This window comes from Vibrio sp. 10N.222.52.B12 (assembly GCF_002875385.1).
GTDB lineage: Bacteria > Pseudomonadota > Gammaproteobacteria > Enterobacterales > Vibrionaceae > Vibrio > Vibrio jasicida.
Genome location: NZ_MDAW01000132.1, coordinates 1 through 56,851 on the forward strand (window position 1 = coordinate 1; position 56,851 = coordinate 56,851).

General features: G+C 45.7%; 41 protein-coding genes, 1 tRNA gene and 1 riboswitch. Of the genes, 9 read left to right on the forward strand and 33 right to left on the reverse strand.

What is annotated here, in order from left to right; translation table 11 throughout:
- Positions 1-86 precede the first annotated feature (86 nt).
- Positions 87-1,430, reverse strand: coding sequence for a metalloprotease PmbA (gene pmbA / locus BCT11_RS17725; RefSeq protein WP_102388875.1), 1,344 nt, complete (start codon positions 1,428-1,430; stop codon positions 87-89).
- A 110-nt stretch (positions 1,431-1,540) separates the two neighbouring features.
- Here pmbA and yjgA point away from each other — a divergent pair, with 110 nt between their 5' ends.
- Positions 1,541-2,068, forward strand: coding sequence for a ribosome biogenesis factor YjgA (gene yjgA, locus BCT11_RS17730; protein WP_038864526.1), 528 nt, complete (start codon positions 1,541-1,543; stop codon positions 2,066-2,068).
- 65 nt (positions 2,069-2,133) lie between these two features.
- Here yjgA and BCT11_RS17735 read toward each other — a convergent pair whose 3' ends face one another.
- Together BCT11_RS17735 and rluA are read right to left on the reverse strand one after the other, a co-directional pair.
- Positions 2,134-3,096: a D-2-hydroxyacid dehydrogenase gene (locus BCT11_RS17735; RefSeq protein WP_061036145.1), complete on the reverse strand. Its 963-nt coding sequence runs from the start codon at positions 3,094-3,096 to the stop codon at positions 2,134-2,136.
- A gap of 32 nt (positions 3,097-3,128) precedes the next feature.
- Positions 3,129-3,881, reverse strand: coding sequence for a bifunctional tRNA pseudouridine(32) synthase/23S rRNA pseudouridine(746) synthase RluA (gene rluA, locus BCT11_RS17740; protein WP_045400525.1), 753 nt, complete (start codon positions 3,879-3,881; stop codon positions 3,129-3,131).
- A 240-nt stretch (positions 3,882-4,121) separates the two neighbouring features.
- On the opposite strand from rluA, the gene BCT11_RS17745 reads away from it, so the two are divergent.
- Positions 4,122-5,387: a divalent metal cation transporter gene (locus BCT11_RS17745; RefSeq protein ID WP_102388876.1), complete on the forward strand. Its 1,266-nt coding sequence runs from the start codon at positions 4,122-4,124 to the stop codon at positions 5,385-5,387.
- Positions 5,388-5,483: 96 nt separating this feature from the next.
- Here the strand turns inward: BCT11_RS17745 and rapA are convergent, their stop codons facing one another.
- Positions 5,484-8,393 carry an RNA polymerase-associated protein RapA gene (gene rapA, locus BCT11_RS17750; protein WP_102388877.1) on the reverse strand — a complete coding sequence of 970 codons (2,910 nt, stop codon included), beginning with the start codon at positions 8,391-8,393 and terminating at the stop codon, positions 5,484-5,486.
- A 536-nt stretch (positions 8,394-8,929) separates the two neighbouring features.
- On the opposite strand from rapA, the gene BCT11_RS17755 reads away from it, so the two are divergent.
- Positions 8,930-10,306: a PhoH family protein gene (locus tag BCT11_RS17755; protein ID WP_038879704.1), complete on the forward strand. Its 1,377-nt coding sequence runs from the start codon at positions 8,930-8,932 to the stop codon at positions 10,304-10,306.
- Between the two features lie 70 nt (positions 10,307-10,376).
- Here BCT11_RS17755 and tldD read toward each other — a convergent pair whose 3' ends face one another.
- The 26 genes from tldD to BCT11_RS17885 form a co-directional block, all read right to left on the reverse strand.
- On the reverse strand, positions 10,377-11,822 hold the full coding sequence (gene tldD / locus BCT11_RS17760) for a metalloprotease TldD (protein WP_005438159.1): 1,446 nt from the start codon (positions 11,820-11,822) through the stop codon (positions 10,377-10,379).
- 11 nt (positions 11,823-11,833) lie between these two features.
- Positions 11,834-12,655, reverse strand: coding sequence for a carbon-nitrogen hydrolase family protein (locus tag BCT11_RS17765; RefSeq protein WP_061036142.1), 822 nt, complete (start codon positions 12,653-12,655; stop codon positions 11,834-11,836).
- 39 nt (positions 12,656-12,694) lie between these two features.
- On the reverse strand, positions 12,695-16,573 hold the full coding sequence (locus BCT11_RS17770) for a YhdP family protein (RefSeq protein ID WP_061036141.1): 3,879 nt from the start codon (positions 16,571-16,573) through the stop codon (positions 12,695-12,697).
- 11 nt (positions 16,574-16,584) lie between these two features.
- Positions 16,585-18,054, reverse strand: coding sequence for a ribonuclease G (gene rng / locus BCT11_RS17775; protein WP_039975690.1), 1,470 nt, complete (start codon positions 18,052-18,054; stop codon positions 16,585-16,587).
- An 18-nt stretch (positions 18,055-18,072) separates the two neighbouring features.
- Positions 18,073-18,642, reverse strand: a complete 570-nt coding sequence (locus BCT11_RS17780) for a Maf family protein (RefSeq protein ID WP_038864549.1) — start codon at positions 18,640-18,642, stop codon at positions 18,073-18,075.
- A 4-nt stretch (positions 18,643-18,646) separates the two neighbouring features.
- Positions 18,647-19,135, reverse strand: a complete 489-nt coding sequence (gene mreD, locus BCT11_RS17785) for a rod shape-determining protein MreD (protein ID WP_038864551.1) — start codon at positions 19,133-19,135, stop codon at positions 18,647-18,649.
- A complete protein-coding gene (gene mreC / locus BCT11_RS17790) occupies positions 19,125-20,015 on the reverse strand; it encodes a rod shape-determining protein MreC (RefSeq protein ID WP_038864553.1) in 891 nt (296 codons plus the stop codon). Before mreC ends, mreD begins: the two co-directional genes overlap by 11 nt.
- Before the next feature lie 148 nt (positions 20,016-20,163).
- Positions 20,164-21,207 (reverse strand): rod shape-determining protein, encoded by a 1,044-nt coding sequence (locus BCT11_RS17795; RefSeq protein ID WP_005381144.1) that lies wholly within the window; start codon positions 21,205-21,207, stop codon positions 20,164-20,166.
- A gap of 152 nt (positions 21,208-21,359) precedes the next feature.
- Positions 21,360-25,277, reverse strand: coding sequence for a DUF6701 domain-containing protein (locus BCT11_RS17800; RefSeq protein WP_102388878.1), 3,918 nt, complete (start codon positions 25,275-25,277; stop codon positions 21,360-21,362).
- A gap of 6 nt (positions 25,278-25,283) precedes the next feature.
- Complete coding sequence (locus BCT11_RS17805) at positions 25,284-25,718, reverse strand: MSHA biogenesis protein MshP (protein ID WP_102388879.1); 435 nt, start codon at positions 25,716-25,718, stop codon at positions 25,284-25,286.
- Complete coding sequence (locus BCT11_RS17810; RefSeq protein WP_045408580.1) at positions 25,708-26,421, reverse strand: prepilin-type N-terminal cleavage/methylation domain-containing protein; 714 nt, start codon at positions 26,419-26,421, stop codon at positions 25,708-25,710. The genes BCT11_RS17805 and BCT11_RS17810 overlap by 11 nt, the downstream gene beginning before the upstream one ends.
- Positions 26,421-26,990 (reverse strand): type II secretion system protein, encoded by a 570-nt coding sequence (locus BCT11_RS17815; RefSeq protein ID WP_102388886.1) that lies wholly within the window; start codon positions 26,988-26,990, stop codon positions 26,421-26,423. The genes BCT11_RS17810 and BCT11_RS17815 overlap by 1 nt, the downstream gene beginning before the upstream one ends.
- Positions 26,987-27,472, reverse strand: coding sequence for a type II secretion system protein (locus BCT11_RS17820; protein WP_102388880.1), 486 nt, complete (start codon positions 27,470-27,472; stop codon positions 26,987-26,989). Before BCT11_RS17820 ends, BCT11_RS17815 begins: the two co-directional genes overlap by 4 nt.
- A gap of 119 nt (positions 27,473-27,591) precedes the next feature.
- A complete protein-coding gene (locus tag BCT11_RS17825; protein WP_005432800.1) occupies positions 27,592-27,822 on the reverse strand; it encodes an MSHA biogenesis protein MshA in 231 nt (76 codons plus the stop codon).
- Between the two features lie 75 nt (positions 27,823-27,897).
- Positions 27,898-28,398, reverse strand: coding sequence for a type II secretion system protein (locus BCT11_RS17830; RefSeq protein WP_102388881.1), 501 nt, complete (start codon positions 28,396-28,398; stop codon positions 27,898-27,900).
- 290 nt (positions 28,399-28,688) lie between these two features.
- A complete protein-coding gene (locus BCT11_RS17835) occupies positions 28,689-29,150 on the reverse strand; it encodes an MSHA biogenesis protein MshF (RefSeq protein ID WP_102388882.1) in 462 nt (153 codons plus the stop codon).
- 4 nt (positions 29,151-29,154) lie between these two features.
- The gene (locus BCT11_RS17840) at positions 29,155-30,378 is read right to left on the reverse strand and encodes a type II secretion system F family protein (RefSeq protein ID WP_038879730.1); all 1,224 of its coding nucleotides are present in this window, start codon (positions 30,376-30,378) and stop codon (positions 29,155-29,157) included.
- Between the two features lie 8 nt (positions 30,379-30,386).
- Positions 30,387-32,111, reverse strand: a complete 1,725-nt coding sequence (locus BCT11_RS17845) for a GspE/PulE family protein (protein WP_038879733.1) — start codon at positions 32,109-32,111, stop codon at positions 30,387-30,389.
- Positions 32,108-33,205, reverse strand: a complete 1,098-nt coding sequence (locus BCT11_RS17850; RefSeq protein ID WP_102388883.1) for a tetratricopeptide repeat protein — start codon at positions 33,203-33,205, stop codon at positions 32,108-32,110. Before BCT11_RS17850 ends, BCT11_RS17845 begins: the two co-directional genes overlap by 4 nt.
- Complete coding sequence (locus BCT11_RS17855; protein ID WP_038864571.1) at positions 33,196-34,035, reverse strand: AAA family ATPase; 840 nt, start codon at positions 34,033-34,035, stop codon at positions 33,196-33,198. The genes BCT11_RS17850 and BCT11_RS17855 overlap by 10 nt, the downstream gene beginning before the upstream one ends.
- A gap of 45 nt (positions 34,036-34,080) precedes the next feature.
- Complete coding sequence (gene mshL, locus BCT11_RS17860) at positions 34,081-35,715, reverse strand: pilus (MSHA type) biogenesis protein MshL (RefSeq protein WP_039975673.1); 1,635 nt, start codon at positions 35,713-35,715, stop codon at positions 34,081-34,083.
- 20 nt (positions 35,716-35,735) lie between these two features.
- Positions 35,736-36,068, reverse strand: a complete 333-nt coding sequence (locus BCT11_RS17865) for an MSHA biogenesis protein MshK (RefSeq protein ID WP_102388884.1) — start codon at positions 36,066-36,068, stop codon at positions 35,736-35,738.
- A complete protein-coding gene (gene gspM, locus BCT11_RS17870) occupies positions 36,061-36,711 on the reverse strand; it encodes a type II secretion system protein GspM (protein ID WP_038864576.1) in 651 nt (216 codons plus the stop codon). The genes BCT11_RS17865 and gspM overlap by 8 nt, the downstream gene beginning before the upstream one ends.
- Positions 36,708-38,156, reverse strand: a complete 1,449-nt coding sequence (locus tag BCT11_RS17875; RefSeq protein ID WP_038864577.1) for an MSHA biogenesis protein MshI — start codon at positions 38,154-38,156, stop codon at positions 36,708-36,710. The genes gspM and BCT11_RS17875 overlap by 4 nt, the downstream gene beginning before the upstream one ends.
- Positions 38,157-38,167: 11 nt before the next feature.
- Positions 38,168-40,177, reverse strand: a complete 2,010-nt coding sequence (csrD, locus tag BCT11_RS17880; protein WP_038864578.1) for an RNase E specificity factor CsrD — start codon at positions 40,175-40,177, stop codon at positions 38,168-38,170.
- Between the two features lie 250 nt (positions 40,178-40,427).
- Entirely contained in the window at positions 40,428-40,970 is a 543-nt protein-coding gene (locus BCT11_RS17885; RefSeq protein ID WP_038864580.1) for a single-stranded DNA-binding protein, read from the reverse strand.
- A gap of 280 nt (positions 40,971-41,250) precedes the next feature.
- Here BCT11_RS17885 and BCT11_RS17890 point away from each other — a divergent pair, with 280 nt between their 5' ends.
- The 4 genes from BCT11_RS17890 (at position 41,251) to BCT11_RS17905 (ending at position 47,741) form a co-directional block, all read left to right on the forward strand.
- A complete protein-coding gene (locus tag BCT11_RS17890) occupies positions 41,251-41,895 on the forward strand; it encodes a LuxR C-terminal-related transcriptional regulator (RefSeq protein WP_038864583.1) in 645 nt (214 codons plus the stop codon).
- Positions 41,896-42,056: 161 nt separating this feature from the next.
- Complete coding sequence (gene galU / locus BCT11_RS17895; RefSeq protein ID WP_038864585.1) at positions 42,057-42,929, forward strand: UTP--glucose-1-phosphate uridylyltransferase GalU; 873 nt, start codon at positions 42,057-42,059, stop codon at positions 42,927-42,929.
- Positions 42,930-43,066: 137 nt separating this feature from the next.
- Positions 43,067-45,889, forward strand: coding sequence for an excinuclease ABC subunit UvrA (uvrA, locus tag BCT11_RS17900; protein WP_038864588.1), 2,823 nt, complete (start codon positions 43,067-43,069; stop codon positions 45,887-45,889).
- Between the two features lie 67 nt (positions 45,890-45,956).
- Positions 45,957-47,741 (forward strand): PglL family O-oligosaccharyltransferase, encoded by a 1,785-nt coding sequence (locus BCT11_RS17905; RefSeq protein WP_042605758.1) that lies wholly within the window; start codon positions 45,957-45,959, stop codon positions 47,739-47,741.
- Between the two features lie 56 nt (positions 47,742-47,797).
- Here the strand turns inward: BCT11_RS17905 and BCT11_RS17910 are convergent, their stop codons facing one another.
- A complete protein-coding gene (locus tag BCT11_RS17910; RefSeq protein ID WP_042605757.1) occupies positions 47,798-48,919 on the reverse strand; it encodes an alanine--glyoxylate aminotransferase family protein in 1,122 nt (373 codons plus the stop codon).
- 224 nt (positions 48,920-49,143) lie between these two features.
- Positions 49,144-49,322, forward strand: a riboswitch (Lysine riboswitch).
- A gap of 121 nt (positions 49,323-49,443) precedes the next feature.
- Here BCT11_RS17910 and lysC point away from each other — a divergent pair.
- Positions 49,444-50,796: a lysine-sensitive aspartokinase 3 gene (gene lysC / locus BCT11_RS17920; RefSeq protein ID WP_038879751.1), complete on the forward strand. Its 1,353-nt coding sequence runs from the start codon at positions 49,444-49,446 to the stop codon at positions 50,794-50,796.
- A 75-nt stretch (positions 50,797-50,871) separates the two neighbouring features.
- On the opposite strand, the gene metH is transcribed toward lysC, so the two are convergent.
- On the reverse strand, positions 50,872-54,552 hold the full coding sequence (metH, locus tag BCT11_RS17925; RefSeq protein WP_102388885.1) for a methionine synthase: 3,681 nt from the start codon (positions 54,550-54,552) through the stop codon (positions 50,872-50,874).
- Between the two features lie 189 nt (positions 54,553-54,741).
- Between metH and BCT11_RS17930 the strand changes: the two genes are divergently transcribed.
- Complete coding sequence (locus BCT11_RS17930; RefSeq protein ID WP_038864598.1) at positions 54,742-56,067, forward strand: sodium:proton antiporter; 1,326 nt, start codon at positions 54,742-54,744, stop codon at positions 56,065-56,067.
- A gap of 657 nt (positions 56,068-56,724) precedes the next feature.
- Here the strand turns inward: BCT11_RS17930 and BCT11_RS17935 are convergent.
- A tRNA-Asp gene (locus BCT11_RS17935) sits at positions 56,725-56,801 on the reverse strand.
- Positions 56,802-56,851 lie beyond the last annotated feature (50 nt).

Below are 56,851 nucleotides of genomic sequence, written 5' to 3' on the forward strand. Positions count from 1 at the left end.
AACCTTATTTAGGACGGTACACAAGCAATAAAAAAGCCTGATGAGTACATCAGGCTTTTTTGCATCTAGCGGTTAGCGGGGTGATATTATTCGCCCGCCACCTTCATGGTATCAAGCAAGATAGAGCCGGTTTGGATTTGAGAACGCGTTTCCACATCGCTACCCACGGCAACAATTTGGTTGAACATGTCTTTTAGGTTACCCGCAATGGTAATTTCTGATACTGGGTATTGGATTTCACCATTTTCTACCCAGAAGCCAGCAGCACCACGAGAGTAATCACCTGTCACGACGTTCACGCCTTGGCCCATGGTTTCAGTTACCAGTAAACCTGTGCCAAGCTCTCTCAGCATTTGCTCGAAACTTTGTCCCGTCGACTTCACGTACCAGTTGTGGATACCACCAGCATGGCCAGTTGGGTCCATTTTCATTTTACGAGCCGCATAACTCGTTAGCAGGTAAGTCGCGAGTACACCATCGGTGATGATTTCACGATCTTGCGTGTACACACCTTCACTATCAAATGGACTAGAAGCTAGGCCACGTAAGACATGTGGGCGCTCTGAAATATTGAACCATTCTGGAAGTACTTGCTTGCCGAGGTGATCAAGTAAGAAAGAGGATTTACGGTACAGGTTACCACCGCTGATTGCCATCACTAGATGGCCAATCAAACCTGTCGCTACGTCCGCAGCAAACATGACTGGGTACTTACCCGTTTTCAGCTTTTGAGCGTCTAAGCGACTGATGGTTTTTTCTGCGGCACTGCGGCCAACCACTTCAGGAGCCCAAAGGTCGTCACGATGGCGAGCAACGGTGTAGCTGTAGTCACGCTCCATCTCACCATTTTTGCCTACACCAATCACACAACAGCTGGTGCTGTGGCGACTTGACGCGTAGCTTGCCAACAAGCCATGGCTGTTACCGTACACTTTGACGCCGTAATGACTGTCATAGCTCGCACCATCGCTTTGCTTAATCGCATCGCTGTAGTTAAGTGCTTCTTTTTCAGCGGCAATCGCAACTTGTGCTGCGTAATCTGGATCGGGTGCGTCTGGGTGGAAAAGGTCTAAATCAGGCACCTCTTTCACCATATATTCTTTCGGAGCTGGGCCCGCGAATGGATCTTCTGATGTGTATTGAGCGATGTCTAATGCTGCTAACACCGTTTGCTCGATAGCCGCTTCGCTCAAATCGGATGTGGAAGCACTGCCTTTACGTTGGCCACTGTAAACGGTAATACCCAGTGCGCCGTCGCTGTTGAATTCAACGTTTTCCACGTCACCCATGCGAGTGGAAACACTCAAACCCGTGCTCTTGGTAATTGCGACTTCAGCGGCATCAGACTTCGCCGCAGCGATTTCTAGTGCACGTGAAACGGCTTGTTCTAGCTCGGTACGTTGCTCAGCAACCTGCTGTTTAATATCCATTGTCTTTCACATCATGTATTCGATGTACAATAGAATAACAAGAATTTCGCTTTCTCCCCACGATTCTTGTTAAAATAGTCATAATATTAATCAAAACACAGGCAACTGAAATGGCACGTAAGAATCAAAAAGCGCCATGGGAACCAGAAGAAGAGATCATCTGGGTAAGTAAATCCGAGATGAAGCGCGACATGGAAGAGCTGCAAAAGCTTGGCGAAGAGCTTGTCGGCCTTAAGCCAGCAGCTCTCGAAAAGTTTCCATTGAGCGAAGACCTACGCGAAGCAATTGCTGATGCGCAGCGCTTTAAAAACGAAGCACGCCGTCGTCAACTGCAACGTATCGGTAAGTTAATGCGTTACGAAGATCCAGAGCCAATCCAAGCGGCACTAGACAAAGTTCGCAACAAACACTCGCAAGCAACAGCGGCACTACACAAGCTTGAAGCGCTGCGTGATCGTGTAGTCGAAGAGGGCGACAAAGCAATTGATGACGTTATGGAGCTTTATCCAGAAGCAGACCGTCAACGTCTACGCCAACTTGCTCGCCAAGCAGCGAAAGAGAAGAAGGCCGGTAAACCAGCAAAATCTTACCGTGAAATTTTCCAAATTCTAAAAGCCTTGAACGAAGAAGAAATCTAATTCAACGCTTAAGAACGCAAAAAGCAGACCTTTGTGTCTGCTTTTTTTATGCCTATTTTCTAGTATTACGCTAGACGATTGAGGTTCTCACCACGATCAAACGCGTTAATATTCTCAATTAAAATCTCAGCTAAACGCTGTATCGAAGAATCACTTCCCCACGCAACATGCGGCGTTAGTAGCAAGTTAGGCAAATGCATATTCGCAATCAACGGGTTGCTTTCATCAGCGGGTTCTTGGGTAAAGACATCAAACCCAGCCCCAGCAATCTCACCTTGCTTTAACCCATCGACCAAAGCTTGCTCATCCACCAAGCCGCCACGTCCGGTATTAATCAAAATAGACGTTGGCTTCATCTGCTTAAGTTCCGCTTCACCAATCAAATTATGTGTCTCATCATTCAATGGACAATGTAGCGTGATGGCGTCCGCTTGATCCAACATCTCGGTAAAAGAAACATAGCCTTCTCGGCACTCTGTTACACCTTTACGTTCTGCAAACAACACATTCATACCCAATGCTTTTGCCAATTGTGCCGTTGCTTGACCTAATGCGCCGCTGCCAAGCACACCTAAGGTGCTGCCTGCAACATCTCCAATCGGATGCGTAAAGAAACAGAACTGCTTGTTGCGCTGCCATTCGCCAGCAGCGATATCTTGGTGATAACCAAACAAGTTACGACGCAAAGCAAACAGCATCGCGATAACGTGTTCTGGCACAGAGCGGGTCGCATAGCCACGCACGTTGGTAACCGCGATGTTGTGCTCGGCGCAATAGTTTACATCGACGTTATTAAAGCCCGTTGCCGCGACGGCAATCATCTTGAGGTGAGGAAGTTGAATGAGAACAGATTGGTCGAGCACCACCTTGTTGCTGATCACGATATCCGCATCAGCAAGACGCTCAACAACTTGCTCAGAAGAAGTCAGATCGTATTCCACCCAATCATGGGCAAAGCTTGGACGAGGTATTTGAATTTGGGCTGGGATGGTCGCTCGGTCGAGGAAGACCACTTTAGGCAGTGACATAACAACTCCTTGTTCACTGCCTAAAGATGAATTTATGGACGTGGCAGTGTTTTGTAATCTGGTAATTTACGCGCTGGGTTGAAATAGTCAAAGATCATCTCTTCCGCTTCTAGGTAAAAATCACAAGGAACAAAAATACTGCGCAACCAATCGGTTTTCGGGTGATAAAAGCTCAGCTCTGCGGCGTGCAACTCTAGACGTTCAGAGAAGGCTTTTGCTTCTTCTGTTGCGTAGAACTCATCACCCACAATTGGGTGACCTAACGCTTGCATATGAACACGCAATTGGTGTGAGCGGCCTGTAATCGGCAATAAACGCACAATCGTCGTCTTTGAACCATCAGGGTGTTCTTCTCGCTTCGCTACTTGGAAGATCGTCCTAGAGGGTTTGCCATCTTCAAAGCATACTTTCTGCAGAGGACGATTCGGCCAATCACAAATCAAAGGCAGATCGATCTCGCCCTCTTCTTGTTCAATATGGCCCCAAACACGTGCGTAGTAGATTTTATGCGTCAATCGGTATTGAAACTGTTTTTTTAACGCACTTTCTGCACGCTTGTTTTTAGCAAGAACCATTAAGCCAGAAGTGCACATATCTAAACGATGCACGACTTGAATGTCTGGATATTGCTCGGTTAAGCGACTCCACATGCTGTCGTGATGCTCAGCAAGACGCCCCGGCACAGAAAGCAAACCAGATGGCTTGTTTACCGCCAAAATTTGCTCATCTTCAAAAACGACATCAATCCAAGGGTCGGTTGGTGGATTGTACTCAAGCATTGCCATGGGCAGGATCTCTACAGAATAAAAACGCGCTGATTATACCCAAGAGATGCAAAGATGCATGCAGAAAAATCGCTTAAATCCTGCCTCTTTTTACCATCGATATAACTTTTAGAAATAACAAAAACAACCAAGTCAATAACGAAGAGAAAAATTAAAAAAATCACTTCGTAAATATAAATTGACAAGCTGAGCGGTAATGTTATTTATAAGCACTAGTTGACACAAAAAGGACAATAATAAATGGAATCCGCAGTATCCGATCAACCCCAATCCAAAGTCTCGCAATTCTTCCGCTCTCTTGGCCCTGGTATTCTCATGGCCTCTGCCGCCGTCGGTGGTTCTCACCTTGTTGCATCCACCAAAGCTGGGGCTATCTACGGCTGGCAACTTGCGGCGCTCATCCTGCTGGTAAACCTTTTTAAATACCCATTCTTCCGAGCAGGCGTGCAGTACACCATGGGCACTGGTAAAACGTTGGTTGAAGGCTATGCCAAACTTGGTCGCCCATACTTGTGGTTGTTCTTATTCCTCAGTTCCGCTTCTGCGGTCATCAACACAGCAGCACTGTTGATGTTCAGTGCGAGCTTGTTGGGCTATTTCATTCCATTTTCTTTGTCGATGGCATCACTCAGTGTCATTGTTTTGGTAACATGTTTAGTGATTTTATTCGCCGGCCACTACAAAGCACTAGATACACTTTCAAAAGTCATTATGACGGTCCTAACGATAGCGACGCTACTTGCGGTTGCGATAGCGTTTGGAAACCCTGTAGAGCCTGTTGCGAACTTTGAATCCCCTTCTCCGTGGTCAATTGCTGCCATCGGCTTTATCGTTGTGACCATGGGCTGGATGCCTGCTCCAATCGAGATCTCTTGTTTAACGTCTGCGTGGCTAAAGCGCCAAACTAGCCAACAAGAAGTTACGGCAAAATCTGCCCTGTTTGATTTCAACGTCGGCTACATTGGTACTGCGGTATTGGCTTTGGTGTTTGTATCACTAGGTGCGTTGATGCTGCACGGTTCAGGTATTGAGCTTAAGAGCTCCGGCGTAGGCTTCTCCCATCAGCTTGTTGGCTTGTACGCCTCAACCATTGGTGAATGGTCACGTTACCTGATTGCTGTGATTGCGTTCTTTTGTATCTTCGGCAGCACCATTACGGTAATTGACGGCTACTCGCGTGTGATTTCAGACTCTCAACGGTTGCTGCGTTCACAACCAGAAACCGATCCAAAAGCGACGTCGGCCATCATGCTTATTGTTTCTCTATGTGCTTTAGGTATCGTTGTTTTCTGGGCTTCAGCACTATTACCGATGTTGAACTTTGCCATGGTATTGGCGTTTATGACGACGCCATTCTTCGCGCTTTTAAACTATATTCTAGTGAGTAAAACCGACTTGCCTAAGCCATTGGCGCTGGGTCGTAAATTGAAGTGGTTGTCGATTGCTGGTTTGATTTACTTATTCGGCTTCTTAGCGCTATTCATTTGGTGGAAGTGGTTGATGTAATCAGCTGTGAGCAATCAACTGAGCTTATGAGATAAAAGCTCAGATAAAGAAAAAGGTCTTCAATTGAAGACCTTTTTTCGTTTGTATGGACGCTGATTAGTTGTGGCTGACGACAATTAAACGTAGCGAATCTAGCTGAACCTGAGCTTGGTTGATATAACCTGTTAGCTCTTTGATTTGTTCTTCAATCGCTTCAATTTCTTCGTCACGGATGTTCGGGTTAACCGCTTTCAGTGCTTGTAGGCGCTCAAGCTCTGCATTCAAGCTTTGTTGCATGTCTTGCTGTGCTTGCTTGCGAATCTCTTCCACTTTCTGCTCAACCAATGCGTCACCCGCTTCGATGAGGCTGTGGATGTCTTTCTGTACTGATGTCACTAGCTTGCTGCCTAGGTGACGGTTTACTGGGCTAAGCTGACGGTTGAAACCTTCAAACTCAACCTGAGAAGACAGATCATTACCACGACCGTCCATCATCATGCGGATTGGCGTCTTCGGTAGGAAACGCGCAATACCGCTGCGTTTTGGTGCTTGCGCATCCACCGCGTAAACCAACTCAAGCAAGATAGTGCCCACTGGTAGCGCTTTGTTCTTCAGCAAAGAAACCGCTGACGTACCCACACCTTCGCTCATCAGCAGATCGATACCGCCTTGAATCATTGGGTGTTCCCAACTGATGAAGTGCATGTCTTCGCGAGACAGCGCGGTATCGCGGTCAAACGTGATTGTCGCGCCTTCGTATGGCAAACCTGGGTAGCTTGGCACCATCATGTGCTCAGATGGAGTTACAATCAGTGCGTTTTCACCCTTGTCGTCTTGGTTCAGACCGATGGTATCGAACAGAGACAACGCGAATGTCACTAGGTTTGTATCGCCATCCGTCGATGCGATTTTCTCAACGATTTGCTGCGCTTTGTCGCCGCCGTTTGAGTGCATTTCTAGCAGGCGGTCACGACCTTGCTCAAGTTGTGATTTCAGCTCTTTGTTCATCTTCGCTGATTCTTCAATCACTTCATCAAGGCTTGAAACATCACCAGATGCCAGCATTTCAATCAGTGCATCAGAGTACTTATCGTAAACCGCGCGACCTGTTGGACACGTTTCAGCAAACGCGTTCAGACCTTCATCGAACCAACGCGCAAGGATCGCTTGTGAAGTACCTTTTAGGTAAGGTACGTGGATATCGATATCACGCTTCTGACCGATACGGTCCAGACGGCCAATACGTTGCTCTAACAAGTCAGGGTTGAATGGCAAATCGAACATCACAAGCTGGTTAGCAAACTGGAAGTTACGACCTTCTGAGCCGATTTCGCTACAGATAAGAACCTGCGCGCCACCCTCTTCTTGTGCGAAGTAAGCCGCTGCTTTATCACGCTCAAGAATCGACATGCCTTCGTGGAATACGGTTGCACGAATACCTTCACGCTCACGCAATGCTTGCTCAAGTTGCAACGCAGTGCTTGCACGAGAAGCAATAACCAATACTTTATCGCTGCGCTTCTCTTTTACTTTTTCAAGTAACCAGTTTACACGTGAGTCGAACTGCCACCAGCTTGAATCTTCGCCTTCAAATTCTTGGAAGATTTCTTCTGGGTAAAGGTTCTTCACCGCGCGCGCTTCTGGTGTCATCTTGCCACCGATCATGCCTGATACACGCATTGATGTGGTGTACTGCTGCGGAATATCCATTGGCATGAGATGCACGTTACGCTTCGGGAAACCTTTGATTGCAGCACGAGTGTTACGGAACAGCACTCGACCTGTACCGTGACGGTCCATCAGGTTGTCGATCAGTTCTTGGCGTGCTGACGCTTTCGCTTCTTCATCACTGTCGCTTTCGATAATACGGAATAGCGGCTCAACGTCCTGCTCAGAAAGCAGTTCTGTAATTTGGTTTTTCGCTTCGTCTGGCAGTTTCTCACCAGAGAATAGCGACGTGATAGCATCCGCAACAGGTGCGTATTGCTCTTCTTCTTCAACAAACGCTTCATAATCGTAGAAACGATCTGGATCTAGAAGACGTAGACGAGCGAAGTGGCTCTCGCGACCTAGCTGCTCTGGCGTTGCGGTAAGCAGTAACACACCCGCGGTGCGTTCTGCCAAGCCTTCTACCACTTGGTATTCGCGGCTTGGTTTGTCTTGGCTCCACTCTAGATGGTGCGCCTCATCGACAACCAATAGATCCCACTCACCTTCTAGCGCTTGTTCAAAACGCTTACGGCTCTTACGTAGGAAATCCAGTGAACACAGTACGTATTGCTGCGTATCAAATGGGTTTTCTGCTTCTGCAAAAGCTTCAATACAACGTTCTTCATCGAAGATAGAGAAGTGCAGATTGAAACGACGCATCATCTCAACGAGCCACTGGTGTTGCAGTGTCTCTGGTACCACGATAAGAATACGCTCGGCACGACCCGCCAGTACTTGCTGGTGGATGATCATGCCCGCTTCGATGGTTTTACCAAGACCCACTTCATCCGCTAGCAATACGCGAGGCGCGTGACGGCGACCGACTTCGTGTGCAATGTACAGCTGGTGAGGGATCAAACCTGCACGCATGCCACACAGACCACGCATTGGGCTCTTGTGTTGTTCAAATTGGTTTTGTAGCGCACGGTAGCGAAGTACAAAGTTGTCCATGCGGTCGATTTGACCTGCGTACAACTTGTCTTGCGGTTTGTTAAAACGAATGTGGTTGCTTAGGAAGATTTCACGCAACACGATCGCCGTTTCTTGCGTGTCTTCACGAGTACCGAAATAGGTGTATAAACCTTCATCTTCCAGTACTTCTTCAACTTTTAATGACCAACCTTCTTGGCAATCGATGACATCACCGACGTTGAACGTTACTCGGGTAACTGGTGCATCGTTACGTGCGTAAACTCGGTTTTCCTCTGATGCTGCAAACATCAATGTCACAGTACGAGCATCCATTGCCACTACGGTACCTAAACCTAAATCGCTTTCCGTATCGCTAATCCAGCGCTGCCCCAAAGCAAATGTCATGAATTGACTACCTCGTTGTTGTTTCTTGTTGGTCTCTACCCATCCCGATGGGCATGGATATTAGTTTAGATCTGATTCTGGCTTCTGCTATGCCAATCGTGCTTGTCATGCCACTTTGTGCTGTGCATTTTTAAGCCAGCTGAACATGATAAATCGGACGTAGCCTATACGCAGAAAAAGGTCGCTAATCTTACTTGAAGCTGTGATTTAGGTCACGTCGAAACCGCCCAGAGGGCAAACTTTTTTTCCTGAATTAGGAATGCAATCAAATTGTAAAAAACTCATGACAATTATTAAGTTGTAAGAAGTAAATTTTACGTATACTTCTATTGAGGGGCGCTTAGAGTCATCGTGCATGATTTGAGCGCATTAAGTACACGATTAGGATCAACACGGGTTTGCAGTAAGTTGTCTTGCTACTCGGTTGCGCACTAACCGACATTGCCCGACAACCTCTATTGCAAGCAATCAGAGTTAGGAAGTCTGTTCCTTCTTAACTACTAGCCAGCAAAGCCGCGCTGCGGCAAGGAGACGCTATGGGCGATACCGATCGGAAACTATTTGTACTCGATACCAACATTCTTCTTCATGAACCCTTCGCCATCTTCTCTTTCCAAGAACACGATGTCGTCATCCCTATGACTGTGTTGGAAGAACTCGATCGAATCAAAGACAGCAAACGTGATGTTGCACGAGATGCACGCGTTGCGATTCGCGCTTTGGAGGATTTATTTAGAGAAGCCACGCCAGATGAAATCTCAGAAGGCATTCCCGTTTCTAAAGACAACCCAAGCCAAGGCACCATCTCTATTTTGGCGGACTTCGAATTGCAGGAAACCGTCAAAGCCTTCGCCGACAAAGCCGGTGATAACCGCATACTCAATGCGGTGCTTTATCTGCAAAACAAACGCGCACCACGCGAAGTTGTGCTCGTAACCAAAGACATCAACATGCGTTTGCGAGCCAAAGGTGCTGGCGTACGTTTCGTTGAAGACTATCGTACGGATCAGCTGATTGATGATATCCAATACCTCACCAAAGGCTTTCAACAACGTGAAGGCGAATTTTGGAGTGGTGTGGATGAGGTGGAAAGCTACGCGCTGGGTGGAAAAACGTTCCATAAACTCAGCCGCGAACCGTTCGACCCGACCTTTATTAATCAATACGTGATTGATGAAGAGAGTGATTTTGTAGGTCGAGTAGAAACCATCAATGAGGATAAGCTCACCTTGCTCGACCTCAGCCGTGAGCGCATGATGCATCGCCGCGCTTGGGACATTACACCGAAAAATATCTATCAAGGCATGGCGATGGATGCCCTGCTCGATCCAGATATCGACTTGGTGATTCTGACCGGTGCCGCCGGTAGTGGTAAGACACTGCTCGCCATGGCAGCGGCATTGGAACAAACCATTGAAAAAGGCATGTTCGATAAGATCATCGTGACGCGTAACACACCAGACATTGGTGAGTCGATTGGTTTCTTACCGGGATCGGAAGAAGAGAAAATGATGCCTTGGTTAGCAGCGGTGACCGATACCTTGGAAGCGCTGCACAAGAACGACCATTGCACCGAAGGCTCGATGAAGTACATCTGTGATAAAGCCAACATTCAGTTTAAGTCGATTAACTTTATGCGTGGCCGCTCTATCCAGAACGCCTTTGTCCTGCTCGATGAGTGTCAGAACTTAACCGCTTCACAAATCAAAACCATCATCACCCGTTGTGGTGAAGGCACTAAGATTGTGTGTTCCGGTAACTTGGCACAGATTGACTCTCACTACCTAACCCCAGTGACGTCTGGTTTGACGTATATGGTTGAACGTTTCAAGAACTTTGAAGGCAGCGCCAATATCCACCTAAATGGTGTGGTGCGAAGTCGCTTAGCAGAATTTGCTGAAGAAAACCTATAACGAACACTCTCCCCCTAAAACCAAAAGAGCGCTCAATGAGCGCTCTTTTTAATTCTGCTTCAGATGAAGTTTATTCAGTACCACCAACGGTGATGGAATCGAGCTTCAATGTAGGCTGACCAACGCCAACCGGTACGCTTTGACCCGCCTTGCCACACACGCCAACACCTCTGTCGATGCTTAGGTCGTTACCAACCATAGAAACTTGCTGCATCGCTTCAATGCCAGAGCCAATCAGCGTTGCGCCTTTCACTGGACGAGTGATTTTGCCATCTTCAATCAAGTACGCTTCTGATGCTGAGAATACGAACTTACCAGAAGTGATGTCCACCTGACCGCCACCGAAGTTTGGTGCGTACAGACCTTTCTTCACCGTAGAGATGATCTCTTCTGGTGTGTGCTCACCCGGTAGCATGTAAGTGTTAGTCATACGTGGCATTGGTAGATGCGCATAAGACTCACGGCGACCGTTACCTGTTGGGTTTACACCCATTAGACGTGCGTTTAGCTTGTCTTGCATGTAGCCTTTTAGAACGCCATTTTCGATAAGCGTGTTGTATTGACCGTTCACACCTTCATCATCGACGTTCAATGAGCCGCGTAGGTCTTTTAGCGTGCCATCATCCACGATAGTACAAAGTGGAGACGTCACTTGCTCACCCATCTTGCCAGAGAACACTGACGATTCTTTACGGTTGAAGTCGCCTTCTAAACCGTGGCCTACCGCTTCGTGCAGCAATACGCCCGGCCAGCCAGAACCAAGTACCACAGGCATCATGCCTGCAGGTGCTGCTTCTGCTTCTAAATTCACTAGCGCCATACGAATCGCTTCATCAGCGAATTGGAATGCTTGTTTCACGCCATTCGTTTCAGATAGGAAGAAGTCGTAACCGAAACGACCACCGCCACCAGCGCTACCGCGTTCGCGGCGATCGCCTTTTTCAGCAAGAACACTGATTGAAAGACGAACAAGCGGGCGAATGTCACCAGCGTAAGTACCGTCGGTTGCAGCAACCAACATTTGCTCATGCACACCACTGATGCTGATCGATACTTCTTTGATCATTGGCTCTTTGGTACGAATGTACGCATCTAAAGACAATAGCAGTTCGGTCTTTTGTTGCTTTTCCCAGCTTGCTAGTGGATTTACCGCATCGTAGTAAGCTTGGTTATCAGAACGTTTGAATGCGTGCACTTTGCCATTTTGGCCTTGCTGCGCAATACCACGCGCGGCAATCGCACTTTGCTTCAAACCGTCTAGTTGAATTTGGTCTGAATAGGCGAAACCGGTTTTCTCGCCTGTGACTGCTCGTACACCGACACCACAGTCAATATTGAAAGAGCCATCTTTAATGATGCTGTCTTCTAGAACCAGAGACTCGTGCCAGCTGGACTGAAAGTAAATGTCCGCATAATCGATCTGGCGCGTCGCAATGCTCGCTAGTGTGTCAGCGATGTCTTGCTCTGTCAGACCGTTTGGGGCTAGGAGTGCCTGTTCTATTTGGTTTATGCTCATAGTTAGCTCTTTTATTTCCGTTTCAATTCATTTTGAAAGCGACTGTGTTGAGTCAGCGGCATATTCTGCCTTACTTGCTGGTTGTGTGACAAATCTATCTCGGCCACCAGCAATCCTACTTGGTCATTCAATTGTTGGTGAACGCGCCCCCAAGGGTCAATCACCATAGAATGCCCCCAAGTTTGGCGACCACATGGATGTGTCCCCGTTTGCCCGCAGGCTAGAATCCAACATTGGGTTTCAATCGCTCGCGCTCTTAGCAGTACTTCCCAATGCGCTTGCCCTGTCACCGCGGTAAACGCAGCGGGTACCACAATAACTTGCGCTCCTGCTAAGCGTAGCGCTTTAAACAATTCAGGAAAGCGTACGTCGTAGCAAATACTTAAGCCTACCGTACCAATATTGGTCTCTGCGGTCACGATGCGATTGCCAGCGGTAAAAGTATCCGACTCACGATAACTGCCGTGCCCGTCAGCGACATCCACGTCAAACATATGCAGCTTATCGTAGTGAGCAATGCACTCGCCTTGCGGTGAGAAAACCAATGTCGTGGTAGTCACACTTTGTTCAGTGCGAATCGGCATACTGCCCACGATTAAAGTCAGTTGGTTATCTTTTGCGATCTCAGATAAGCGCAGCTGAATAGGACCGTCACCCAAAGTTTCTGCGCTCTGGTGATATACTTCTCGGTTGGCAAACTGCATGGCGTTTTCTGGTGTCACAACCAGCTTCACACCTTGCTCAGCAGCCAATGCACATTGCTTGGCAATGAAATCCAGATTCTCCTCGATATCTGGACCCGATGTCATTTGAATGATGCCAACACATTCCATTTATTCAATTCCTTGTTCGTCAGAAGACTGACCGCGTAATTACTTCGCTTGCTCACGCAGTTTTTCTGGCAACTTATATTCACCTTTGCTTCGTGAAATCTCTTTTACGGTAGGTGAATCCAGAGGACCTTTCACTTCGTAGTTTACCTGTGTGAAGACTTCCACCACAGGAGAGATAACGGTCGAAATCGCCAATACATACAGCGCGGTTTGAGGTGCCACTGCAAAGGCGGTCAGCATTGGAATACCCGAAGTGATGTCTGGTGTGAAGTTCACTTCCGCATCTACCAAGCGCGTGTTCATGTCAGCAATACCGCGAATCTTCATCTCTCCAGCTAATGCATCCATCACGATATCGTTGGTGATAAACACGCCATCTTGGATCTTGCCTGTCCCCGTGATTGAGTTGAATGCCATCCCTTTATCGAATACGTCAGTAAAGTCGAGCTGCATCTTACGAATGATAGAATCGAGACTAAAAAGCCCCAGCAATCGCGCTGCACCACTGACTTCAGTGATCACACCTTTACCAAACTCAGTAGACACATCACCTTGCAAGCTTTGTGTCTTCATCGACCAAGGTGCGCCATCCCAATCTAGGTTGGCATTAATTTCAAACGGCGCTTGTTGGATACCGGAAGTAATCCCAAATCGCTCCATCAAGTCACTGTTGTTTTCACCCTTCACTTTCATGGTCAGGTTTGAATGACTTCGCTCTTTCGTCAGTTCCCACCATCCGCTCATGTCGACACGGTTTTGACCACTACTGAAGTTAACATTTTTCCATTCGAGGCGGTTGTTAGCACGCTCGACGTCCACATTTACCTTACCGACCTTGTAACCTTGCAACCAAAAATCATCAATGCTCAAGGTTAAGTTTGGCATCTCTGTATGGAACTTGCGGTCAAAGTTTGAGATGAGCGGCGCGGCTTGGTCTTCACTGGCAAACAGAGAACTGCGTTCTTTGGTCATCTCATCAAAGCCAGGAATATACAAATGCAAATGATCTAAAGAGACAGATAAGTCAGAAGGTTTGAGGTAATTTGCTTTGCCCTTCACCTCTTGGCTGTCTACTTCTAATTGCCAACTCGAGTTCTTTTTACGTGCATTCAAATCCACATCATGGAACTCAATTCCACCAAGCTCTAAGTTCTGCACATCCATGTTAATGCGCGTCGGCAGTGGAATGGTTGGCGTCTTCATGCTCGATAGTACAGATTGAGTTTTGCTTTGCGGCACATGCATGAGATCAGCCCAACGATCTAAGCTCAGGTCATCCAAACGAATCGAAGCATTGTGTCCAACGACTGGGCTAATTTTAAAACCACCATTACCTAAAACCAGATGCGTTGCCGTCAATTCCGGCACATCTCCTGAAATATCAATTTCAGTTTGGTATTTCGCATTTGGTATTTCTAAACGAGCAGAGATACTTTCTTGGTTGCCCGATGCTTGTAGTTTAGCTTGCCCTTTTTCGCCGCGCTTTTTCGCTAACGGGTAAGGGTAATCACTCACAAGCTGACTAAGCTGCGCCAAAACGTCTACCTGATACGTAAAGCCTACGTCATTGAGTTGCAAGTCGATGTCCATTTGCCAAGGCGCATGACCAGAAACGAGGCTCAACCAGCGCTCACCAAGATAAGGCTTAAGTGGGCCGACTTCCCAATCACCTAAGGTGTTGATGGTCACGTTGTAGCCTTGTTCGGCATTCTCACCACGAAAATCAAGTGAAATAGGCTGTTTCAACAGTTCAGCTGACAAGCCAGAAGTGGTCACAACGTCGTTATCAAACTTGATACGGCCCGTCGCGTTTTCTAACGTCATCGGCGGCGCATCAATATCAACACGGTTGTTTTTAAGATCGGCGTAACCCCAAGCACGCGCGTCTTTCTCGGAGTCAAATGGGATATTGAGTTGGAACTCTGAATAAACAGGACCACTCACTTGCAATGCCGTCAAAGCCGCACCAACTGAATCGACGAGAGGGGTTGCCATCATGTAATCACGAACTTCATTGCCCGGCGCACTAGCCTTGGCTTCGATTTCGATGTGACCGCCTTCAGCAAGCTCAGGAATACGTCCTGTAATTCGCTTAGCTTTGACACCATTTAACGTCGCAGACTTCGAGTCCAAATACATGGCATCGTTTTCGAACAGCAAATCTAACTGTAGATTGGTGATGGTTGGCCACGCCGTGTCAAAACTGAATTTCGCATTCTTCAATCCAACCCAAGCTTGGAACATACCGTTGTGTTCTTTGTATGGAAAATCACCAAGTTCACCATACCAAAGCAGTTTTGCAGTATTGACCTTACCACCTTGAATTGCGGTAGATAGGTAGTCGGTCAGGTCTTGCCCAAGCGCAAGAGTTGGCAGATAACGCCAAGTTTCACCCGCGTTGTAGAGGTCAGCTTCGGCATAAAACGATAGGAATGGGCTTTGATCTTTAGGGAAATCAAGACGGAACGCGCCAAGTACCTGTAAGTCAGGTGTCGCTGCAGTCACTTTATCTGACCACAAACGCCAACCGCTCTCGTCTTGCTGCCAAATAATGTCCACCTGACCTTGTTTGATATTCAATGGCGCTTGGAAAACATCACCGTATGGGAAAACATCATCAATCACGGTAACTTTGGCTTTCGCCTGATTTAAGTCACCAGCTACAGTACCTTGCACGTGGTTAAAGCCAGGCAATAACTCCCATTGGGTTAAGCCTAATTGGTCTAGCTCGGCAGAGTAGCGCAGGGTATCAAGCCCACCGCTCATTGAAAGACGAATGTCTTCCACTCGTCCTTTGGGTGCGAGTTTGTTAAGCAATTCACTCGTGGATTCCGACTCTGGCGCTAACTTGATTAATGGCGTCAATGCTTCAATATCAAGTTGAGACAGATTAAGTAACCAACCATCCGGCTGCCAATCAAACGCGACGTCTAACTCTGGCCAAGGTCGGTCATCAGTGCGGATTTGCAGTGAGTGACCATTTACTTTCCAACCATCTTTGTCTGGGGAAAGCTTAAAAATGCCTGATTCAAGCAATAAGTCATGACGACCATTTTCATTCCAAACCAGCTCAGATGGCTGCAATTCAACATAGGCATAATTCGGCTGGCTGTGTTTTAGAGTGAGCCATGTATTCAGGCTCACCTTGCCCGACTCCACACCTGATTCATCACGCATGTAAGTGGTTAACCAAGGTGTGACAGAGAGGTCTTGCGCACTCACATAGAATTCGCCTGAAACATCGCGCAGCGAACCATAATCTTTGAAGTTGGCACGCACTAACAAAGCATTCAAACTCGCATCCGCAATGCTTACGGTTCCTTCTGCTAAATGGTGCTTGCCATCGTTACTCCAACGAAGCTGCTCTATATCTAAGCGGCGCGTTTCACCAGAGACCGATTTGTACCAAATGCGCGAGTCCGTAATGGTAAAATCTTCAAATTGACGTAACAGCAATGAATCGAGTTGGTCGATCAAGTTGCTTTCATTTTTACTGGCATTCGCTTGCGGTTCTTTGCCTTCTGATTTGGACAGAAGATCGACGGTACGAATATCTAAAGCCAAGTCGTCGATTGTCAAATCTGCGACCACAGGTCGAAACTTGAAAATCGATTGGATCAAATCAAATTCGATATGAATTTCATCAACGGCAAAACGTGCGTCTTGGTTATTCGGCAAATTCGCCTCTAAACCTTGCAACGAAATCGAGGGGTGGCTATTACGCCAAGAACCAGCAACGCTGGTGATAGAAAAGTCAAAACCTGTGCCTTGCTTGACCCAGGTTTTGATCTCATCTTGGAAGTGGTTAAGTTGTGGCAATGCTACGCGCAGGGTAGTTACTAGTATGGCTAAAAGAACCAACAGAGTAACCAAGCTCCACGCGCAGAAGCGCCCGAAACGGTTAAAACCAGAATTCACAAATTTTCCAATTACATCATCACGACGTCAAACTGCTCCTGAATGTACAGGTGTTCAGCTTGAATACGAACTTGCTTACCAATAAATACTTCGAGTTCAGCGAGCGCATGGGACTCATCGCCCAACAGCGTTTCCGCGACAAATGGCGATGCGTAAACAACAAAGTTGTCCGCATCATAAGCACGGTTCACTCGGGTGATTTCACGCAGAATCTCGTAACACACGGTTTCGACAGTCTTCACGCTGCCACGACCTTCACAAGTAGGACAGCTAGAACACAAGATATGTTCAATACTTTCACGCGTACGCTTACGTGTCATCTCTACTAACCCTAGCTGAGTAAAGCCATTGATGTTAGTTTTCACACGGTCTTTTGAAAGAGCACCTTCTAAAGAGGTAAGTACACGCTTACGGTGTTCATCCGATGCCATATCGATAAAGTCGATAATGATGATACCACCAAGGTTGCGCAGACGAAGTTGACGTGCGATTGCTTGTGTCGCTTCAACGTTCGTATTGAAGATGGTTTCTTCTAGATTGCGACGACCAACAAACGCGCCAGTATTGATGTCGACAGTAGTCATAGCTTCGGTTTGATCGATGATCAGGTAGCCACCAGATTTAAGCTCAACTTTGCGTTCCAGAGAGCGTTGGATTTCGTTCTCTGTGTCGTACATATCGAAGATTGGCTTATCACCTTCATACAGCTCAAGCTTATCAGTCAACTCTGGCACATATTCAGACGTAAACTCTTTCAGGTTCTCGTATTCAAGGCGAGAGTCGACCATGATTTTGTCAAGCTCAGTGCCAACAAAATCACGCAAGATACGCTGTGCTAAACCTAGCTCACCGTACAAGGTAGAACGAGTTTTGTACTTAGAGCGACGCTCCATGACTTTCTGCCATAAACGCTTCAAAAATGCCGCATCTTGAGAAAGCTCTTTCTCATCGGCGCCTTCTGCCGCAGTACGAATGATAAAGCCACCGTGCTCATCACAGTAGTGATTAACCACTTTCTTCAAACGCTCACGCTCTGTTTCACTTTCAATACGCTGAGACACACCAACGTGGCTCGCTCCCGGCATAAAGACAAGGTAACGAGAAGGAAGGGTGATGTCAGTTGTCAGACGTGCGCCTTTGGTACCAAGTGGATCTTTCACCACTTGCACAACGATATCCTGGCCTTGGCGAACCAACTCAGAAATATCACGTACTTGGAATTGTTGTTTTTCGTTCTCTGCGACACATTCCGTGTGAGGAACGATGTCTGACGCGTGCAAAAATGCCGCTTTATCTAGACCAATATCGACAAACGCCGCTTGCATGCCTGGCAATACACGGCTTACTTTGCCTTTGTAAATATTGCCAACAATGCCACGGCGTGATTCTCGTTCTATATGAACTTCTTGTAGTACTCCACCTTCAATCATGGCCACGCGAGTTTCACTCGGGGTCACGTTTAGCAGCAATTCTGCACTCATGTGCACACCTCAAAACAATTATAAAAATTCTTGAATTAGCTGATCGGTTTCGAACAAAGGTAAGCCTACTACGGCGTGATAACTGCCTTCGATTCGGGTGACGAAACGCCCTCCGAGTCCTTGAATACCATAACTTCCAGCTTTATCGCATGGTTCACCTGACTGCCAGTATCGTTCTATTTCTTCATGAGTCAGTGGTTTGAACCACACGTCAGTGATAACGACCACTGAGTGTTGTTGTTCTGATGATACGACGCTCACAGCGGTCATCACTTGGTGCTGACGACCCGATAAATTACTGAGCATACGTTTTGAATCTTCAAAACTTTTTGGTTTTTCTAGTACTTGGTTATCGCATACCACTACGGTATCAGAGCCCAATATAACGGAATCAGGCTTAGCCATCGCTAAGCCTGCTTGAGCTTTTTCCAGAGAGAGTCGCAAAACGTAGTCTTGTGCTTGCTCGTGATCTTGTTTGGCTTCCTCTATATCAGGAAGCACAATATCAAAATCATAACCTAACTGAGCAAGCAGCTCTTTTCTTCTCGGAGAACCCGATGCGAGAACGAGGGATAAGCCCTTTTTCACAACGTTACCTTACGTGCCATGCGCGACGGACGCGTCGCATCAGTAAAAACATCCATGGCCAAAGTATACAGTTTATTGCCGCAGTCCACAGAGATAATGGATTAAATACTACGTCCTGGTTCAAATATTCCCCACAGAAGATGAGAAGTTCCAGTAGCACGGTAAAAAAGGCAATCAAAATAGATTGTTGCCACAATGCCATGTTACGGATTACCAAGAAATTGAGCGCCACTAGGTAGATAATGATCGACATCATCATTCCTCGGATCCCAAGCGTCGAACCAATCAAAATATCCCAAAGCAAACCTAAAACCAGAGCGGTACCAACATTTACACGGTGTGGTAATGCCAGCACCCAGTAACAGGTAACGAGGAACAGCCATGATGGACGCAGTAGATCCAAAACACCTGGCCACGGAATGGTTTGCAGGACTAGCGCGACGAAGAAGCTAACGCCGATGACCATTCGGCTTCTAAATACACTATTGGCCATCGGTTACCTCTTGTTCTGAACCTTCTTCTACATTCGACTGCAGTACTTTGTGTTGGCGGTCTTCATTCGGCCAAATCAATAGCAAGTAGCGCAGACGATCAAACTCAACCACAGGTTCCGCTTTGATTGATGCGAACTCTTGGCGAGTATCGTGATCGACATTCGTGACGGTTGCTACTGGGTAGCCTTCAGGGTAAATACCACCGAGGCCCGACGTCACCAACAAATCGCCCACTTGAATGTCAGTACTGGTTGGGATGTGTTCCAGTTGGATTTCATCTACTTCACCGTTCCCGGAAGCGATCACACGAATATCGTTACGAATCACTTGGACCGGAATTGCGTTTTTCGCGTCAGTGAGGAGAAGAACACGTGCGTTGTGCGCTGCAACAAACGTCACCTGACCAACAATACCTTTCTCATTGATAACAGGCTGACCGACGTAAACACCATCAATACGACCTTTATCGATCACCACCTGGTGGCGGTATGGCGATGTATCAACAGCCATGACCTCTGTTACAACTTTCTTCTCGTCACGGACGAATGAAGAGCCAAGCAGTTTACGTAAGCGTTGGTTTTCTTCTTTGTATTGATCGAGCAAGATAAGCTCGCTCTTCAGGCGAAGCACTTCTCGCTTCAAATTGCGATTGCCTTCAATCAATGCCTGACGGGTATTAAAACGCTCGAACATTCCATCAAACATGCTACGAGGCATATTGGCCGCGTACTGAATAGGCGCAACCATACTGTTCAATAGGTATCGGACGTTGGAAAACGTATCTAGACGGTTATCAGCCAGCATTAAGCTCGCCGACACGATGACAGCAAAAAACAGACGCAATTGCAGAGATGGTCCTCTGCCAAAAATCGGTTTCATCTTGTTTTTAACCTGATTGCTACCATGAATATAGAGCCTTACTTGGCAACCTGAGAATTCGACTTGAGACGATTCTAGGTATGGAGCAGATTGAAATTACAGAGAGCAGAAATGAAGGTGAAGCTCATGTTGAGCTTCACCACACACTTTATTCTTCAGAGAAGAGATCGCCACCATGCATGTCGATCATTTCTAGTGCTTTACCACCGCCACGAGCCACACACGTTAGTGGGTCTTCAGCGATAACAACTGGAATACCAGTTTCTTCCATTAGTAGACGATCTAGATCTTTCAGTAGTGCACCACCACCTGTCAGAACCATACCGTTCTCAGAGATATCAGACGCCAGTTCAGGTGGGCACTGTTCTAGTGCAACCATCACTGCTGATACGATGCCTGATAGCGGCTCTTGAAGCGCTTCTAGGATCTCGTTTGAGTTCAGGCTAAAGCTGCGTGGCACACCTTCTGCAAGGTTGCGACCACGAACTTCGATCTCTTGAACTTCATCACCTGGATAAGCCGAACCGATTTCGTGCTTGATCTTTTCAGCCGTTGCTTCACCGATCAAACTACCGTAGTTACGACGCACATAGTTGATCACAGCTTCATCAAAGCGGTCACCACCGATACGTACAGAAGAAGAGTAAACCACACCGTTTAGTGAGATAACGGCAACTTCTGTTGTACCACCACCAATATCGACCACCATTGAGCCTGTTGGCTCAGAAACACGTAGGCCAGCACCAATTGCCGCCGCCATTGGCTCGTCAATTAGGTAAACTTCACGCGCGCCAGCACCGAGTGCAGATTCACGAATCGCACGGCGCTCAACTTGAGTCGAACCACAAGGCACACATACAAGTACACGTGGGCTTGGTTTTAGAATGCTGTTGTCATGCACTTGCTTGATGAAGTGCTGAAGCATTTTTTCTGTTACGTAGAAGTCAGCGATAACGCCGTCTTTCATTGGACGAATAGCTGAGATGTTACCCGGTGTACGACCAAGCATCTGTTTTGCCGCATGGCCTACAGCAGCAACGCTTTTTGCAGAACCTACACGATCTTGACGAATAGCAACTACAGAAGGTTCATCTAGAACGATGCCCTGTCCTTTTACGTAAATTAGAGTGTTGGCAGTACCTAAATCGATAGATAGGTCGTTAGAAAACATGCCACGAAGTTTTTTAAACATATTCTTCGCTCATCCTGCAAAAATTTTAGAAGACAAAAATTGTCCTAAATGTACCAATGCCTCGCTGTCACAGCAAGGCATTGGTACACAAACATGAGCAGAAAGCCTCAATTTCTTGCAGTTTCCTTACTTAACGCAAGAAACCTAACTTGTTACTGTCCGGTTAAGCCCGGTTCTCCACGGTAAATCACGCGATCATTACCACGGTGAATACCAAACGTGACGACCGATGATGGGTTTTCTTCGGAGCCATCGTTATCCCAATCGTATTTAAGCCAAGGTAGCGCATTTAAAGCACCATCAAGTTCTAACCACACGCGGGTTTGCTGGCGGTAAGACTCCGCCTCCATTGCAGTAACTGAGCGAGAATAGCCTGAATCAACTAAACCACCAGCACCTAAAGAGACAACCTTAGCCGTATTATCTGTTGGCCAGATATGCACTTGAGAATTATCTTCGGTTTCTCCCATCACTTCTGTCTGACTATCATCTGGGTTAGCAATAAAGCGACTGCCATTCCAGTATTCAACTCGAAGTGGTACTCGTAATGTCGAGCCTTGATTACCGCCAACATCATCTAGGTCTACACGGCCAAAACGGATGTCTGGTTGATCGACTAAGCGTGAGTTAGTGCCTTTTTCATCATCAATAATGTACTCAACTGGATCTGCATTATTCGTATATATCAAGCCAATCTTTGATTTAGCAATACCGTTCACTGAGTTAAATGGCCCGTCAGGGTAACTGCCGCCAATATCTTTGCTCCAGCATGCACTGCCGATACACTGACCACTATTACCAATTGAGAAGTCTCCGATACTTTTATCAGATTCGTTACTCCAGTCACCAGCGCCAAAATCGGGCGCATCAAAGCGAGCTGAGTAATCGTCAATATCATCTAAGTTGAATTCCGCTTTGGTAGCAAAGTCTGCATAGTTCTTAATCGCAGCTTTGTTAGCACTCAAAGCCTCAACGCTGAACTCGACGGCATCAAAAGGCTGGTTCATGTAAACAAAACTTAGCTCATCAGGGTAAGCCCAAGAGCTGTCCACGACCTTAAAGTATTTAGGGTAGAAACGACCAACGGTGACGTCATATTCACCTAACTCCATTCCCAAGTACGTCGCTTTAGTTTTAAGGTTTAAAGAGCCAACTTCATCCCAAACGTATTCAACTGTTTTACCCGTTTTAGCTTCTTCCGAACTAAAGTCTAAACTTGAACCTTTACTTGGGTCTAAGTTGGCGATGTCACCACCCGATGGATACAAGACAGAAAACTCAGCATCAAGTGGTGCTGCCGTATTTGAATCAGAGAAATAGTTTTGTGTCAGCGGGTATTCACAAACATTGGTAGCATTACCACGTGAGTCGCTATGAACGACTGGTTTGTAGGTCACATTAAAGCTTTCAGCAGAGGCAATAAAACCATCACCAGTAGCTTGTGTAGCAGGGTTAGTTTTTCCACCATTTTTAGCCACAATATTACATGCAGCAATTTTCCATGGTCGAGACTTAACGCTGAATGAGCCATTGAGAGTCACTGATTCTTGCTCACCTTTCTCTTCATCCGGAGCGATTGGACACCCATCTGAGTACTGAGGGTCACACGTGAAATTCGCATCTTCGAGTTTGATTGTGTACAAGCCCGAATCCATTAGCTTAAAGGTATCTGATGTCTTACCTTGCTCTGAGCTAATAAATTTAGGCTCATATGTTAATAAGCTCTCGTCACTGCGCCCGTCAGCTGGTGTTTCAATTTCTAACTGAACACTTGGCGAGCCCGTGTAACTTTTCACTACCGTTTGCTGGCCATCGCTACAAGCTAATACTCTTGTTTCTATTTGATAATTTTTACCAGCTACGACCGTTTGGTCATCTACATCAAACTTGAATGGTACAAATTTAAAGGTAGACGTCTGCGTTTTTGATGGATCATTGTCCACCGTAACCTTTAACGTATATTCGTCATCAAGCTCAATACCACTTTGATCTGTGACGGTAACTTGCAGCTTCAACTTACCAAGCTTCGAAGACACATTGCTTGTTGTAAAGCTTGGGTAAGTGCCAGTACCGGTACTTTCAGCTACCTCAACAGAGAACTTATCGGCATCAGGATAAACCTGCACAGTAACCCCTGTACTTTCCGCATAACCATCATTCTTGGTTTCTATTTCAAAGCTAGGTTGGTCTGTTCCGCACATCAGCGCATATTGTGTTGCTGGTGATAACGTTACTTCATAGTTGTCAGAAGGCGTAAAACAGTGGTTATCCGTTGCATGAATTTCAGCATTATTTGACATCCGAATATTTCTAGCTGTGATTGCACCATTCACAATCACGTTGTTACTTAAAGGCACGTCTACTTCGCTGTATAGCAGTCCAGAAAATGCGGTGTTGTTGCCAAAATTTACATAACTAGACTGAGAGTCATGCACAAGTACAATTAATTCACCACCTTCCAATTCACCAAAGAAACTGTTGTTATTACTGATAGAAACCGACTTTGCATGAATCGTAACTTTTTCACCATCAGGAATTATGATCTTGCCAGCATTGTTTATATTGATAGAACCAGCCCAGTAAGTTCCCGCCTCAAAGTAAACAGTTCCTGTTTCTTCAACAGACAGATTGCCAATAATTTCGTTGTTGCGAAACGTTCTTTCCCCCACACCATGCCTTCCACTGACAATCACATTTTGCAAATTAGGATCTTGCGGGCTTCTAAAACTTTCCAATGTTTGTTTCTTCACCATCAAACCAGAATCACCGAGGCAACTCTGGTTGTCACAACTCGCATTATTGTGCATGGTGATTTTCCCCGGCTTAAAACCTACATACCGTTTCCCATTACTTAAGTTAGCGCCAGAGATAAGAGTATTATTACTCATCACTAGTTCACCATTCGTATTGGTATCCCATGTTTGAGCTGGAGATGGGAAAAGCTGACATACGTCTTCTACAGGAGGCTTGTCGAAAAGGAAGTAGGAGAAAGGTTCGACCACGTGACCACGCTCGGAGTCTCTTTGCATATCTTCTTCGTTGATAAGAGCAACGCCATTCTTCGTTACTGAACAACGACGCAACCAACCACCATTGTTACCATTACGAGTTCGTTTAGAAGCAAGTAATACTGGTGCAGATTTAAAGCCCGAAACAGGAAAGTCACTGACTTGCAAACAACCTTCAGTGACTGGCTTTATAACGTTATCATCAAGATCACCGAGTGTATTTCGAGTAGAACCATCCCCAAGCCAAAACTTACGGCCGTTAACAAAGCCTTGCCCTAGACCAGCCACAAATGCCACATCCTCTGACTTAGGCAAAACTGAGTTTCTAGTCACTTCAGAACGGTCAATAATTAGTGAGAAACCTTTGGTGGTAGGATTCAAAGCAATCGAGCTCAACCATAACGGTTCATTGCCTGAGTAATTCTTTCGTGTTTGCAATTGCACCAAGACACCAGGGGCAGATGCAAATGATGTATTTAGGCCAAAGTCTCGAAACTTAACCTCTTTGCTGCGATACGTTGAACCACCAATATTCGAGTACGTGAGATTCGAGCTAACCTCACCAGCTACAATCATGGCATCACCGTCAAACTTAATAACACCAGGTTCAATAACTAGATAATCAATATCTTCCATTGGCGCGTCAACAAAAGTAACTCTTTCACCTTGGTTGTTATTGTTTGTACATTGCCACTTTTTCTTGCTTGAGTTGTACCTCAAGCGCTTACATGCGGCGCTATGAGGAGGGAACAACTGCTTGATTGTCGCTTGAGTTTTAGACTTTGACCACACTCGCAGATCTGACGGGTATTCCGTTTTCTTTTGAGAAAAGTTCGACATTGATGCATCAATCGTCGACATAACGAAGACCAACGGTTCTTCATCGTAGGTATTTTGGAACTTGATGTCACAAGTAACACCTCGCTCATTATTCAGAACCTGACAGTCTTCGGCAGGGATAGTGCCGAACTCAAACTGAGGGTTGTTATTGACAGCAGCAAAACTCGCAAATGAAGAAAGTAAAAGTACTTTAGCAAGTATTAGCGTTATTATTTTTCTCATTATTATTTACTCCCTAACCCAAATCTCTTGTTGTCGCTGTACTTGTGCAACCCCGGTGCCACAAACTGCTGTGGCTTGCACACGAAATAGAGATTCAGCTTCAGAGGCACCCGCATTAAAGGTACCAATATTTGAACATGTCATCGCTCTAAGCTGACAACCAGTGCCTTCCGTTACATTTGGTGTCGCACCACTTACGGTGTTCGCACAAAAACTAGCTACATCAGGCTCGTCATTATTTAACGGATACAGCTGAGTCAGCGCCCACTCATTGGCAGATTGAGCAATAAACCAAGCTTTCGTTCCTAAGAATTCTCTCGTTAACGTACTTTGGTTTGACCAACTCACCTTCATCAATGATGCGGCTAGATAGCCCATTACAATGATGACGAACAAAACGACGATCAGGACATTACCCTGTTGAGTATTTTTACGGAACATTCAACACCTGTACGTCTTGTTGGTAAACACTACGCTCCCCGTTTTGAGTGAACTCTAAGTTGATATGCACAATACCGCCCCTTTGCAGGGTTGGTTCTAGATAGTGCATATCACTAACAGAGGTATCCACGCTATCGGCAACCGTAATGCCATTGCGAATAACTTCATCATTATCAAAACAGTAACGAACTTCTGATTTATTTTGGTAAATGTAATGACGGCTAGAGATAGAAGTGCCACCAATCGTACTTGCCGCCCCACTAACAACAAACACACCGTCTGTTTTAGCTAAACCACCTACAGCTAGACTCTGTGAAGAGGTGGATTGCAAGTCCTCATAACGGCTGGGGTTAATCACCATCCAACGGTTAGGAGGGATAGGATTTAACGTTGAGTCGTTCCCAAGTAGAAACTCTAAGTTGTTATTTGTCAGCGTGTAAAAGCCAGAATACTCAATTGGAACAAACTCTAAGCAATTGGTAGTTCCGGTAGGTACATGAAAGCTGTTTGGGACTGCGTGACGAATTTCACGCGACATTTTTTCCAACACAAACTGCGCTTGAGTTTGCATACGCTGTCGATCAATCGTGTCTGCGTATCCCTTCATGCCTAACTGCACATAACCCGCAATACCGAGCATGATAAAGCTACCGATCACAATGGTGACGATCATCTCTATTAAGGTAAAACCACGAACTTTCATCAGTAGTTACCTCTTATTGCTGTTAGTGTCAGAGGTTGAGCATTACTAGCAAAAATCGTAACTGTGACTTTTTTATAGTTAGTGATTCCTGTCGGTGGTGTTGCACTCAGATCGTCATATGCCACGCTAACTTCAACTCGAAAGTTACGGTACTTGTCTTCACTACTTGTGCCCAAGATATCTGAGATATTGCCACGGTTTGTCCCTTGGCATTGACTCGCCGTCGTTGGTGTACTCCAACAACCGATGTAATCATCGACATCGTTGAAGTTTTCGGGAATAGACTCATCAGAGTCAGGGCCGAGGTTGCTCGAACAATTTGGCGCTCCGAGCGAGCTTTCCCCACAACGTAATAGGCCGCCATCAAAGTCGCTGTTTTGGTCAAAGCCACGCGCTAGTATTTGCGACATAAAGCTTTGTCCAAGCGCAGTTGCTCGGGTTTGATAGTGTGGCATCGCGGAGTCACGAATTTGAGGTACAAGAAAGGAGGTAAACGCCACCATCGCAACGCCCATCAGAACAATAGCAATGATCATTTCAGCTAAGGTCATACCGAGTTGCTTTCTCATGAGCATGAACCCTCAGAGACATAGCCTTGAGAATTAATCAATACTCGACATTGGCTTTGACCGTTTACATCACGGATAAGAATAGACACGCCACCAGAAGCGACATTCAACGGATTCCCCAGTAAATCGAAGTTAATCGGGCTTGTCGCTCCAGTTAAACTAAACGTGGCAGAGTCATCCTCAACGAGATCACTACGAGCGTCCTTCGCGTTGCCACTCAGCGAACAAGCCGTAACCGAACCGATACAACTAGAGGAAACCTGCAATTGAAAGTTGGTATCCGTGGTTGAGGTGTTTGATTGCATGCGATTCACCTGTACTTGGCGAATCACTGAAATAGCCTGCTCTTGAAGCGCAAACGCAGAAACACTGCCCTTGCCCATAAAGCGGCTAGCAGCGTAGAGAGAAAGAATGGAAAGGAGGACGATCACTAGGATCAGCTCCATTAATGTAAACCCTAATGTAGAGCTGCGAATTTTCATAACCCAACCTTAGGCTTAGGACAAGCGAAGTAAGTATACGATGAAATTATGAGAATAATGATAGGTTTATAAGTTTTAAATTCGAACTGTGAGCAAGCGTACAAATAACCGCCAAAAGGTTATTTCTCTCCTTTTGAGCGCTCCAATTCTTCTTCAATTCGATCGTAAGTTTCTTTGTTGCTTAGCGTCTCAGAAACGTGCTCGGCGGTTTGCTTAGTTTGCTCCCACTTTGCTTCGTAAGTCTCTGGTTCAAAGCTGATAAATCTTGGTAATACCACATAACCGATCACACCTAAGATAATCAGCACAACCACAAACTCAATTGCACTAAGACCCGATGATTTACGCATATATACTATTCCGAGATTAATCAAAATATAGAGATAAAGGCCAGACTAGCTGGCCTTTGGGGCTAAAACGGTAGCTTAAGCCTTGTCATTACATGCAGCAGTTACAACGCTGTCTTCACCAGGTGTAACAACATTAACAGTTGCTACTGCACCAGATGTTGCTTGAGCATATTCAACACATTTTTTAGTGTATTTTTCAATACCGAAATACACCTTACCCGTTGATGATGTATCACCTGTTTTCTCAACAAAATCACCATCAGTACCCAAGCCATCAACAACCTTTTCGATTTCAGCCGCAGTTGCTACTGGGTAGCCATAAATAGTACTTACATTTTGACCATTACCTAGAGCAACATCAGTATCAGTTGTCGCTGCTTCTACACCTTCAATAGCTGCTTTACCGAAGACAATACCCGAAGCACCTTGAATAGCACCAGAAAGCCCTTCGAGTGTTGCATCACGAGCGTCATCTTGCAGGTTAAGGAAACGTGGCGCCGCAGTTACCGCTAGAATACCTAGGATTACAATTACCACTACCAATTCGATAAGGGTGAAACCACCTTGTCTTTTCATTGTTTACTCTCTCTATGTAAGCATGCAGAGTGACTGCAAAGTTTTATCGGTCATGCGACCATTTTGGATAATGTCAAAACGGTGTGGCATCTCAACGATAAACCAATGTTTATCCATTGAGCCCTTTTTCTACCGCTTGAGCAGAATGACGATTCGCCATTGTTAAGTTAAAGCCGAGATAAAAAGTGAATCACCTTGCGGTTTACTTTTTATTACAACCTTTTGCTTATGGTAATGTTTGCATTATACCGACTTTCATTCCTATTTATAGTACTAAAGTGTCAAAAAAATCACTCCGTCGACATTTCGACGTCTATTTTCAGACGATTAGCGTTCGATATAACAACAACTCTCTGTCCATTTTCATAAGTATAGTCACATGTATAACTATTACTTTTAATTGCTCCACGAATTTCTAACAACTCGCTCGCCATAATTTTACGTTGCGGGTAATGGACCGCCAACCAATAGTCACAATCGAGCGCACCGCCTGATTTGAAAGGTGACACTAAGCCCTCTTCTGTCATATTAAGCTCAAAACCGTCCATTAACAGCAACTTAGGCTCTCCATGAACGAGCCAAGCTTGGTGGTATCGTTGCACACTATCTTGCATCCAAACCTTAGCAAGTTTCGCTCCTGTTTCTTGCGCTTCTTGCTCTATCGGTTTTAACTTTTGCATAAATGCGGCAAGCACAATAATTCCAACGACAGCAGCAAGAATCAGTGCCGCTCGACTTTGATTTTCAACCACCCCGTTAGCCGCCTTTGATGATGTCTAGCATCCCCCACATCGGCAGGAAGATACCCAATGCCAGTACCATCACCATGCCCGCAACAATGACCAAAAGTAACGGTTCTATTCGGGCAGTCAGGGTTTTTAAGTCGTAATCTACTTCACGGTCATAAAAGTCCGAAACTTCCAATAGCAGTTCATCAATTCGACCCGTTTCTTCACCCACAGCAATCATCTGGATGACCAGAGGCGTAAAAATCTTACTGTTGATTGCCGTGACAGAAATGGTACTACCCGCTTCAATCGCCGATTTCATTTCAAGAATTCGGTTTTCTAAGAATTTGTTGCCAAGCGCTTCACCAGCCAATGCAAGTGATTGGTTTAGAGGCACACCGGATTTCAGCATCAACGAGAAGGTTCTTGAAAATCGAGAAAGCTGGGCACGGTTCACAATGTCGCCGACAATGGGTAATCTCAAGCGCAGTTTATCGAACTTCTCTCGCCCATCTGCAGTTGCAACCCAAGAGCGGAAGATTAAAAACGCACCAACGATGGCAGCAATCAACAAGCCCCAGTAATTAACAAAAAAGTTAGACGTCGCAATCAAGACTCGTGTAGGCAATGGTAGTTCCACACCGAAACGAGTGAACATAGAGGCAAATTCAGGGATGACCAGAATGTTCAAAATAAACATCGCAATGGTAATAAAAACAATCACAAAGGTTGGATAGCGCATTGCAGCTTTGATGCGCTTACGCGTTTCCAGTTCTTGTTCGTAGTAATTGGCTAGTTGCAGTAACGCCTCATCAAGACGACCAGTGTTTTCACCTACATTGATCATCGACACAAACAGCGGACTGAACACTTTGGTGTGAGGTTGCATTGCTGAAGACAAACCACGACCGTTGCTTAACTCGGCAACCACATCTTCAAGCGCTTCTTTCAGTTGCTTGTTTTCGCAGTTTTGTAGCAAACCACGCATAGAACGCAGTAGCGGTACACCCGCTTTGGTCAGACTAAAAAGCTGACGAGAAAATAAGATAATGACTTCAAGCGGAATAGCAGGCACAAACAGTTTGGATAAACTGACTTTGCTCTTTACCCCTTCTTTCTCTAAACGCAGGTTTAAGGGAATAATACCCTTGTTCATCAACGCTTCCGCCGCCGATTCTGAATTTACAGCCTCGACTTTACCACTGGTTGATGAGCCGTCTAAGGTGCGGCCTTGATAACGAAAAGTTGGCATTCACTTACCTACATTAGAATTGGATCGATTTTACCGGAAGCATCGCCTTCACCCAGAGCCATCACTTCATCCAAGCTGACTGAGCCTTGCAATGCGAGTTCCATTGCAGAAGCAAGCAGCGGCTTGTAGTTGCCTGAACGTCGAGCCACTTGAGCAAAACCCACTGCGTCGTTTGCACGTAACTTATCCATCATTTCATGTTCAAGCTCGAGCATTTCAAACACACCAATTCGGCCTCGGTAGCCCGTTAAGTTACAGTTTTGGCAACCGACACCTTTATGGAAAGTCGCACCAACTTGATTCGGGAATCGACCCGCTAGCCATTGTTGACGAGCACCATCAAGCTGTTCTGTCGTTTTACAATCCGGACAAACGCGGCGCACTAGACGCTGAGCAACCACTGCGCGCACGGCACTTGCCACCAAGTAACCAGGCGCCCCCATGTCGATCATACGAAGAGCGCTATCAACAGCATCGTTAGTGTGCAAGGTACTTAATACCAAGTGACCTGTCAGTGCGGCACGCAAACCGATTTCGACCGTCTCTTGGTCACGCATCTCACCAATAAGAATGATATCCGGGTCCTGACGAAGGAAAGTTCGCAGCACGCGAGAGAAAGTCAGGTCAATTTTGCTGTTGATTTGAACCTGAGTAATACGAGGTAATCGGTATTCCACCGGGTCTTCTGCGGTAATGATCTTTTTACCCGGCTCGTTCAATTCACTCAATGCGCCGTAAAGCGTGGTGGTTTTACCAGAACCCGTCGGGCCAGTAACCAAGATCATGCCGTGAGGGCGAGACAGTTGGCGACGAAGACGCGAAAGCAACTCTGCGGGTAAACCGGAGTCCTCAAGCTTACGCAAACCAGAGGATTGGTTGAGTAGGCGCATTACCACCGATTCGCCGTACTGAGTCGGCAATGTCGACATACGAATGTCGATCGACTGACCACGTACTTTAATATTAAAGCGACCGTCTTGTGGCAAGCGCTTCTCGGAGATATCTAAATGCGCCATCAATTTAAGACGAAGTACCAAAGCTGAAGCAATGTTGACTTCGTTCAGTAACGTTTCATGCAACACACCATCGACGCGCTGACGCAAACGTAGGACTTTGTCGTCTGGTTCAATATGGATATCCGAAGCGCCCACTTGAACCGCATCTTCAAACATCGAATTAACCAGCTTAACAACCGTAACTTCTTCGCTGTCTGCTCCGTCAATACCGTAATCAAATGCCTCGACATCCTGGTGCTCAGCTTGCAACTGCTCGGCAAACGATGCGATTTCTTTGGTTCGGCGGTAGTAACGGTCAAAGCTTTCAACCAGTTGACGCTCTGGGGCAATGATGAATTCCAGATTGTATTCGCCCAACAAGTTCATTAATGACTCTTGAGTAAACAAATCCGCAGGATCACTCATTGCAACACGCAACGTATCACCATTTTGAGCGACGACCATGGCACGTAAGCGTCGAGCATGAACTTCAGGAAGAATCGGCACCGCCTCTGCATCGACAGGCGCACGACTTAAATCAATCAGCGGTAAACCCAGTTGCTGCGATAAAAACTCGAGCATCTGCTTTTCACTGATAAAACCAAGGTCAATCAATGCATCACCAAGCTTCTGCCCTGTACTATGCTGCGCTGCTAACGCTTGTTGCACTTGGTCTTCAGAAACAATACCTTCTTCAACCAACAGATCGCCAAGGCGTTTTCTCAACTGAATTCTCATTGCGCACTCTCCAGTTGTTTTAAGATGTTCAGACGATCACGAATAAATGCCTGAGATTGATTTGAGATACCCACTTTACCCAGCGCCTGCTGATAAGAAGCAATCGCCGATGTAAAGCTTAAAGTGCGCTCCTGTTGAATCGCGAGGCCTAGCCACCAGCGTGCATTTTCTGGTTCACGCTGCGTCAGTAACTGGTAGCTTTCGAGCGCAATGTCATTTTGCTTCTGCTTTTGAGCCAATGCAGCACGCATCGCAAGATAATCACGAGTCGGTGAATCCGGCAGGTAGGCTAATGGGCTGAGTGCTGCTTCTGGTTGATCTGCTTTGACTAAAAGCTTGGATAACGCTAAACGCAAACCTTGGTTATCTGTATCGAGCTGAATGCCAGCTTGTAGAATTTCATAAGCTTTGCGTGTATCCCCTTTACCAAAGTAAAGCGCCGATAGCTTCTGGCGAGCTTCGACGTTACTTGGTTGATAACGCAATGCTTCGGAGAAAGCAGCCAGTGCTGTCTTCATGTCATTGGCATCCATGGCTTTGTCTGCACGACCTAGCGCTTTCTCCGCCAACTGTTGATGCGTCAATTCCACTTGTTCAATACGCATTGAACTGTCTTGTGCTGCCGTTGATGTTTGTTGCGTACTGCCACTCAAACTCGCTAATAAAATAGGCTGCTCTTGTGCGCTGACGACTTGCTTACGAGGCTCGAAATCGTCGACTTGTGGAACCGCTTTCACCACAGGAACTTGTACCGTTACTTTGGGTCTTTCAATTCTTTGCGCATACACCACATTGTCTAACTCAGGCGTCACCTTACTTGTTGGTGAGTGGCTCACTTCAACCACTTGAGCGGAAGGACGATTAGCCTGACTAACGGACATCACGGTAGTCGTCGCCATGTTTTCAACGGGCGCAGGACCTTGAGACACAGCCCATCCGCCGACGGCTAAGCTCAATGAAAAGCCACCAACGAGCCAAAGCCACGGTTTGCTACGTGAGATACTCGGAATATCGGCCTTGGTTAAATCCGAAGGCGATTCTTTTTCAGCAAGTTCTGATAATGCTTTATTGATGGCACTCAAGGTTAGCTCCATCCCCAAAATCTTGGAGTTTTAAACTTAGGTTTACGTGCATCGAAGGTATCGTGCATCGCAACGTAAACGTGTTGATTTTTCAAAAGCGTACAACGGTCATTAAACGCCGAAAGCAGGGCTTTATGGCTAATTTGGTTAATCAAACGAGGAATTCCCATCGCCGAACGCCAAATGGCTTTCTTCTGCTCTATTGAAAAGATATGCGCACCATTACCGGCCTTGTCTAAACGGTTATTGATGTACGCCACCCCTTCTTCAATAGAGAGAGGGCGAAGTTGGCAACTGAACGTAATGCGTTGACGAAACTGTCTGAGTTCATGCGTTTCTAAACGCTCATCCAATTCAGGCTGACCAAATAAAACCAATTGGATCAGCTTATCTTGTTCGGTTTCTAAGTTGCCGAATAAACGTAGAGTCTCGAGTGCTTCTGTTGAAAGCGCTTGTGCCTCATCGACAATAAGAACAGTGTTCTTACCTGAAGCGTGTACTTCAATCAGATGCTCTTGAATCAGTGAAACGATTTTTAATGGGTCGGTATCTTCGATGCCAAGCTCTCTTGCGACTGCAAACTGAAGCTGCTCACCGCTCAATACTGGATTAGGCAAATAAACCAATTCCACTTGTGATTCGATTTGTTCAATCAGCTTGCGGCAAACCATCGTTTTACCTGTGCCGACTTCCCCAGTCACCTTGATAACCCCTTCTCCCATTTTGACCGCAGCCATAATAGTTTGAATGGCCTCATAATGAGGGACTAACCCCAGAAACATTTCTGTGTTTGGGGTTAGAGAAAAAGGCTGAACTCGAAATCCAAAATGCGACAAGTACATAGTCGAATCACAAAACCACGTTTAAACGACACTTCCTAACGCTGATTACTCAGCGTCAGGGAACCACTCTTGCAATAAATCACGTGAACGCTCTAGCTCTTTCTGCCACGTGTTCACACCAACAACCGTTGGCTTTAGCAAAATAACCAACTCTGTTTTTTGCGTCACATTGTTGATGTTGCGGAATAAATTACCAAGCGCGGGTACATCACCTAAGAACGGTACTTTCGATACTTGCTCTAGGTTTTGCTGCTTCATCAAACCACCAATAACAACCACATCACCATCTTTTGCGCGAATTACAGAATCAGATTCACGAATCGAGCTTTTCGCTAGTGGAAGTTGGATGTTTTGGAAGTCACCACCAAGGTTGAGGTTCTTAATCTCTTCTTCCACTTCAATAACTGCAGGATGAACGTGCAGGAACACATTGCCTTTATTATCGATTTGCGGAGTCACATCTAGAGAGATACCAGAGAAGAAAGGTGTAAGCTCAACTTCAGGCACCGCGTTGGAGTTCTCGCCATTACCTGCATTACTTGACAGCTCGGTAACGAAGTACTCGTCGGTACCCACTTTAATGACGGACTTTTGATTGTTTGCTGCGGTGATGCGCGGACTAGAAAGCACGTTCAAATCACCTTGAGTGGCCATGAAGTTCATTACCGCTTCAAAGTTACCATCAGAAAAAGTAACGTTAGTTTGTCCACCGAGTAGCGAGCCAATTGCATCTAAAGGTAGTGTCACTGGGTTTCGGTCAACGACAACACTACCCGAGTTACCAATAGAGGCTGACATATTTGACCAATTGATACCCTGTTGGTAACCGTCACTTAATGTGACTTCTAGAATTTTTGCTTCCAGAATAACCTGACGTTGCATACGTTCTTGAGAGACACCCAAGAACTCACGAACTTCGCGAATCTCATCAGGGAAGGCACGAACGGTTATCACACCAGCTTGTGGGGTAACGACAACACTCTGGCCTTTGCCAGATCCAATAAGGTTCGCGACCGCTTGTTGCAGCATCGGCCAAAAATCACTTTCTGTGATAGTTTCAATGCGAGTACCACCTGTCGATGTTGTCGAGCTGTCGCCGTTATCGCTGTTTGAATCTGACGAATCAGAGTCATCAGAACTACTACCTGAATTTGATGTACCCGCAGACGTCACCGACCCAGTCACAATGCTCGTTAATGAACGACCAGAACGCTTGAACTGTAGGTAATCGACAGGAATCGTAACTGTGCGCATACCTGCTGGGTAAATTTGAATCACTTTGCCTGACTTCACAACGTCATAACCATACATGTTTTGTACGACATTAAGAACTTCGTCCAGTGTCACGTCTGATAGGTTAACCGTAATATTGCCTTGTACAGCAGGGTGGATAGCGACACTGTATTCCGTTCCTTTCACTAAGGAAGCAAAGAAGCTGCGCGCTTCAACTGCATTAGCTTGGATACGGAAACGCTTCAGAGTGCCTTGCTGAGAAGAAACACTGCTGTCTAGGTTCGGCATAAGATCGGCTTGCACAGAAGAAGGGATATCTTCAAGTGCACGACTGTTTGCTTCATTGATAGATTCATTTAGTGCTTGCTTCACTTCTACTGGGTCACGGTGACCCATAGAACAACCCATTAAGGAAGCAATCACTATTCCTACAACTAATTTGCGCATATCTGATCAGGCTCTGGTTATTATTTTTTTACGTTCAAACCAAAAAGCTCTAGTTTCCACTGACGGTCACCACGCTTTAAAGTTACAAATTCACTATTGATATTGGCTACTCGATATCCGTTAAGTTTCACGCCAGGCTCGACAATACGGTTATTCAAAATAGCGACACATTCAGTGTTCGGCTTACATACGATGCTATTGAGCGTTGGTAAGCGGTACTGTTTTGCTTTCGGTTTGGCTTGCGATTCTGTCGCTGTTTTTTGCCAGCCAAGAGGCGCTGTTGGATCTTGGTTGGCCCAACTAGAACCGGCTGCAACCACAAGAACAAGTGAGGTAATGAGTTTCTTAACCACCAATAAATTCCTCTCTAGAACCTAATGTGTACACTTCCAACACCAACTTCGCTTTTGGATACGCTTCAACTTTATAACTGAAGCTGCGCCAGTAGTAACTTGCTGGCAAGCTTTCTAATTTGGTCAAGTAGTTAGCGATAGCAAAGTAGTCACCTGTTAACTCCATACGCACTGGGTGCACGTAGTATCCGGAGTATTGCGACGCTTCTTTATCTTCCGTTATCGGCTCCGCAGGCAATGTCTGAAGCGACAATAAATGAATTCCGCTTTGCTGCTCTAATACACTTTCGAGCAAAGCTGCCATCTGTGAAGGTGTAATAAGATGTTCAATGATCTCTGAAAGCTGCATCGACAGATGTTGACTCTCAGTCAGCAATTGGGAAATTGCTTGATCAATCTCTGCGTTAGGATCCTTTTTCAATTGAGCCTGAATACGCAAAATGTCAATTTCGGTTTTTTGATTAGTCTGCTTCAAGTTACTCAAGAGTTTGTCGTTACTCACCACTTCATTGAGCTTTGGTTCCAGTACCAAAGTAAACAGCAGCATCACGACAGTGACCAATCCACATAATGCGATCAGAACTTTTTCGCGTGCGCTCATTTCATCAAAGCGCTCTTCTAAAGAAAGCCAGAATTCGTTCATTTTTCTTCTTTGCCTCCGCGCGTCTTCAATTCAAAAGTCACGATATTGTCGTCATTACGACCAATCTTCACATCATCAAAGGTACGACCAATTAAACTGATCTCATTCTTGAACTGGCTGACCCAATTGGGAACAGAACTTGGCGTTCTTGCCAGACCTTTTAAATCTAATGTGTTGTGGTCGATACGAATTTCAGACAAAGAAATATTATTGCTGCCAAGCTTAGCGAGCGATTGCATCACGCCCGAATAACCTGTGCGTTGGGAATCATCATATTTACCAACGGCTTTCAGTGAATCACGCTTGGCTTTTACTTCACGCTCCAGACGCGCTTTGGCAGCGAGTTTATTGGTGTCTGGTTGATGCTTGCGTAACTGAGCTTGGTAACGATCTAACTCAGATTTCATGATGTTGCCTTTGCTTTTTACAATGGCGATTTCATCTTCTACGCCATCACTTTGCCAAGTCACATAACCGTAAGAAAGGAAAATAACCGCGGCAGCCACACCCCAAGAAATCGCCACGTTTTTTAGCGTTAGCAGGTTCTTTTTCGGTTTTAAGAAATCTGGATACAGATTAACGCGTCGAGTATTAGACGTTGCTGCCGTATCGGCTAAGACATGGCCAGAAGGTTCATGATCTTCAGCCAATAATGCAGAAACCTTCGTGCTTAAACGATAGTTAAGTGACTCAACCAGTTCATTTTCATCTTCATCATCACAACATACTTTCAACTGATGCAATTGCACGTGGCGAAGTTGAGAAGAGAGGTAATCAATCGAGCGTTGCAACTCAAGAGATAGACTGTCCATCTGCAACTCGCTAGACGGCACACCTGTTAGTGGTGGGGTGACACTACGAATAGAGCGGTGGAATGCGATGGTATGCTCGACAAACGCACTGATGCGGAAGTGTCCTCGAGCACTGCGTTGAAGCAATAAAAAGTTGCCAAGTTCACCAGAAGTATCCCCCCAAACGTCATCTTCAGGAATGATCGCTTCCAAAGGCAATTGAACTCGACTTGCCAGCAATACCAACTTATCGAGGATCTTTCGTGATAAGACGTAAGCTTGAACTTTGTTTGAGTTAGGTAACTCAACCGCATCGGCAATGATGTCGATCGCACGTTCAGAGATCAGCTCTTTTAGCAAGAATGGTAGTGCAGCAGGCCACTCATTACGCGGCATCGCTGGCTTATCAATTTGATACATCTGATAGTAGTTGTGAGAAAGCACAACCGCTAAAGAATCGTAAGAGCTTGCAGCAACGCTTAACGCTTGCTCACATGCGCGCTCCCAATTCGATTCTGAGATCTCAAACTTGGATGGTCGACTGCTTTTAAGGGGTGATGATAAATAAACTGCGTCTGGCTGAATAACCAAAAAGCAAGTGCGACCACCGACCGATGATCGCTTGAGCTTGTCGAGTACTGCTTTAAAATCCATGATTATTATCTTTATTTTTTTCGCCAGCGATTTCTTCTTCCCAACTTCACTTGAGATTCAGATTGAGAAAGTTGCATTGATTCAGAGCGAGGAAGGTATTGCTCTTCTGAAGAGAAATAACGTCCTTGCCCACCGTGAACCCCCAATTCAATTAGGGTGTTCAGCTCGTGCTTATTCTCAATTCCCACTGCTATTATTTTTGTTTTACTGTTTGCGGCCGCACCCAACATACTGCGAACAAACAACTGGTTCTCATGTCTCTGGTCGATTTTTGTTACTAAGCTGCGATGTAGCTTGAGATAACGAATGTCCACTTCTTTTAAGTAATGCGTGCTGACGATAGTACGCCCCGCTTGCCCAATCATAAGGTGGCATTCTAAACCGGCCAGCATTTTAGCGACTGGTCGCATAAAGTCTAAGTGTCTTACAAATTGTGCTTCTACAAACTCAAAAATGAGACACTTTCTTTGCTCTCGTGACAACTGTAAGAGTTCATCACGGAACCATTTGAAATATTCTCGATGCCCAAAAGGAATCACATTGAGGTTAAGAACATACGTCTGACTACTATCGAAGTTGTGTTTAAAGTCTTTTAAGAATTTATTAACAACTGCGCGGTCCATTTGCGCTTCATAACCGACTTGTCGCACCGCTGAAATAAAACGAGACGCTTTCACAATTCCATTTTCTGGATCGCGAATCCGACATGTTAACTCGTCGTGCAAAGGTTTTTTATGCGCCACATCACTTATTAGATAGGCAGATTGTGCGTAGAGTATCACATTTTTAGATGTGAGTGCTGAATCAAATAACGTACGCCATCTCACACTCCCTCGAGCATCTTCATCATGATTCCACTTTTTAAAGCGGCTCCAGTTGTTATTGTTCTGTAACTGGGCACTACGTAACGCCGTCTCAGCCTCATCAATGATTTGGCTGTGACGCTCACCCTCTTTATAAGTTGTGATACCAATGTGGCACCAGTTATCCAACTCTAACGGATATGGCGGGTGAAGCTTTTCCAATTGGCGAATGCATTGAGAAGCTAAGTTAGCCACATCTTTTGCGGATTGATGAGGCAAGAAAAGTGCAAAATCGGCATTGTAGTAGCGAGAAAACACCACGTCAGGATAACGCTGAACTAAATTGGAAAGTAAGCTACCCACTTCCACAATAAACTCATCACAGGTTTGCTTGTCCTGCTCTTCTTCTACAAGTTTCCAGTCTTGGATTCGAATCAGCAGTACTGCACCGCGTGCACCACTTTCCAACAAGGCTGATTCCAACTTACTGTCAAACAACACTCGGTTCGCCGTTCCAGTAAGTTTATCGAGGAAAGTTTGAGTACGAATAAAGGTATCGAATCGGCTACGTTCTTGACGCGCATCCTGCAACTCTTCAATCAACACATCGAGCGCTTCACTCGCCGTGTAAGGCCATTCTCGCTCATCTCCCTTTGCATATTGTTCAACGCGGCCAGCCAAAATCATTCTGCCGCGCTCTTCAAGCATTTCGGAGCCTGCCAGTTGCTCTTTTAGCCAAGCAACACCGCGCATTAAACAGAAGATGATCAGAACTACAGCAAGCGTGATAGACCAAAGCGCTTGCATTGAGTAGCTGTAACCTAGATAGGGAGGAATAACCTTAAAGTAAATAACATAATCTTGGTTGTGAGTAAGTGGGTACTCTTGCTCAAACAACACTGAGCTGTCTATTTTATGGGTGGTGTCTTTGAAGCGGTAAACCACGGCATCATTCGCCGAGAGGGTCATCTCGACAATGTTGCTGGCTTGAAGCATTTTCGGCATCCAGCGCTGCATCGAGTATGCGGCATCAGGATCTTCCATCTCTTTATCAACAACCTCAACGATCCCTTCCAAATAATGGGTGAGATACTCTTGCCCTAGTCGTTTAAAAGAGAGGGTGCCGCCGACAAACAAGATAAACATTGCGCATATAACGATCATAGTGACAAAAGCCACCAGCCGCGTGCTTAGCTTAAGAGTTGGGGTATACCTCATGAATACCAAATTCCTTTTCTATTCATCATATACCTTATTGAAATATTTATACTTGATAAGCGTTCAGTAAACAATCGTATTCGTGTGAATGTGAGAGACTGAGGCGGAAAGAAACAAACCATCATTCGATATTTGAGAGTGAAGGTCTTCGAATTACAATTCGAAATGATTACAGTCCTTTCAGACAAACCATGAAAATAAAAAAGCCGCGAAATTCGCGGCCTTTTAAATGCAATCTTGAAGACTCTACTTAGAACGGAATGTCGTCGTCGAAGTCCATTGGTGGCTCGTTGTATTGCTGCTGTGGTTGCTGCGGAGCCTGTTGTTGAGGTTGCTGCTGTTGCTGTGGAGCGTTGTACTGCTGCTGAGCTGGTTGTTGAGGCTGACCCCAACCGCCTTGCTGTTGCTGCTGTTGACCACCCATAGGAGCGCCACCTTGAGCACGACCGCCTAGCATTTGCATTACACCGTTGAAGCCCTGAACAACCACTTCAGTAGTGTAACGGTCTTGACCACTTTGATCTTGCCATTTACGAGTTTGAAGTTGGCCTTCAACGTAAACTTGAGAACCTTTACGTAGGTACTCACCTGCTACTTCCGCCAACTTGCCGAATAGTGCAACACGGTGCCACTCTGTTTTTTCGCGCTGTTCGCCAGTCGCTTTATCACGCCATGACTCAGAAGTCGCAATCGTAATGTTTGCAACTGCACCGCCATTAGGCATGTAACGAATTTCAGGGTCGTTACCTAGATTCCCCACCAAAATAACTTTGTTAATTCCACGGCTGGCCATGATGTGCTCCGTTTCACTCTGGATATATATGTAAAATTTTAGCGCATAAGAATACACGCTTTGATGTTTTGATTAAAGCCTAATCCCATTGTGGGTTGTCATTGAAAGTTGTGGAATCGAAATCTCACTTCAACTCCAAGGCGTAGCATTTTTGATTCGTTTTGCAGACATCGTTTCGTGAACCTTTGAATCTCAACGCATTTCTTATTGAACCCTATGGCTCTGATTTATGTTTGATGCCAACGTATTCAGCGTTATGAATTCAAGGAGAAAAGACCGCGTGAAAAAATCGGCTTATGCGAGAAAACTGTTTCTGATCAGCATGGAAGACCATGCAGAGAAAAAAGTTGAAGACTTGGTCAAATACACTGACATTGATATTCCAGTGATCTCCACCGAAGCGCTTATGGAAGCCAATCCCAAACATCGTAATAAGATCTTAATGATCGATTTCAGTGAGCACAAATCCTTGGTTCAGTCGATTAAGAACCTTCCGTTAATATGGAAAAACTTTGAGACCGTCGTATTTAACGTCCCTAAGCGTTTAACTACAGATGAACTATTAGCGTTTGGTCAATTAAAGGGAGTCTTCTACCAAGAGAGCTCACTTGAGCAAATCGGAGAAGGGCTAAAAGGCATCGTAAACGGCCAAAATTGGTTGCCACGAAACGTAACCAGCCAACTTTTACATTACTATCGCAACGTCATAAACACACATACTGCGCCCGCTACTGTCGATTTGACTATTCGTGAACTGCAAGTATTACGCTGCCTTCAAGCAGGTGCATCAAATAATCAAATGGCTGAGGAGTTGTTTGTTAGCGAATTCACCATCAAGTCTCACTTGTATCAGATTTTCAAAAAACTGTCGGTTAAAAATCGCGTGCAAGCCATCGCTTGGGCTGATCAAAACTTGATGTCTTAACCAGCAGAGCAGCACAAAAATAATTAAAGGTGTGTTGCTCATGCTTCTTTGCACTTCCTGTCTCACATTTTTTCCTACTTAATTCATGATTCATATGCCGCTCTCATGTTAAAGTGTCGCTCAGATTCTTTATTAAAAAATTGAGAAAGGATATTCCCCCAATGATTAAAAAATGTCTGTTCCCTGCGGCGGGCTATGGTACGCGCTTCCTTCCGGCGACAAAGTCCATGCCAAAAGAGATGATGCCTGTAGTGAACAAGCCGCTAATTGAATACGGCGTTGAAGAAGCGATTCAAGCTGGTATGAATGGCATGTGTATCGTAACAGGTCGTGGCAAACACTCGATCATGGATCACTTCGATAAAAACTATGAGCTTGAGCACCAAATCAGCGGCACTAACAAAGAAGAACTGTTAGTCGACATTCGTGAAATCATTGACTCAGCTAACTTTACTTACATTCGTCAACGTGAAATGAAAGGCCTTGGCCATGCGATCCTAACGGGTCGTGAACTGATTGGTGACGAACCATTTGCCGTTGTACTTGCGGACGATCTTTGTGTGAATGAGCAAGAAGGCGTACTGGCTCAGATGGTGGCGTTGTTCAAACAGTTCCGCTGCTCAATCGTTGCGGTTCAAGAAGTACCAGAAGAAGAAACACACAAATACGGCGTTATCTCAGGTGAGATGATCAAAGATGATATCTACCGCGTAGACGACATGGTTGAGAAACCAGAGCAAGGTACAGCGCCAAGTAACCTAGCGATCATCGGTCGTTACATCCTGACGCCAGATATCTTCGAGCTAATCGAGAACACAGAACCAGGTAAAGGTGGTGAAATCCAAATTACTGACGCTCTGCTTAAACAAGCAAAAGCAGGCTGTGTATTGGCGTATAAATTCAAAGGTCAACGTTTTGACTGTGGTAGCGTAGAAGGCTACATCGAAGCCACTAACTACTGCTTCGAAAACCTTTATCTAAAGGATGAGAAAAAATCAGAGCTAGGTAAGCACGCAACTAAGAAAGAAGCGTAATCATACCCAAACTATTGATTATAAAGCCTGACTAACCGTCGGGCTTTTTCTTACTGTTTTTTTGTCCAGTATTCCCTTTGCACATTTCTCACACTATGTAATACTTGCGTGACTTGGTTATACATAGAGCAAAAACGATGGATAAAATAGAAGTTCGCGGTGCCCGCACCCATAACCTCAAAGACATCAACCTTACGATCCCCCGCGATAAACTGACTGTTATCACTGGTTTAAGTGGTTCTGGTAAATCTTCTCTCGCTTTCGATACCTTGTATGCGGAAGGCCAGAGACGTTACGTTGAGTCATTATCCGCTTACGCTCGTCAGTTTTTATCTCTTATGGAAAAGCCAGATGTCGATCATATCGAAGGCTTGTCTCCAGCTATCTCTATCGAGCAAAAATCGACGTCACACAACCCTCGCTCAACCGTCGGTACCATTACGGAAGTCTACGACTATCTGCGCCTGCTTTACGCTCGTGTTGGTGAACCTCGCTGCCCGACTCATCATACGCCGCTTGCCGCTCAAACCGTCAGCCAAATGGTCGACAAGGTTTTAGAGTTGCCAGAGGGCAGTAAAATGATGCTCCTTGCTCCTATCGTAAAAGAGCGAAAGGGTGAGCATGTTAAAACGCTAGAGAACCTCGCAGCACAAGGGTTTATTCGCGCACGCATCGACGGTGAAACTTGTGATCTTTCCGATCCACCGCCACTAGAGCTACATAAAAAACACACGATTGAGGTGGTTGTAGATCGCTTTAAAGTGCGTCCAGATTTGCAGCAACGTTTGGCAGAATCATTCGAAACCACATTAGAGCTTTCTGGTGGTATCGCAGTTGTTGCGCCAATGGATGGCGACGGTGAGGAAGTAATTTTCTCAGCAAACTTTGCCTGCCCACTTTGTGGTTACAGTATGCAAGAGCTTGAGCCTCGTTTGTTCTCATTCAACAACCCAGCTGGTGCTTGTGGCACTTGTGATGGTTTAGGTGTACAGCAATATTTCGATCCTAGTCGAGTGATTCAAGATGACTCGCTCAGCTTAGCGCAAGGGGCAATTCGAGGTTGGGATCAGAAAAATTACTACTACTTCCAAATGCTAACAGCCTTGGCGGATCATTATGGCTTTGACCTTCACGTTCCGTTTAACTCCTTACCGAAGAAGACCCAAGACATTATTCTTAAAGGTTCTGGGCGTACCGAGGTTGAGTTCAAGTACATTAACGATCGTGGTGATATCCGCGTTAAACGCCATCCATTCGAAGGAATCCTAAACACCCTTGAGCGTCGTTACCGCGATACCGAATCAAACTCAGTACGCGAAGAGCTTGCAAAATACATCTCAACCAAATCTTGCTCAAGCTGTGGTGGCACTCGTTTACGCCTTGAAGCTCGCAATGTTTTTATTGCCGATACAACATTGCCAGAGATCGTTGAACTCAGCATTGCGGATGCATTGGATTTCTTCCATACACTGAAGCTAGAAGGTCAACGCGCTCAAATCGCAGAAAAAGTGATGAAAGAAATCAATGACCGTCTGCAGTTCTTGGTTAACGTTGGTTTGAACTATCTAAACTTGTCACGCAGTGCAGAAACCCTCTCAGGTGGTGAGGCGCAACGTATTCGTCTAGCGAGCCAAATTGGTGCTGGTTTAGTGGGGGTAATGTACGTTCTGGATGAGCCATCAATAGGCCTCCACCAGCGCGATAATGAACGCCTATTGAAGACCTTGACCCATCTACGAGATTTAGGCAATACGGTATTAGTTGTTGAACACGATGAAGATGCTATTCGTTGTGCTGACCACGTAATCGATATTGGTCCCGGCGCAGGAGTGCACGGCGGTAACGTGGTCGCGGAAGGTACGATGGAAGACATCATCGCTAACCCGAACTCACTAACGGGTCAGTACTTAAGTGGCGCAAAAGAGATTGCGATCCCAACAAAGCGCACACCACGAGATCCAAAGAAAACGGTTGAGTTACTGGGCGCTACTGGTAATAACCTTAAGAATGTCGACCTTTCGATTCCAGTTGGTTTGTTTAGCTGTATTACGGGCGTATCAGGCTCAGGTAAGTCGACTCTGATCAACGATACCTTCTTTAAGATTGCTCATACTCAATTGAACGGTGCAACAACGGCGCACCCTTCACCTTATAAATCGGTCAAAGGTTTGGAGCATTTCGATAAAGTTATCGACATCGACCAGAGCCCAATAGGTCGAACGCCACGTTCAAACCCAGCGACTTACACGGGTATCTTTACCCCGATTCGTGAGTTGTTTGCAGGCACACAAGAATCGCGCTCTCGTGGCTACAAGCCGGGCCGTTTTAGCTTTAACGTGCGTGGCGGTCGCTGTGAAGCATGTCAGGGTGACGGTGTAATCAAAGTAGAAATGCACTTCCTACCCGACGTCTACGTTCCTTGTGACGTATGTAAGGGTAAGCGCTACAACCGTGAAACACTTGAAGTGCGTTACAAAGGCAAGACCATTGATGAAGTACTGGAAATGACTGTAGAAGATGCACGTACCTTCTTCGACCCTGTCCCAGCCATTGCTCGCAAACTGCAAACGCTAATGGATGTAGGTTTGTCTTACATTCGCTTAGGTCAGGCAGCAACCACGCTCTCTGGTGGTGAAGCACAACGTGTGAAACTAGCACGAGAACTCTCTAAGCGTGACACAGGTAAGACCTTGTACATTCTGGATGAGCCAACAACGGGCCTGCACTTCCACGACATTCAACAATTGCTGACCGTTTTACACCGCCTGCGTGACCACGGAAATACAGTCGTAGTTATTGAACATAACCTTGATGTCATTAAGACAGCAGACTGGATTATCGACTTAGGACCAGAAGGCGGCCAAGGTGGTGGTGAGATAATTGCACAAGGAACACCAGAAGATGTGTCTCAGATCGAAGGTTCACACACAGCTCGCTTCCTTAAGCCTATGTTGAAGTAGAAAAAACAGGTAAAGTACAAAGACCAGCCATTGCTGGTCTTTTTTCATTCAAAACAACACAATAACTATGGCTACTATACACGTCAGTGGAACCAAGCTTTCTCCAGGTAAAGTGCAAGTTCCTCTTAATCGCAAGTTCCTCATCACGCTAGCAGCACTCTTTTTGCTGGCGATGCACTTTTTTATGCCAAATCCGGGCGGTTCAGGGCTAGCATTGTCTTTTAACGCAACCACGTGGATGGCGTTCAGCTTTGCGCTCGGGATCGGCTGCTACCAACTTGCGACCAACCGTGTATTACGCTATTCCAAATTAACGATTGGTCTGTTGATTAGCTGCATCATCATGACATTGCCTATCTTTTATCCAAATGCGGATAGCGCACTGGCAGCGAATAAATTAATTGGCCTGTGGTGCGGCATGCTGTTTTTTATTGTGTTGCAGCAATTCCATTTCAGTAACAAACATCGCCAACGTTTACTGTGGTTTATCGTTCTTGCGGCTGTGATAGAGGCTCTATTTGGCCTCACTCAATACCTTTACCTCAAGCCAGGTAACGTATTTGGGTACGACACTGTTGCTAATCGTCCTTATGGTATATTCCAACAGCCCAATGTCATGGCGAGTTTTCTTGCGACAGGCTTAGTGATCGCAAGTTATCTGCTTGTCCGTCAACCTTATAAATACTCGCGTAAGCTTAGCGATATCTATCTGCTTTATGCTGTGCCAGTACTTACCCTGCCGCTGATTGTCGCATTGGCATCTCGAACAGGGTGGCTTGCTTCTATCATCGCGATCCTATTAGTCATTCCGTACATGTACCGCTTCGCAACTAAAGCTAGGTTCGTACGTTGGGTAGTTGCAATGGCAACAGGTTTGGCTTTATCTATTGTGATCATGCAGATCGCTTTTCCTGATGGTAGCGGATTAGCCAGTGAAAAAGTGAACATGGAATCTCCGAGAGCTTACACCTTCCCACAAACGCTCGATATGGTGATTGAAAAACCATTTACTGGTTACGGTTATGGTAAATTTGAATCGGAATACATGCTCTATACGGCTCGCCAACACGCTCTAAATGAGAGTTACCCTGCGGGTTTACCATCGATGGATCACCCACATAACGAACTCTTGTATTGGTCTGTAGAAGGCGGGTTGTTACCAATCTTGGGGATTTTCCTCGCGATGGCGTTAGTGCTACACCGAATCTATCAGGCCAAACGAGGGACACGTCTAGCCTTACTCGCCCTCTTCATCCCTATCATCCTCCATTCACAGCTAGAGTATCCGTTTTACCACTCGCTGGTGCATTGGATCATCTTCATAATCCTACTGTACTGGGTTGACCAGCGAGTCTCTCGCTACCGTCAGGCACCTTTTAGCCGAGTGACTAAGAGTTTACTTCGTGTTTGCAGCTTAGTAATTCCAGTCGTATTCAGCTTTTATATGGTGAGTGCTCTGCATACCAACTACGTATTAACTAAGTTTGAGACCACGCGCCCAACCAATCCGGACATCCTGAATCAGGTGACAAACCCTGTAGTTTGGAAAGATCGTTTCGACTGGGATGTATACAGTACTTTCTTGAATATTGGATTGTACAAGCAAGATCCAACCTTGATTCAGCCTTACATTGATTGGTCTTTGGAGATAATTAAAGATAAGCCCCGTCCAGCGTTCTACAACAACCTAATCCTTGCATATCAAGGACTGGATGATACGAGCAAGGCAGAGCAAATCCGTGCAGAGGCACAATTCTTGTTTCCTAAGGTTGATTTCAGTGGCGTCAATTATCAACCGCCTTCTCAAGCCGTATCAGCTTCACCAACGCCAGCTTCTGGTGCTGATCAATAAACATAAAAAAGCGAAGGGATGACCTTCGCTTTTCTTTATCTCGTTGTCGAATCATTTTACTCAGTCAGCGATTCTTCTAAAGCACGCAAACACAAAGCAACATTTTCAGGTCGAGCACCATAGCCCATCAAACCAATTCGCCATGCTTTGCCGGCAAGCGCTCCCAAGCCCGCACCAATCTCAAGGTTGTAGGTTTCAAGGAGATGATGACGCACTTTAGCTTCATCAATGCCCTCTGGAACATAAATCGCGTTAAGTTGTGGTAAGCGGTACTCTTCTTCTACCACAAATTCAAAACCCAACTTCTGTAATCCTGCTTTTAGCTTCTCATGCATCAATTGATGGCGTGCCCACGCATTTTCTAAGCCTTCGTTCTTCAGGATAAGTAGTGCCTCATGAAGTGCATATAAGCTGTTCACTGGTGCTGTATGGTGATAGCTGCGTTTGCCCTCTCCACTCCAGTAACCTAATACTAAGCTTTGATCCAAGAACCAGCTTTGAACCGGTGTCTTTCTGGCTTGAATCTTCTCTATGGCAGCAGGAGAAAGCGTCACAGGTGATAACCCCGGTACACACGACAAGCACTTCTGACTTCCTGAGTACACAGCATCCAACTGCCACTCATCAACCTTAAGAGGCACACCACCGAGTGATGTCACCGCATCCACAATCGATAATAAACCGTATTGTTTGGCTAGCTTACTCAACGTTTGAGCATCACTTACTGCCCCTGTCGATGTTTCTGCATGAACAAAAGCAAGGATCTTCGCATCAGGGTTCTGCTTTAACGCTTCTGCAACTTTATTAACCGATACTGGCGTGCCCCACTCATCATCCACAACAACTGCTTCACCACCAGCACGGACTACGTTTTCACGCATGCGCTCACCGAAAACACCATTGCGACAGACGATAACTTTGTCACCCTTTTCAATCAGGTTGACGAAACACGTTTCCATGCCCGCACTGCCCGGAGCAGAAACGGCGATGGTGAATTCGTTCTCAGTTTGGAAGGCGTATTTGAGCAGTTGTTTTAGCTCATCCATCATCGCAATAAAAAGCGGGTCTAGATGGCCAACCGCTGGGCGGCTCAAGGCTTGCAAAACTTGAGGTGAAATATCAGATGGACCAGGTCCCATCAGAATACGATGTGGGGGAATAAAGCTTTGGATCGGCATGTCAGCTCCTTGATTGCAGTCATTCATCCTGAGCGTTATAAAAATTCTATTTAAAAGGTTGGCTCAGGTATCGAACTTTTCACCCTAATAGATTTTTTCTCTATCGGCAATTAGCCCTAAGTATAGAGGTCAAACCACTGTCACAAATTCGTTAATAAAAACTTTCATTCTGGTTGGAGATATTGGTTGACATTATGACAACAAAACCGTTCAATGTTTGAGCTTTATGCAGAAGAGGAGCACTGCCCAGGCAGGTGATTTGTGGAGCCGCAATTCCAATACCAATCACTCAGGGGGAGTAGTGCCGAGGTAAGTCAAAGTTGCAGGATTTGGCTTATCGGTTGACTTGGGTTGAGTCCCATCAACTGTCATCAGCGCAGTCTGATGAAGGGCTTCTGAGGGTAAATTTTCAAATTACATTCTAAATACCTCTCTATTTGCTCTGTTCCTTTCCTCACCAAAACATTGGATGTATTGGCAACCAATTGATGTTGTTATTTTTTAGGAAGTCGTGGGAGAACGCAGTGAGCGCATTTAACGTAGCGAAATTCGGTGGAACCAGTGTTGCCAACTTTGAGGCAATGAGCCGTTGTGCCACCATTATAGAAAACAATCCAAATACCCGCCTTGTCGTGAGTAGTGCTTGTTCTGGCGTGACCAACCTTTTGGTCGAACTAGCAAACGGTGTTCAGGACCAAGAACATCGCGCTAAAGTGCTGCAAAAATTAGCCGATATTCATGAATCAATTTTATCTCGATTAGAAGATGCTACTAAAGCGGCTGCCGAGGTTTACGAGATTCTAGATACAGTCACAAGCCTTGCAGAAGCGGCCTCTATTCAAGCAAGCACCAAACTGACTGACCATTTAGTGGCATGTGGCGAGCTGATGTCGACTCATATTCTTGCTCAGTTAATGCGTGAAAGAGGCATCAACGCCGCTCGTTTTGATATTCGAGATATTTTAAAAACAGATGGCAACTTTGGCCGCGCAGAACCACAACTAGCAAGTATTTCAATGCTAGCGCAAGAACAGCTGGTTCCTCTTTGCCAAAAACATGTCGTCATTACACAGGGCTTTATTGGCTCAGATGAAGAAGGCAACACCACGACATTGGGTCGCGGTGGTAGTGACTACAGCGCAGCTTTGATTGCTGAAGGTGTTAAAGCCGCGGGCTTAGAGATCTGGACTGACGTTCCGGGCATTTACACTACCGACCCACGAATAGCCCCCAAAGCGTCACCAATTCCTGAGATCAGCTTTAGCGAAGCATCAGAGATGGCAAACTTCGGTGCGAAGATCCTTCACCCTTCTACTCTGGTACCAGCACTCCGTCACGATATTCCGGTCTTCGTTGGCTCTTCTAAAGAGCCAGAAAAAGGTGGTACGTGGATTCGACACCAAGTAGAGAGCTCACCGCTATTCCGAGCCCTTGCTCTTCGTTGCAATCAAACTATGGTCACTCTGCGCAGCGTGAACATGTTCCATGCTTACGGATTCTTAGCGAAAGTGTTCGAGATCCTGGCTAAACACAAGATCTCGGTGGACTTGATCACCACATCTGAAATCAGTGTGTCACTCACTCTCGATCAAACAGACACATCAGGTGGTGCTCCGCAGCTACCACAGGCAGTACGCGAAGAGCTCGAAGAATTGTGTACAGTAGAAGTTGAGCACGACCTCTGTTTAGTCGCTCTGATTGGTAACAACATGAGCGAGAGCAAAGGCTATGCTAAGCAAGTCTTCGGAACACTAGAGGACTTCAACTTACGTATGATTTGTTACGGTGCAAGCCCACATAACTTATGTTTCCTTGTTCATGAGTCTGTATCACGACAAGCTATTCAGAAACTGCACACAGAGCTATTCGAGCAATAATCGCTACTAAATACTATGGACAAATAAAACAAAGGGCTGCACGTAGCAGCCCTTTTCTTTTGCGTGTGGATCGATTTAACCGTTAATATTTGGACCGAGCCACTTTTCAGCCTCGATCCTATCCCAGCCCTTGCGATCAGCGTAACTTAGCATCTGATCCTCTTGGATCTGAGCGATCGCAAAATAACGTGAGTCTGGATGGGAGAAGTACCACCCAGAAACAGAGGCTCCTGGATACATCGCATAGCTCGAGGTCAAAGACATACCAATATTCTCTTCAACATTCATCAATTCCCAAAGAGGTCCTTTCTCGGTATGTTCAGGGCATGCTGGATAACCTGGAGCAGGTCGAATACCTTGGTACTTTTCACGAATCAGGTCTTCATTAGAGAGTGCTTCTTCTACCGCGTAGCCCCAAATTTCTTTACGTACTCGTTCATGCAGACACTCAGCAAATGCTTCTGCCAGACGATCCGCAACCGCTTGAATCATAATAGCGTTGTAATCATCGCCTTGTGCTTTGTATTCATCTGCGAGTTCACGCTCACCAATTCCACCAGTCACTGCAAATGCGCCAATCCAATCTTTTTTACCCGACTCTTTCGGAGCAACATAATCAGAAAGGCAATAGTTGAACCCTTTTGGTTTCTCGGTCTGCTGACGTAAATTGAGCAAAACTTTCGCTACTTCGGTACGTGATTCATCTGTGTAGACTTCGATATCATCACCAACACTCGCCGCGGGGAACAAACCACACATACCACGAGCCTTAAGCAATCCTTTACGTTCAACTCGATCCAGCAAATCATTTGCATCTTTAAACAAACGCTTCGCCTCTTCGCCAACCTCTGAGTGTTTAAAAATGGTCGGGTACTTACCAACGAGAGACCACGTCATAAAGAAAGGCGTCCAATCGATGTACTGACGCAATGTCGCAATATCGAAGTCGTCAAAAACATGGATACCTGGCTTAACGGGTGCTGGCGGTGTGTAAACGTCCCAATCAATAGCAACCTTATTGGCACGAGCTTCTTCTAAAGTGACCGGCTTGGTTCTTGGCTTTTTGCGGTTGTGTTGATCACGGACACGAACGTAATCCTCATCCAGCTTCTCCACAAACGCAGGACGAAGTTCATCAGACAACAATGATGTACATACTCCAACCGCCCGCGAAGCATTATTCACATACACCACTGGGTTCTTGTAGTTTTGTTCAATCTTAACCGCAGTATGCGCTTTTGACGTCGTTGCACCGCCAATCAAGAGTGGCAAATCAAAATCAAGACGCTCCATCTCTTTTGCTACGTGAACCATTTCATCAAGAGAAGGGGTGATAAGGCCTGATAAACCAATAATGTCGACATTCTCTTCTTTCGCTACTTTGAGGATCTTTTCGCACGGTACCATGACACCAAGGTCAATGATTTCGTAGTTGTTACACTGCAAAACTACACCAACGATATTCTTGCCGATATCGTGAACGTCACCTTTCACCGTCGCGAGCAAGATTTTGCCATTCGATGAGCCCGCTTGCTTTTCTTTGTTAATGAAAGGCTCAAGGTGGGCAACCGCTTGTTTCATTACACGAGCAGACTTAACAACTTGCGGAAGGAACATCTTACCTTCCCCAAACAAGTCACCAACCACGTTCATGCCATCCATGAGAGGGCCTTCAATCACTTCTAATGGCTTAGAGGCATTTAAACGGGCCTCTTCTGTGTCTTCGACAATAAACTCCGTGATGCCCTTTACCAGCGCATGCTCTAAACGTTTTTCTACTGGCCAAGTACGCCACTCTAGAGCCGAAGCATCTTCTTCTTTGCCAACACCCTTTCCTGCATATTCAGCGGCGATATCAAGTAGTCGCTCAGTTGAATCATCACGACGGTTGAGAACCACATCTTCTACCGCTTCACGCAATTTGTCAGGAACGTTATCGTAGATTTCTAGCTGACCCGCGTTAACGATACCCATGTCCATGCCATTTTTAAAACAGTGGTACAGGAATACCGCATGAATCGCTTCACGAACGTAGTTATTACCGCGGAATGAGAAGGAAACGTTAGAGACACCACCAGAGATCATCGCATGAGGTAAGTCGCGTTTGATATCAGCCACTGCTTCGATGAAGTCCACTGCGTAATTGTTGTGTTCTTCAATACCCGTCGCGACAGCAAAAATATTTGGATCAAAGATAATGTCTTCTGGCGGGAAGCCAACTTCATCAACAAGGATTCGATACGCATTGGTACAAATTTCAAGTTTACGTTCTCGTGTTTCCGCCTGACCAAGTTCATCAAATGCCATCACAATAACGGCCGCACCATAACGACGGATCAACTTCGCTTGTTCAACAAACTTCTCCCTCCCTTCTTTCAAAGAGATAGAGTTAACAATGCCTTTGCCTTGAATACACTTCAAGCCAGCCTCGATAACCTCCCACTTAGAAGAGTCAACCATGATTGGTACTTTTGATATCTCTGGCTCAGATGCACATAGATTAAGGAAGCGAACCATACAGGCTTCAGCATCCAACATACCTTCATCCATGTTGATATCGATAATCTGAGCCCCGTTCTCTACTTGTTGACGAGCTACTTCAAGGGCTTCATCGTAGAGCTCTTCTTTGATCAGGCGTTTAAAACGAGCAGAGCCAGTTACGTTCGTGCGCTCACCCACGTTGATAAACAAGGTTTCTTTTTCAATCGTTAGTGGCTCAAGACCTGATAAGCGGCAAGCAACGGTAAGATCAGGTAACTCTCGAGGCTTCACCCCCTCAACTGCCATTGCCATGTGACGGATGTGTTCTGGTGTCGTACCACAACAACCACCAATTAAATTTAAGAAACCACTCTCTGCCCACTCTTTAACATGTTCAGCCATATCTTCAGGTGAAAGATCATATTCACCAAATGCGTTCGGCAAACCCGCATTTGGATGAGTAGAGAGAAAGGATTCAGATATACGTGATAACTCTTCTACATACGGTCGCAATTCGTCAGGCCCAAGTGCACAGTTCAAACCGAACGAAAGAGGATTCACATGGCGTAACGAATTATAGAAAGCTTCGGTTGTTTGCCCAGATAGTGTTCGTCCAGACGCGTCCGTAATCGTGCCTGAAATCATAACTGGAAGTTTAAATCCCAGCTCTTCAAAGACGGAATCAACTGCAAAAGCACAAGCTTTGGCATTCAACGTATCAAAGATCGTCTCGATCAGAATAAGGTCAGAACCACCTTTAATTAAGGCGTGAGTTGACTCGGAATAAGCTTCAACTAGCTCATCAAACAAAACATTACGATAACCAGGGTCATTTACGTCAGGAGAGATAGAACAAGTACGGTTGGTTGGGCCAAGTACACCGGCAACATAACGCGGACGGTCAGGAGTCTTTGCCGTCCATTCATCAGCGGCTTCACGGGCCAGCTTAGCAGCCGCGAAGTTAATCTCTTCACTGAGACCTTCCATATCATAATCCGCCATCGCGATGGTCGTGGCGTTGAAGGTATTGGTCTCTAAAATATCAGCACCTGCTTCTAAATAAGCAGTGTGTATCTCTTTTATCAATTGAGGCTGACTAAGCACCAACAAATCGTTGTTGCCTTTTAGATCGCAATGCCAATCGGCAAAGCGCTCTCCTCGATAATCTTGCTCTTCAAGTTTGTAACCCTGAATCATGGTGCCCATACCACCATCGATCAGAAGAATACGTTGCTTTAACTGAGCTTCAATCTGTTGTCTTACATTACTTCCCACAGTACAGCCTCATTCCTTTTGTTATTTCTCCATCCTATCACACAAGCAACAGGAGTCTAGACGTCTAAAATAGGAATTGTAATTATTTTGTATTGTCTCGAGTTACAAAATAATCACGAAAAAATGTTTGCTATTTAGACAACATCGGCCGAGAATTCCATTCATAAAATGTTACAAATAGAGAGCTCTATGTCGGTCTATCATACTTTATGTTTTCTATCCGCGGCAGCAATGGTTATCGCCTTTGTAAACAGCAAGATAGGAAAGATGCAAACGACCATCGCCATTACCGCTGGTTCGATGATCCTTTCACTTCTCATTCTAATCGCAGGTCAAAACGATTGGTTTCATCTTACTGAGATTGCCACAGAAACCGTCACCAGCATAAATTTCGAAGATTTTCTTCTGAAAGGCATACTCGGCTTCCTGCTTTTTGCCGGTGGTTTGGGTATCAAACTTCCCAACCTTAAAGATCAAAAGTGGGAAATTACGGTACTCGCTTTAGGTGCAACGCTCTTCTCCACATTCTTCATTGGTTTTGTTCTTTACGGTTTTTGCCAAGTTATTGGTATTCAGTTTGACCTTGTTTACTGCTTACTGTTTGGCGCACTTATCTCTCCAACCGACCCGATTGCGGTTCTCGCTATTGTGAAGAAATTGGACGCTCCAAGACGCATTTCAACACAAATTGAAGGCGAGTCTCTGTTTAACGATGGTTTCGGTCTCGTTATCTTCGTCACTCTATTCACGATCGCATTTGGTACAGAAGCCCCGACGGTTGGTAGCGTAACCCTTCTATTCATCCAAGAAGCAATTGGCGGTATTGTTTACGGCTTCGTATTAGGGTTAGTTTTCCACTACTTGATTAGTGCGACCGATGACCACTCCATGGAACTATTATTAACGATTGGCGTTCCTACAGCAGGTTATGCTCTAGCTGAATATCTCCATGTTTCAGGACCACTTGCAATGGTAGTTTCTGGCATCATGATTGGTAACTGGACTCGCTTTATCGGCTTCTCAAAAGAAAGTGAAGACCACCTAGACCATTTCTGGGAGTTGGTCGACGAATTCTTGAATGGTGTACTATTCCTTCTAATCGGTATGTCGATGTTGCTATTCGAATTCCATAAAGAAGACTGGATTATGATGGCGATATCTGTGCCGCTAGTACTTGGTGCCCGCTACCTAAGTGTCTTTATTCCTTATATTGGCTTTAAACGCTACAGAAAGTACAACCCATGGTCCGTGAAGATTCTAACTTGGGGTGGATTACGTGGAGGTCTAGCTTTAGCAATGGCACTATCAATTCCATCAGGTATTTTAGTCATCCCAGAAAAACTGATTGATGTGAAAGAGATCATCATGGTGATGACCTACTCTGTTGTAGTTTTCTCGATCCTTATTCAAGGCTCAACGATAACGCCAATGATTGAGAAAGCGAAGCAAGCAGAGAAAGAAATGGAAGCCGAAGCTTCTGTTGCTAAGCATGAAACTAAAGTCTCTCAAGAATAAACTCTCTTATAATTGAAAAATTAGGCAGCCGATTGGCTGCCTTTTTTATGCCTGAACCAAGCAGCTATTAATAGAATAGACTGGCTGATTTCCCTCAAACATCGCCACGCTCTGATATCCTTCCAATATCAACAAACTCCAGTCAATACTAAAAACTCAAATTAAAACAATCCTCAAGATCCCTAGCTACACTAAGGTTGAATCGGTCGATGCTTAGTTTCAAGACTAAGTAAGATTTGGGCACAAAATACAACAGCTCGTTTACAGGCAGAATATGGCACAACATTGAACCCGATAGAGTAAGGCTATGAAAATATCATGTAGCAAACCAGAGCATTACGAACTACACCAATATTGCAGACGAGGTGTGATATGCATGGAGTTAACTCTTGGAAAGTGATGATGGAGTGGCAAATATGTGCAAAAGATAATGGATTAACCTGGCCAGTAATCTGACAGATTGGTATGGCACTAGCAGCCCACAACAAGCAACGAAGAAATTTGTGGATGCCAGAGTTGTTATTTCTAGCAAGACTTTCAAATAAGTGGCGGAGCGGCGGGCTTACACACAAGCGAGACTCATGCACCGATAGGTGAATTGAGTTGTTAAATACGAAAAAGCCCCAGCATTTCTGCTGGGGCTTTTGTCTGAATAAGTGGCGGAGCGGACGGGACTCGAACCCGCGACCCCCGGCGTGACAGGCCGGTATTCTAACCAACTGAACTACCGCTCCGCACTGGTTAGACCTAAAGTCTAAATTTAAAGCCTGGCGATGTCCTACTC

Excerpts from the sequence above, each read along its gene's own strand:
- pmbA (WP_102388875.1), bottom strand. The coding sequence starts at position 1,430 with ATGGATATTAAACAGCAGGTTGCTGAGCAACGTACCGAGCTAGAACAA.
- yjgA (WP_038864526.1), top strand. The coding sequence starts at position 1,541 with ATGGCACGTAAGAATCAAAAAGCGCCATGGGAACCAGAAGAAGAGATC.
- BCT11_RS17735 (WP_061036145.1), bottom strand. The coding sequence starts at position 3,096 with ATGTCACTGCCTAAAGTGGTCTTCCTCGACCGAGCGACCATCCCAGCC.
- rluA (WP_045400525.1), bottom strand. The coding sequence starts at position 3,881 with ATGGCAATGCTTGAGTACAATCCACCAACCGACCCTTGGATTGATGTC.
- BCT11_RS17745 (WP_102388876.1), top strand. The coding sequence starts at position 4,122 with ATGGAATCCGCAGTATCCGATCAACCCCAATCCAAAGTCTCGCAATTC.
- rapA (WP_102388877.1), bottom strand. The coding sequence starts at position 8,393 with ATGACATTTGCTTTGGGGCAGCGCTGGATTAGCGATACGGAAAGCGAT.
- BCT11_RS17755 (WP_038879704.1), top strand. The coding sequence starts at position 8,930 with ATGGGCGATACCGATCGGAAACTATTTGTACTCGATACCAACATTCTT.
- tldD (WP_005438159.1), bottom strand. The coding sequence starts at position 11,822 with ATGAGCATAAACCAAATAGAACAGGCACTCCTAGCCCCAAACGGTCTG.
- BCT11_RS17765 (WP_061036142.1), bottom strand. The coding sequence starts at position 12,655 with ATGGAATGTGTTGGCATCATTCAAATGACATCGGGTCCAGATATCGAG.
- rng (WP_039975690.1), bottom strand. The coding sequence starts at position 18,054 with ATGAGTGCAGAATTGCTGCTAAACGTGACCCCGAGTGAAACTCGCGTG.
- mreD (WP_038864551.1), bottom strand. The coding sequence starts at position 19,135 with ATGGCCAATAGTGTATTTAGAAGCCGAATGGTCATCGGCGTTAGCTTC.
- mreC (WP_038864553.1), bottom strand. The coding sequence starts at position 20,015 with ATGAAACCGATTTTTGGCAGAGGACCATCTCTGCAATTGCGTCTGTTT.
- BCT11_RS17795 (WP_005381144.1), bottom strand. The coding sequence starts at position 21,207 with ATGTTTAAAAAACTTCGTGGCATGTTTTCTAACGACCTATCTATCGAT.
- BCT11_RS17800 (WP_102388878.1), bottom strand. The coding sequence starts at position 25,277 with ATGAGAAAAATAATAACGCTAATACTTGCTAAAGTACTTTTACTTTCT.
- BCT11_RS17805 (WP_102388879.1), bottom strand. The coding sequence starts at position 25,718 with ATGTTCCGTAAAAATACTCAACAGGGTAATGTCCTGATCGTCGTTTTG.
- BCT11_RS17810 (WP_045408580.1), bottom strand. The coding sequence starts at position 26,421 with ATGAAAGTTCGTGGTTTTACCTTAATAGAGATGATCGTCACCATTGTG.
- BCT11_RS17815 (WP_102388886.1), bottom strand. The coding sequence starts at position 26,990 with ATGAGAAAGCAACTCGGTATGACCTTAGCTGAAATGATCATTGCTATT.
- BCT11_RS17820 (WP_102388880.1), bottom strand. The coding sequence starts at position 27,472 with ATGAAAATTCGCAGCTCTACATTAGGGTTTACATTAATGGAGCTGATC.
- BCT11_RS17825 (WP_005432800.1), bottom strand. The coding sequence starts at position 27,822 with ATGCGTAAATCATCGGGTCTTAGTGCAATTGAGTTTGTGGTTGTGCTG.
- BCT11_RS17830 (WP_102388881.1), bottom strand. The coding sequence starts at position 28,398 with ATGAAAAGACAAGGTGGTTTCACCCTTATCGAATTGGTAGTGGTAATT.
- BCT11_RS17840 (WP_038879730.1), bottom strand. The coding sequence starts at position 30,378 with ATGCCAACTTTTCGTTATCAAGGCCGCACCTTAGACGGCTCATCAACC.
- BCT11_RS17845 (WP_038879733.1), bottom strand. The coding sequence starts at position 32,111 with ATGAGAATTCAGTTGAGAAAACGCCTTGGCGATCTGTTGGTTGAAGAA.
- BCT11_RS17850 (WP_102388883.1), bottom strand. The coding sequence starts at position 33,205 with ATGGAGCTAACCTTGAGTGCCATCAATAAAGCATTATCAGAACTTGCT.
- BCT11_RS17855 (WP_038864571.1), bottom strand. The coding sequence starts at position 34,035 with ATGTACTTGTCGCATTTTGGATTTCGAGTTCAGCCTTTTTCTCTAACC.
- mshL (WP_039975673.1), bottom strand. The coding sequence starts at position 35,715 with ATGCGCAAATTAGTTGTAGGAATAGTGATTGCTTCCTTAATGGGTTGT.
- gspM (WP_038864576.1), bottom strand. The coding sequence starts at position 36,711 with ATGAACGAATTCTGGCTTTCTTTAGAAGAGCGCTTTGATGAAATGAGC.
- BCT11_RS17875 (WP_038864577.1), bottom strand. The coding sequence starts at position 38,156 with ATGGATTTTAAAGCAGTACTCGACAAGCTCAAGCGATCATCGGTCGGT.
- csrD (WP_038864578.1), bottom strand. The coding sequence starts at position 40,177 with ATGAGGTATACCCCAACTCTTAAGCTAAGCACGCGGCTGGTGGCTTTT.
- BCT11_RS17885 (WP_038864580.1), bottom strand. The coding sequence starts at position 40,970 with ATGGCCAGCCGTGGAATTAACAAAGTTATTTTGGTGGGGAATCTAGGT.
- galU (WP_038864585.1), top strand. The coding sequence starts at position 42,057 with ATGATTAAAAAATGTCTGTTCCCTGCGGCGGGCTATGGTACGCGCTTC.
- uvrA (WP_038864588.1), top strand. The coding sequence starts at position 43,067 with ATGGATAAAATAGAAGTTCGCGGTGCCCGCACCCATAACCTCAAAGAC.
- BCT11_RS17905 (WP_042605758.1), top strand. The coding sequence starts at position 45,957 with ATGGCTACTATACACGTCAGTGGAACCAAGCTTTCTCCAGGTAAAGTG.
- BCT11_RS17910 (WP_042605757.1), bottom strand. The coding sequence starts at position 48,919 with ATGCCGATCCAAAGCTTTATTCCCCCACATCGTATTCTGATGGGACCT.
- BCT11_RS17930 (WP_038864598.1), top strand. The coding sequence starts at position 54,742 with ATGTCGGTCTATCATACTTTATGTTTTCTATCCGCGGCAGCAATGGTT.